At 69.0% G+C, this 56,170-nt stretch carries 59 protein-coding genes (1 of these 59 cut by a window edge); 34 read left to right on the top strand and 25 right to left on the bottom strand.

Going from position 1 to position 56,170, the window contains the following annotated elements; all coding sequences use genetic code 11:
* Positions 1–1,030 carry the 3' portion of a C2 family cysteine protease gene (locus CUR96_RS11000; RefSeq protein ID WP_146008149.1) on the top strand. It extends 290 nt beyond the left edge of the window, so 1,030 of the gene's 1,320 nt are visible here — the last part of the coding sequence; the start codon falls outside the window, past its left edge; its stop codon occupies positions 1,028–1,030.
* A complete protein-coding gene (locus CUR96_RS10995; protein ID WP_102193361.1) occupies positions 1,027–1,881 on the top strand; it encodes a hypothetical protein in 855 nt (284 codons plus the stop codon). Before CUR96_RS11000 ends, CUR96_RS10995 begins: the two co-directional genes overlap by 4 nt.
* Here CUR96_RS10995 and CUR96_RS10990 read toward each other — a convergent pair.
* The 6 genes from CUR96_RS10990 to CUR96_RS10965 all read right to left on the bottom strand — a co-directional run bounded on the left by CUR96_RS10990 (position 1,853) and on the right by CUR96_RS10965 (position 6,313).
* Entirely contained in the window at positions 1,853–2,392 is a 540-nt protein-coding gene (locus CUR96_RS10990) for a hypothetical protein (RefSeq protein ID WP_102193360.1), read from the bottom strand. The two genes, CUR96_RS10995 and CUR96_RS10990, sit on opposite strands and share 29 nt — an antisense overlap.
* Positions 2,389–2,982 (bottom strand): hypothetical protein, encoded by a 594-nt coding sequence (locus tag CUR96_RS10985; RefSeq protein WP_102193359.1) that lies wholly within the window; start codon positions 2,980–2,982, stop codon positions 2,389–2,391. Before CUR96_RS10985 ends, CUR96_RS10990 begins: the two co-directional genes overlap by 4 nt.
* A complete protein-coding gene (locus CUR96_RS10980) occupies positions 2,982–4,217 on the bottom strand; it encodes a hypothetical protein (RefSeq protein ID WP_102193358.1) in 1,236 nt (411 codons plus the stop codon). The genes CUR96_RS10985 and CUR96_RS10980 overlap by 1 nt, the downstream gene beginning before the upstream one ends.
* Positions 4,218–4,220: 3 nt before the next feature.
* Positions 4,221–4,550, bottom strand: coding sequence for a hypothetical protein (locus CUR96_RS10975; protein ID WP_102193357.1), 330 nt, complete (start codon positions 4,548–4,550; stop codon positions 4,221–4,223).
* Positions 4,551–4,647: 97 nt separating this feature from the next.
* The gene (locus CUR96_RS10970) at positions 4,648–5,457 is read right to left on the bottom strand and encodes a Cof-type HAD-IIB family hydrolase (protein WP_102193356.1); all 810 of its coding nucleotides are present in this window, start codon (positions 5,455–5,457) and stop codon (positions 4,648–4,650) included.
* Positions 5,458–5,467: 10 nt separating this feature from the next.
* The gene (locus CUR96_RS10965) at positions 5,468–6,313 is read right to left on the bottom strand and encodes an exodeoxyribonuclease III (protein ID WP_102193355.1); all 846 of its coding nucleotides are present in this window, start codon (positions 6,311–6,313) and stop codon (positions 5,468–5,470) included.
* Positions 6,314–6,365: 52 nt separating this feature from the next.
* Between CUR96_RS10965 and pyrE the strand changes: the two genes are divergently transcribed.
* Together pyrE and CUR96_RS10955 are read left to right on the top strand one after the other, a co-directional pair.
* Positions 6,366–6,926 carry an orotate phosphoribosyltransferase gene (pyrE, locus tag CUR96_RS10960; RefSeq protein WP_102193354.1) on the top strand — a complete coding sequence of 187 codons (561 nt, stop codon included), beginning with the start codon at positions 6,366–6,368 and terminating at the stop codon, positions 6,924–6,926.
* Entirely contained in the window at positions 6,923–7,852 is a 930-nt protein-coding gene (locus tag CUR96_RS10955; protein ID WP_245861207.1) for an ROK family protein, read from the top strand. The genes pyrE and CUR96_RS10955 overlap by 4 nt, the downstream gene beginning before the upstream one ends.
* Positions 7,853–7,983: 131 nt before the next feature.
* Here CUR96_RS10955 and CUR96_RS10950 read toward each other — a convergent pair whose 3' ends face one another.
* From CUR96_RS10950 to CUR96_RS10930, 5 genes are all read right to left on the bottom strand, one after another.
* A complete protein-coding gene (locus CUR96_RS10950) occupies positions 7,984–8,916 on the bottom strand; it encodes a carbohydrate kinase family protein (protein ID WP_102193352.1) in 933 nt (310 codons plus the stop codon).
* Positions 8,913–9,221, bottom strand: coding sequence for a putative quinol monooxygenase (locus CUR96_RS10945; RefSeq protein ID WP_102193351.1), 309 nt, complete (start codon positions 9,219–9,221; stop codon positions 8,913–8,915). The genes CUR96_RS10950 and CUR96_RS10945 overlap by 4 nt, the downstream gene beginning before the upstream one ends.
* Complete coding sequence (locus CUR96_RS10940) at positions 9,218–10,018, bottom strand: ATP-binding cassette domain-containing protein (RefSeq protein WP_102193350.1); 801 nt, start codon at positions 10,016–10,018, stop codon at positions 9,218–9,220. The genes CUR96_RS10945 and CUR96_RS10940 overlap by 4 nt, the downstream gene beginning before the upstream one ends.
* Positions 10,015–11,043, bottom strand: a complete 1,029-nt coding sequence (locus CUR96_RS10935; protein WP_245861205.1) for an ABC transporter permease — start codon at positions 11,041–11,043, stop codon at positions 10,015–10,017. The genes CUR96_RS10940 and CUR96_RS10935 overlap by 4 nt, the downstream gene beginning before the upstream one ends.
* A gap of 80 nt (positions 11,044–11,123) precedes the next feature.
* Positions 11,124–12,233: a substrate-binding domain-containing protein gene (locus CUR96_RS10930; RefSeq protein WP_102193348.1), complete on the bottom strand. Its 1,110-nt coding sequence runs from the start codon at positions 12,231–12,233 to the stop codon at positions 11,124–11,126.
* Positions 12,234–12,384: 151 nt separating this feature from the next.
* Between CUR96_RS10930 and CUR96_RS10925 the strand changes: the two genes are divergently transcribed.
* Positions 12,385–13,392 (top strand): LacI family DNA-binding transcriptional regulator, encoded by a 1,008-nt coding sequence (locus CUR96_RS10925; protein WP_102193347.1) that lies wholly within the window; start codon positions 12,385–12,387, stop codon positions 13,390–13,392.
* A gap of 15 nt (positions 13,393–13,407) precedes the next feature.
* On the opposite strand, the gene CUR96_RS18610 is transcribed toward CUR96_RS10925, so the two are convergent.
* The 5 genes from CUR96_RS18610 to CUR96_RS10905 are packed head-to-tail and all read right to left on the bottom strand — an operon-like array spanning position 13,408 to position 15,921.
* Positions 13,408–13,566: a hypothetical protein gene (locus tag CUR96_RS18610; RefSeq protein ID WP_180969007.1), complete on the bottom strand. Its 159-nt coding sequence runs from the start codon at positions 13,564–13,566 to the stop codon at positions 13,408–13,410.
* Positions 13,563–14,132, bottom strand: a complete 570-nt coding sequence (locus CUR96_RS10920; RefSeq protein WP_102193346.1) for a YdeI/OmpD-associated family protein — start codon at positions 14,130–14,132, stop codon at positions 13,563–13,565. The genes CUR96_RS18610 and CUR96_RS10920 overlap by 4 nt, the downstream gene beginning before the upstream one ends.
* Before the next feature lie 3 nt (positions 14,133–14,135).
* Complete coding sequence (locus CUR96_RS10915; RefSeq protein WP_102193345.1) at positions 14,136–14,948, bottom strand: HAD-IIA family hydrolase; 813 nt, start codon at positions 14,946–14,948, stop codon at positions 14,136–14,138.
* Positions 14,949–14,985: 37 nt separating this feature from the next.
* Positions 14,986–15,615: a metal-dependent transcriptional regulator gene (locus CUR96_RS10910; RefSeq protein WP_102193344.1), complete on the bottom strand. Its 630-nt coding sequence runs from the start codon at positions 15,613–15,615 to the stop codon at positions 14,986–14,988.
* Positions 15,616–15,624: 9 nt separating this feature from the next.
* Positions 15,625–15,921, bottom strand: a complete 297-nt coding sequence (locus tag CUR96_RS10905; protein ID WP_102193343.1) for a hypothetical protein — start codon at positions 15,919–15,921, stop codon at positions 15,625–15,627.
* A gap of 108 nt (positions 15,922–16,029) precedes the next feature.
* Here CUR96_RS10905 and CUR96_RS10900 point away from each other — a divergent pair, with 108 nt between their 5' ends.
* From CUR96_RS10900 to CUR96_RS10875, 6 genes are all read left to right on the top strand, one after another.
* Entirely contained in the window at positions 16,030–16,440 is a 411-nt protein-coding gene (locus CUR96_RS10900) for a hypothetical protein (protein ID WP_102193342.1), read from the top strand.
* Positions 16,441–16,475: 35 nt separating this feature from the next.
* Positions 16,476–17,105 carry a TrmH family RNA methyltransferase gene (locus CUR96_RS10895; RefSeq protein WP_102193341.1) on the top strand — a complete coding sequence of 210 codons (630 nt, stop codon included), beginning with the start codon at positions 16,476–16,478 and terminating at the stop codon, positions 17,103–17,105.
* A 52-nt stretch (positions 17,106–17,157) separates the two neighbouring features.
* The gene (locus CUR96_RS10890; protein WP_180969006.1) at positions 17,158–18,369 is read left to right on the top strand and encodes a sensor histidine kinase; all 1,212 of its coding nucleotides are present in this window, start codon (positions 17,158–17,160) and stop codon (positions 18,367–18,369) included.
* On the top strand, positions 18,366–19,022 hold the full coding sequence (locus tag CUR96_RS10885) for a response regulator transcription factor (protein WP_102193339.1): 657 nt from the start codon (positions 18,366–18,368) through the stop codon (positions 19,020–19,022). The genes CUR96_RS10890 and CUR96_RS10885 overlap by 4 nt, the downstream gene beginning before the upstream one ends.
* Positions 19,023–19,187: 165 nt before the next feature.
* Positions 19,188–20,300: a hypothetical protein gene (locus CUR96_RS10880; protein ID WP_102193338.1), complete on the top strand. Its 1,113-nt coding sequence runs from the start codon at positions 19,188–19,190 to the stop codon at positions 20,298–20,300.
* A gap of 21 nt (positions 20,301–20,321) precedes the next feature.
* Entirely contained in the window at positions 20,322–20,789 is a 468-nt protein-coding gene (locus CUR96_RS10875; RefSeq protein WP_245861204.1) for a VOC family protein, read from the top strand.
* 39 nt (positions 20,790–20,828) lie between these two features.
* Here CUR96_RS10875 and CUR96_RS10870 read toward each other — a convergent pair whose 3' ends face one another.
* Entirely contained in the window at positions 20,829–21,695 is an 867-nt protein-coding gene (locus tag CUR96_RS10870) for a hypothetical protein (protein ID WP_102193337.1), read from the bottom strand.
* A 25-nt stretch (positions 21,696–21,720) separates the two neighbouring features.
* Positions 21,721–23,043 (bottom strand): MATE family efflux transporter, encoded by a 1,323-nt coding sequence (locus CUR96_RS10865; protein ID WP_102193336.1) that lies wholly within the window; start codon positions 23,041–23,043, stop codon positions 21,721–21,723.
* A 79-nt stretch (positions 23,044–23,122) separates the two neighbouring features.
* On the opposite strand from CUR96_RS10865, the gene CUR96_RS10860 reads away from it, so the two are divergent.
* From CUR96_RS10860 to CUR96_RS10835, 6 genes are all read left to right on the top strand, one after another.
* Positions 23,123–23,719, top strand: coding sequence for a DUF1992 domain-containing protein (locus CUR96_RS10860; RefSeq protein WP_102193335.1), 597 nt, complete (start codon positions 23,123–23,125; stop codon positions 23,717–23,719).
* A 151-nt stretch (positions 23,720–23,870) separates the two neighbouring features.
* On the top strand, positions 23,871–25,835 hold the full coding sequence (locus CUR96_RS10855; RefSeq protein ID WP_102193334.1) for a M13 family metallopeptidase: 1,965 nt from the start codon (positions 23,871–23,873) through the stop codon (positions 25,833–25,835).
* Positions 25,836–25,978: 143 nt separating this feature from the next.
* A complete protein-coding gene (locus CUR96_RS10850; RefSeq protein WP_102193333.1) occupies positions 25,979–26,863 on the top strand; it encodes a serine hydrolase in 885 nt (294 codons plus the stop codon).
* 34 nt (positions 26,864–26,897) lie between these two features.
* Positions 26,898–27,299 (top strand): hypothetical protein, encoded by a 402-nt coding sequence (locus CUR96_RS10845; RefSeq protein WP_102193332.1) that lies wholly within the window; start codon positions 26,898–26,900, stop codon positions 27,297–27,299.
* A 58-nt stretch (positions 27,300–27,357) separates the two neighbouring features.
* On the top strand, positions 27,358–27,951 hold the full coding sequence (locus CUR96_RS10840) for a dihydrofolate reductase family protein (protein ID WP_102193331.1): 594 nt from the start codon (positions 27,358–27,360) through the stop codon (positions 27,949–27,951).
* A 38-nt stretch (positions 27,952–27,989) separates the two neighbouring features.
* A complete protein-coding gene (locus tag CUR96_RS10835) occupies positions 27,990–28,607 on the top strand; it encodes a hypothetical protein (RefSeq protein WP_102193330.1) in 618 nt (205 codons plus the stop codon).
* 25 nt (positions 28,608–28,632) lie between these two features.
* On the opposite strand, the gene CUR96_RS10830 is transcribed toward CUR96_RS10835, so the two are convergent.
* Positions 28,633–30,102, bottom strand: coding sequence for a peptide MFS transporter (locus CUR96_RS10830; RefSeq protein ID WP_102193329.1), 1,470 nt, complete (start codon positions 30,100–30,102; stop codon positions 28,633–28,635).
* Positions 30,103–30,138: 36 nt separating this feature from the next.
* On the opposite strand from CUR96_RS10830, the gene CUR96_RS10825 reads away from it, so the two are divergent.
* Positions 30,139–30,828: a GNAT family N-acetyltransferase gene (locus tag CUR96_RS10825; protein WP_102193965.1), complete on the top strand. Its 690-nt coding sequence runs from the start codon at positions 30,139–30,141 to the stop codon at positions 30,826–30,828.
* A 97-nt stretch (positions 30,829–30,925) separates the two neighbouring features.
* A complete protein-coding gene (locus CUR96_RS10820) occupies positions 30,926–32,311 on the top strand; it encodes a glycine--tRNA ligase (RefSeq protein WP_102193328.1) in 1,386 nt (461 codons plus the stop codon).
* Between the two features lie 4 nt (positions 32,312–32,315).
* On the opposite strand, the gene CUR96_RS10815 is transcribed toward CUR96_RS10820, so the two are convergent.
* The gene (locus tag CUR96_RS10815) at positions 32,316–33,281 is read right to left on the bottom strand and encodes a helix-turn-helix transcriptional regulator (protein WP_102193327.1); all 966 of its coding nucleotides are present in this window, start codon (positions 33,279–33,281) and stop codon (positions 32,316–32,318) included.
* A 68-nt stretch (positions 33,282–33,349) separates the two neighbouring features.
* On the opposite strand from CUR96_RS10815, the gene CUR96_RS10810 reads away from it, so the two are divergent.
* Positions 33,350–34,495: an epoxide hydrolase family protein gene (locus CUR96_RS10810; protein WP_102193326.1), complete on the top strand. Its 1,146-nt coding sequence runs from the start codon at positions 33,350–33,352 to the stop codon at positions 34,493–34,495.
* A 96-nt stretch (positions 34,496–34,591) separates the two neighbouring features.
* Here CUR96_RS10810 and CUR96_RS10805 read toward each other — a convergent pair whose 3' ends face one another.
* Genes CUR96_RS10805 through CUR96_RS10795 form a run of 3 tightly spaced genes read right to left on the bottom strand, consistent with a single transcriptional unit; the run spans position 34,592 to position 36,924 of the window.
* The gene (locus CUR96_RS10805) at positions 34,592–35,017 is read right to left on the bottom strand and encodes a DUF1801 domain-containing protein (RefSeq protein WP_102193325.1); all 426 of its coding nucleotides are present in this window, start codon (positions 35,015–35,017) and stop codon (positions 34,592–34,594) included.
* Positions 35,014–35,586 (bottom strand): HhH-GPD-type base excision DNA repair protein, encoded by a 573-nt coding sequence (locus CUR96_RS10800; protein ID WP_102193324.1) that lies wholly within the window; start codon positions 35,584–35,586, stop codon positions 35,014–35,016. Before CUR96_RS10800 ends, CUR96_RS10805 begins: the two co-directional genes overlap by 4 nt.
* A gap of 42 nt (positions 35,587–35,628) precedes the next feature.
* Positions 35,629–36,924, bottom strand: coding sequence for a glutamyl-tRNA reductase (locus CUR96_RS10795; protein ID WP_102193323.1), 1,296 nt, complete (start codon positions 36,922–36,924; stop codon positions 35,629–35,631).
* A gap of 101 nt (positions 36,925–37,025) precedes the next feature.
* Between CUR96_RS10795 and hemE the strand changes: the two genes are divergently transcribed.
* The 11 genes from hemE (at position 37,026) to CUR96_RS10740 (ending at position 46,481) form a co-directional block, all read left to right on the top strand.
* Positions 37,026–38,069: a uroporphyrinogen decarboxylase gene (gene hemE, locus CUR96_RS10790; protein WP_102193322.1), complete on the top strand. Its 1,044-nt coding sequence runs from the start codon at positions 37,026–37,028 to the stop codon at positions 38,067–38,069.
* Positions 38,066–39,583: a protoporphyrinogen/coproporphyrinogen oxidase gene (locus CUR96_RS10785; RefSeq protein WP_102193321.1), complete on the top strand. Its 1,518-nt coding sequence runs from the start codon at positions 38,066–38,068 to the stop codon at positions 39,581–39,583. Before hemE ends, CUR96_RS10785 begins: the two co-directional genes overlap by 4 nt.
* A 124-nt stretch (positions 39,584–39,707) precedes the next feature.
* Complete coding sequence (locus tag CUR96_RS10780) at positions 39,708–40,112, top strand: hypothetical protein (protein ID WP_102193320.1); 405 nt, start codon at positions 39,708–39,710, stop codon at positions 40,110–40,112.
* A complete protein-coding gene (locus CUR96_RS10775) occupies positions 40,112–40,519 on the top strand; it encodes a phage holin family protein (protein WP_102193319.1) in 408 nt (135 codons plus the stop codon). Before CUR96_RS10780 ends, CUR96_RS10775 begins: the two co-directional genes overlap by 1 nt.
* Positions 40,506–40,778: a hypothetical protein gene (locus tag CUR96_RS10770; protein WP_102193318.1), complete on the top strand. Its 273-nt coding sequence runs from the start codon at positions 40,506–40,508 to the stop codon at positions 40,776–40,778. The genes CUR96_RS10775 and CUR96_RS10770 overlap by 14 nt, the downstream gene beginning before the upstream one ends.
* Before the next feature lie 50 nt (positions 40,779–40,828).
* Positions 40,829–41,506 carry a hydrogen peroxide-dependent heme synthase gene (gene hemQ, locus CUR96_RS10765; RefSeq protein WP_102193317.1) on the top strand — a complete coding sequence of 226 codons (678 nt, stop codon included), beginning with the start codon at positions 40,829–40,831 and terminating at the stop codon, positions 41,504–41,506.
* Between the two features lie 5 nt (positions 41,507–41,511).
* Positions 41,512–42,507, top strand: coding sequence for a hydroxymethylbilane synthase (gene hemC / locus CUR96_RS10760; RefSeq protein ID WP_102193964.1), 996 nt, complete (start codon positions 41,512–41,514; stop codon positions 42,505–42,507).
* Positions 42,504–43,301, top strand: coding sequence for a uroporphyrinogen-III synthase (locus CUR96_RS10755; protein WP_102193316.1), 798 nt, complete (start codon positions 42,504–42,506; stop codon positions 43,299–43,301). Before hemC ends, CUR96_RS10755 begins: the two co-directional genes overlap by 4 nt.
* Positions 43,298–44,284 carry a porphobilinogen synthase gene (hemB, locus tag CUR96_RS10750; protein ID WP_102193315.1) on the top strand — a complete coding sequence of 329 codons (987 nt, stop codon included), beginning with the start codon at positions 43,298–43,300 and terminating at the stop codon, positions 44,282–44,284. Before CUR96_RS10755 ends, hemB begins: the two co-directional genes overlap by 4 nt.
* Positions 44,285–44,309: 25 nt before the next feature.
* Positions 44,310–45,626: a glutamate-1-semialdehyde 2,1-aminomutase gene (hemL, locus tag CUR96_RS10745; RefSeq protein WP_102193314.1), complete on the top strand. Its 1,317-nt coding sequence runs from the start codon at positions 44,310–44,312 to the stop codon at positions 45,624–45,626.
* A gap of 405 nt (positions 45,627–46,031) precedes the next feature.
* Positions 46,032–46,481: a hypothetical protein gene (locus CUR96_RS10740; protein WP_102193313.1), complete on the top strand. Its 450-nt coding sequence runs from the start codon at positions 46,032–46,034 to the stop codon at positions 46,479–46,481.
* 76 nt (positions 46,482–46,557) lie between these two features.
* Here CUR96_RS10740 and CUR96_RS18795 read toward each other — a convergent pair whose 3' ends face one another.
* Positions 46,558–48,978 carry an ATP-binding cassette domain-containing protein gene (locus tag CUR96_RS18795; RefSeq protein ID WP_245861203.1) on the bottom strand — a complete coding sequence of 807 codons (2,421 nt, stop codon included), beginning with the start codon at positions 48,976–48,978 and terminating at the stop codon, positions 46,558–46,560.
* Between the two features lie 112 nt (positions 48,979–49,090).
* Here CUR96_RS18795 and CUR96_RS10730 point away from each other — a divergent pair, with 112 nt between their 5' ends.
* The 3 genes from CUR96_RS10730 (at position 49,091) to CUR96_RS10720 (ending at position 54,333) form a co-directional block, all read left to right on the top strand.
* Positions 49,091–50,152, top strand: coding sequence for an enoyl-CoA hydratase/isomerase family protein (locus tag CUR96_RS10730; protein ID WP_102193312.1), 1,062 nt, complete (start codon positions 49,091–49,093; stop codon positions 50,150–50,152).
* Between the two features lie 207 nt (positions 50,153–50,359).
* A complete protein-coding gene (locus CUR96_RS10725; RefSeq protein ID WP_102193311.1) occupies positions 50,360–52,087 on the top strand; it encodes an ABC transporter ATP-binding protein in 1,728 nt (575 codons plus the stop codon).
* Complete coding sequence (locus CUR96_RS10720) at positions 52,084–54,333, top strand: ABC transporter ATP-binding protein (RefSeq protein ID WP_102193310.1); 2,250 nt, start codon at positions 52,084–52,086, stop codon at positions 54,331–54,333. The genes CUR96_RS10725 and CUR96_RS10720 overlap by 4 nt, the downstream gene beginning before the upstream one ends.
* 437 nt (positions 54,334–54,770) lie before the next feature.
* Here the strand turns inward: CUR96_RS10720 and CUR96_RS10715 are convergent.
* Positions 54,771–56,170: D-alanyl-D-alanine carboxypeptidase family protein (locus CUR96_RS10715; RefSeq protein ID WP_102193309.1), on the bottom strand; the 1,400-nt coding region annotated here is incomplete at its 5' end.

Here is a 56,170-nt window from a genome sequence, read left to right as displayed (position 1 = left end):
GCGTGACTACGGCTCGGATGCCTGTGGCTACCAGGACGAACTGAACTCCCTCGCGGAGCAGTGCCAGGAGCGCTGGACGACGTTGAAGGCACTTCGGGGTGAATACGCCGACGGCGAGGCGCCCGTCGTGGGCGACCCCGACTATGACGAGCAGCTGGAGAAGCGTCAGCAACTCCAGGCAGACATCTGGGAGGCGGACGGCGCGTGGAGCGAGGTCGCCGTGCAGTGGAACAACTTGTCCGTCGACTGGGGAATGGTGTACGACCAGGCGGTCTCCTGCCTGTCTGACCCCGATCTCGAAGCGATCAGGTCGGGGGAGAAGGTCCCGGGCGACGGCGCATCGACCCTGTATCCGAACGGCGACCCCATCCCCGAAGACGTCCACCAGGGTGGCGCGGGAGACTGCTACCTCCTCGCGGTGCTCGCCGGACTCGCCGACGGCGACCCGCAGAAGATTCGGGACATGATCACCGTCAACCCCGACGGCACGTACACCGTGCACTTCGCCGACGGTGACATCACGGTCAGCAGCGATCAGCTTCTGGACAACGACCAGGCCGACTGGGTGCGCGTCATCGAAGCCGCGTATGTGGAGCACGAAGGCAGCTACGACGAGTTCAACAACGGCGGCTGGCCCCACGACGTCATGGAGGACATCTTCGGCCACGGTGCCGATAAGAAGGATGACGACTCCAGCTTCTGGGACTTCGCGACCGGCGGAAACGACATCGACGACAGTTACGACGAGATGCAGGACGCGCTCGACAGCGGACGACCGGTCGCCGCGGCCGCGACGAACGGTCAACTCGGGTTCGACGGCGGCGGGCACGCGCTGACCGTGACGGACACGTACGAGGTCGACGGAACGCGTTACGTCGTGATTCGCAATCCGTGGGGTCACAACAACGGACATGGCGGCGACATCACCGATGCCGGTGGCGTGCTGAACGACCCCGACGACGGATACTTCACCATGACCATGGAAGAGTTCGCGAATTCGTTCTCCGACGTGGCGATCGCGAACCGATGAAGACGTCCAAGTGGCAGGGCCTCGCGGCGATCGTCGCCGCGCTGATGGTTCTCACCGCGTGCAGTCCAGTTCCTGAGGAGGACGCAATGCCCACCCCGCAGCCATCGACCACACAGGGCGCCTCCGATCCGAATCCTTCCGAGCCCATCAGCGAGTTGGTCACCGGAGCCGACGTGATCGCGTTCGGCACGGTCGAGTCCGTCGATCCGGTGGTGGAGGATGCTGAGGCAAAGGAGTTCCCCGCGCAGACGGCCGTCGTGCGGGTCGACGACGTCCTGAAGGGTGACGCTGCGGCGACCATCACCGTGTCGAAGCCCGCCGGCACCACGTACTACCTCACCGACCAGACGGAATTCTCCTACGACTCCCGACACGAGGGGATATTCGTCCTCACAGGTGCGGGCGAAGCCGGATACGAACTGTTCGGCAACCTCGGGGTGCACGACGACTGGGGTAACTGGCAGAAGTTCGAGCGTGTGCTCGCCGGACTCCCAGAGCACGCCCCCGCCGCGACGAAGGCAGAACTGGCGGCGTGGACGGCGCAGGCTGACATCATCGTCTTCGCCAGCGCACGCGGTGATGCTGACGACATCGTGGTGCACACTCCTCCGGCGGACTATGCGGCCTCGGCCACCCTGACTCCGATCGAGGTGCTCAAGGGAGATATGCCGGAGCCGCTCGATGTGGTGCAGGGGCCGCAGCCCGATGTGGCCGGCGGCACGTGGGCCTTCCCGGTGAAGGACGAGGGGCAGACCGGCGTCTTCTTCATCGATACGTCCAGCGGTACCCCGACGGTGATCAACACGACCAATCCGAGCGTGATCAACCGCCGAAAGGTTCCGGTGGGCTGAGCGCATCCGCTCTGGGCATGCACCACGACCCTGAGGCGATGATGCCGTCGTAGAGCGTTTCGAGCAGCTGAAGCTTCTCGTCGGGCAGCGCCGGGAACGCGACGAGGAATTCCACGCCTCGTCGGCGGCCGGTACCGGGAGTCGCCAGCAGGTAACGCACGACGTAGCCCTCGGTGTCACCGATCGCCTCGAGCGAGCGGTGACGCAGGATGGCCGGATCTCCGAGGGTCGCCCGGGCGCCGGCGGCGATTCGCTCGTCGACCAGCGCGTCGAGCGTGCCGAATTTCTCACCGCGGATGCGCCGCTCGATGATCGGGAAGACCAAGGGTGATTCGCGGTTCACCGGCATCATGATCACCACGATCGAGTCATTGCGCAGCGAGCCCACGCCCTTCGGCAATCGATCGGCCAGTCGGGGATCGTCTGCGGGCATCCGTTCCCAGCCGTCGTGAAGGGGCATCTCGTAGCTCGGCTCGACGTGGGTGAGCAGCTGGCGCAGCGAAGCGGTCACGCGCTCACCTCCGAACCTGCCAGTTGGGGCCAATTCTCCTTAGCGACGATCACACCAGAGGTGAGCGCATGGTCGGAGCGCCAGGGATCGGCATCCTCCGCGATCACCAGCGAAGGGAGCACCATGCTCTCGATGAACGCTCGCCTCATCGCCAGATCGGAGAACGACGGCGCGCTCAGGGTCAGATTGACGAAGAGATCGTCGTCGGCAAAGACCGCCGACCACCTGGACGTCGAATCCTCATCGGGCGCCAGCGAGAACCATTCGAGCCCCTCGCCGACGAGTTCCGCGTGCAGGGGGCCGATCCAGCCGTCCGCACCGCCGCGGACGAACTCGCGCGCGAGCCGGATGTTCGAGATCGGGGTGAGCTGGATCCACAGTCCGAACGGTTCGACGCCCTCTGGCCAGACGAGAACGACGGTCGCATCCGTGTCGGCAGCACGTCGAGCCATCGAGGTCAACACCCGGGTGCGCTCGGCCTCGGGCACATCCTCGGGGAGATGCTTTGCGGCATCGCCGGCAGCATCCGCTCTTGGCACGATGATGACGCCGCTGGGCGGCTCGAACAGCAAGGCGCGCATCGGCACCATCAGCTCTTGCTCTGTTCCTGGGCGATGCGCTCCGATTTGCGGCGCAAGGCCTCGGTGTCGCTGGCCGGAGGAGAGTCGACCCTGCCGCCAGATGGGTGACCCTGCTCCGGCACCTGCGCACCGGCAGCGCCCTTCGCCTGCTGCTCGAGGAACGCCGCCAGCGAGTCCTTGATCCGCTCGTCGGAGAAGCCCTCATCGAGCACCTTCTGTCCGTACTGCCGCTTCCACCCGTCCACCAGCTCCCGGAGCGCGGCATCGTCGACGTCGAGGCCCTTGCCTCCGGCCTTGACCAGTTGCTCGGCCACACCGGGAATCTTCGCGATGTCCTTCAGCAGGACGACATCGGTGATGGGAATGACATCGATGCCGTCAGTGATGACGTCGCCCCATGTCCCGGTGCCGTCGATGGCCTGATCAATCGAGATGTAGAGCGCGACTCCGCCTGCTGTCAGCGCGATGCCACCGAAGACCTCCTGCACACCGGGGATCGGAACCAGCGAAGCGAATCCTGCATACTTGGCGATCCATTTGGCCACCGAGTAGATCTTGTCGGACGTCTCGTTGATGACGTCATCCCATTTGAGGTCGTCGAGGCCCGTGCCGACGGCGTTGTTGGCCACCTGATGGAGGTCGACCCACGAGTTCCAGAGGTTGTCGATCTGCTCGCCCTCGGCGTCCCAGGCTGCCACGGCGTTGTCGAGCGCCGTCTGAGCGCCCTCGATCTCCTTGCCCTGCTCAGAGTTGGGATCGAACGGGCCGTACTCGCCGTCGTACTTCTCTTTGACCGTCTCGCGCTCGTCATTCGCGTTCCAGATCGGAGACCAGAGCTCCTTCATGCTCTCCGAGAGGTTCACGCACTTCGGGATCATCCACTCGAGGCCGTACCCGTAGATGAGAAGAGCTGAGCCGATGGAGATCAGTGCGTCGCTGAGCGGACCGAACTGCTCGGAGAACTGGCCGGCGTACTTGCGCAGGTCGTCGAGAGAATCGCCATCGCCCAGATCCGTCGCATCGCTGATCTTCTTCAGTGTGGTCACCGCCGTCTGCAGCTGCATTCCGATGACGACGATCTCGCCCGCTTTCTCCTTTATGGCGGTCGCGTCGTCGATCTGGAAAGTGCCACCGACATAGGTTTCGTTGTCGGGGATCGGCGAGCCCGCCTCGGTCTCGTCGGGCATGAAATCGGGCACGGAGACGACCCGCGTGCCGTTCTTGACGATGTCATACGAACCCACGGGTCACTCCTCGCTCTCGAGCTGGGCCAGAGCGGCATCGAGTTCGGCCCACGAGTCCCGCACGTGATCGACCTTGTTGAAGAACGCGCCCAGATCGAGCGTGATGGTCTCCGCCAGATCCTTGGTGTCGTCTGTGAGGGCTTGGAGGGTCTGATCGAGGTTGCCGCTCGGGTCGTCGGCCGGTCCGAGGTTGCTCCAGTACGGCACGTTGAATGCCATGTTCGTGAATCTCGTCTCGAAATTCGCGAACAGATCCATCGTCTGAGCCAACGTGATGAGCGTCGCTGCGAGCTCTTCCTGGCTGATCTTGACGCCGTCGTCTCCGCTGCCCATATGGTCCTCCCCAGAGTGCACAGGTGTAGTACCGCGTCGTCATTGTATTTCGCACGGAGTGCGACGAGCGATGGGGAGAACTGCCCATCGCACTCGATCAGCCCAGCATCCGCTCCACGACGCGGGCGAGCCCGTCGTCATCGTTCGATGCGGCGATCTCGTCGGCGGCATACTGCACGACCAGATCGGCACCCGCCATCGCGACACCGTGACCCGCCCAGCGCAGCATCTCGACGTCGTTGAGCGCGTCGCCGAAGGCGACGACGTCGGCGCGCGAGATCCCGAGGTGCTCACAGAGGCGCGCGAGCCCGGTGGCTTTGGTGACGCCCTCGGCCATCACCTCGACGAACGGTGCACCCGACAGAGTGGCCTCGAATCCGACCAATCCGAGGGAGCGGAGCTTGTCGAAGAGCGCCGCCGGCGCCAGCTCGGGATGCCGGATGACCAGCTTGAGACTGGGAGCGGCCAGCACCTGATCCAGCGGCACCCCACCCATCGTCCGAGGGTCGCGTTTGTGATCGGAGAGCTTCGCGACCTCGGCGTAGCCGTGCTGGGCGACGAACGTCTCGCCGCCCTCGCGCACGCTGGCGAACAGCAGACCGGGGATGCTGGCACGCAGGGCCTCGGCCAGGGTGCGGACCGTCTCGCTCGGCAGCTCCTCGGCGAACAGCATCCGTCCGTCGCCGAGGTGAGTGGCGTAGGCCCCGTTGCCGCACAGCGCCCACCCCTCGAACCCCGCGTCCGCAGCGATCGCGCGCAGGCCGATCGGCTGACGGGCCGTGACCGGGATCACATGGATGCCGCGAGCTCGCGCATCATCGAGCGCCGCCCGGGTGCGCGGCGTGACCGCGGATGCCGAGTCGAGGAGAGTCCCGTCGAGGTCGGTGGCGATCAGCCGGACGGTCACCGAGCGGCGCTCACGAGAAGATCATCGGCAGGTCGTCGTCGTCCTCGAGGGAGCCGAACGCGAGATCGACGACCACGGGCACGTGATCGCTCGGCTGCTCGCCCTTGCGCTCGTTGCGGTGGATGGATGCTCCGGTGACCGCAACCGCCAGCGTCCGCGAGCCGAGGACGAAGTCGATGCGGATGCCCTCGTTGCGCGGGAACTTCAGCCGCTGGTAGTCCCAGTAGGTGTAGCCCTCCGGCAGGAGCGGGCGCACGACGTCGGTGACGCCGGCATCCTCCAGAGCGAAGAACGCCGCGCGCTCCAGCGGCGAGACGTGGGTGGAGACGCCCTCGACGATGGCCGGATCGCCGTTGTCATGCGGGAAGGGGATGATGTTGAAGTCGCCGACCAGCGCCAGGGGCAGTTCGGGGTTCGCGGAGAGCTCGCCGGCCGTCGCCGTCTTCAGCGCCTCCAACCAGTGCAGCTTGTAGGCGTAGTGCGGGTCGTCCAGCGAACGCCCGTTCGGCACGTACAGGCTCCACACCCGCACACCGTCGACCATCACGCCGAGCGCGCGGGCCTCGAGCGGAGCATCCGGACCCTCATGCCCCTTCGCGAAACCGGGCATGCCGGCGAACGCGGTCTGCACATCGGTGATCGGCAGGCGGCTCGCGATGGCGACGCCGTTCCACTGATTCAGGCCGTGCACTTCGACGTGATACCCGGCCTCTTCGAACTGGGCGTAGGGGAACTGCTCCGGCTTGCACTTGATCTCCTGCATCGCCAGCACATCGATGTCTTCGCGCACGGCGAACTCGACGGTGCGGGTGACGCGGGTGCGGATGGAGTTGACGTTCCAGGTGGCCAAGCGCATGCGTCCAGCCTAGTTGCGGGGTCGGACGTTCCCGCCTTCTACACTGGATGCCGTGACCGCACTCGACGCAGACCGCCAGTCCCTCCTCGACCTCATCCAGGCGGAGGCGGTGTTCCACGGCGACTTCACGCTCTCCAGCGGCAAGCAGGCGACCTACTACGTCGACATGCGCAAGCTCACACTCGACCACCGCGCCGCTCCCGCGATCGGCCGCATCATGCTCGATCTCATCGGCGATCTCGACGTCGCGGCCGTCGGCGGTCTGACCCTCGGCGCCGATCCGATCGCGAACTCCGTCATGCATGCATCGGTCGCGACCGAGCGCCCGCTCGACGCCTTCGTCGTGCGCAAGGAGCCGAAGGACCACGGTCGCGGCCGCCAGATCGAGGGCGCCGACATCGCCGGCAAGCGCGTCGTCGTGCTCGAGGACACCTCCACGACGGGGCAGTCCGCGCTGAAGGCCGTCGAGGCGCTGCGCCGTGAAGGAGCCGAAGTCGTCGCCGTCGCCGTGATCGTCGACCGCAAGACCGGCGCACAGGCGGCGATCGAGGCCGAGGGCCTGGAATGGCGTGCCGCGTTCGACCTCGACGACCTCGGGCTCGACCCGCAGTGACGAGCACGGAGGTTCCGAGCGGGGGTGACCGCTACGCGCTCGCGGTCGACATCGGCGGCACCAAGATGGAGGCCGCGGTCGTCAGAGGCGACGGCGCGCTCGTCGTCGGCAGCCGCAGCCGGCAGCCGACCGGACGCGGGGCGACCGCCGAGTCGCTCGACGCCGCAGTCGCCGCGATCATCCGGCACGCGCTGGCGCAGCTCCCGGACGGCGGCGACCTCGTCGGCGCGGGTATCGGCAGCGCGGGCCCGATCGACCGGGACGGCGGCCGGATCCTCCCGGTGAACATGCCCCTGGCCGATGGATACGGCCTGGTCGATGCGGTGCGGGGGGCAGCCTCCGCTGTGCTCGGCCGTGAACTTCCCGTCGTGTTCGGACACGACGGCGGTGCGCTCGCGCTCGCCGAATCCTGGCTCGGCGCGACAGCTGACGCGCGTTCATCGCTGTCGATCGTGGTGTCCACCGGGGTCGGCGGAGGGTTCGTCGTGAACGGCGCGTACATCGCCGGAGCATCCGGCAATGCGGGGCACCTCGGGCAGGTGCGCCGCGAGGGCGGCCTGACCTTGGAGGAGATCGCTTCCGGCCCCGCGAGCGCCGCCTGGGCGCGTCAGCAGGGATGGGCGGGCGCCACGGGAGAGGATCTCGCGCGGGACGCCGCGGCGGGCGACGCCGTCGCGCGCGCCGCGATCGAACGCTCGGCGAAGGCCGTCGGCGAGGCGCTGGCCGATGCCGCAACGCTCGTCGACCTCGATGTCGTCGCGATCGGCGGAGGCTTCTCGCGGGTGTCGGATGATTACATCGACCTCGTGCAGCTGGCGCTGAGCGCGAGTGCGGCACATGACTACTCCCGGCGGACGCGCGTGGTGCGCTCCGGCCTCGGCGACGAGGGGCCGCTCATCGGCGCCGCGGCGCTGGTACTACGCTGACGGGGCCTTCCCGCCCCTCCGCATCTTCGGAGAGTTGCGCCTGTTTCGGACCTTCAGGCTGAATTCGTCCGAGATTGCCGCGAATCTCCGACGATACGCAGTCGATCCGGCGCGGTGGTGCGCGGCGCCGCTCAGTGCGAGAGCGGCGCCGCGAGCAGTTCGGCCAGTCGAGGCGGGTCCGCACCGGGGCGTGACACCGTGATCGCCGCCGCCTGAGCGCTGAGCGCGAGCAGGCTCGTCACCGCTTCCGTGCCGATGCTGCGGAGGCCATCGCGCGCGGTGGCGCCGGAGAGGCCGGTCTGGAGGAGGCCGTGGATGAGGGCGCTCATGAACGTGTCGCCCGCGCCGACCGTATCGACGACGTCGACACGATGACCGCGAACGTGCGCCACGCCCTGTCGCGAAACGGCGAACGCGCCGCCCGCGCCGGTCGTCACCACGACCACTGCGGGTCCCGTCTTCAGCCATGCCCATGCGATCTCGAGCGGATCGGAGCCGGGGTACAGCCAGGCGAGATCCTCGTCGCTGGCCTTGACGAGGTCGGCGAGGGCGACGAAGGACTCGACGTCGCGCCGGGCGCGATCCCGGTCCGGAAGCAGGGCGGGCCTCACGTTGGGATCGTAGGTGATCAGTGAAGATTCCCGAAGGGCGGTGAGGATGCTGCGCACAGCATCCGCTCCCGGAGCCAGCAGTGCGGCGATCGAACCCGTGTGCACGATCGAGACGCCGTCTGCCGGCACACCGGTGGCGCGGCTGAGGGCCCAGGTGATGTCGAACTCGTAGCGCGCAGAGCCGCTCGCATCGAGGTGGGCGGTCGCCGTGGCCGTGCGCGGAGCCGGTGCGGCGACGATCTCGACGTTCGATTCCTCCAGCCACTCCCGGACCCGCCGGCCGTGAGCGTCATCCCCGAGCTGCGTCAGCAGCCGCGGGGAATCGCCGAGCCTCCCCAGAGCCAGAGCCACGTTCGCGGGGCTCCCCCCGGGGGCCTCGTCGATCCGTCCATCGGAGCGGTGGACGATGTCGACGAGAGCCTCCCCGATGACGAGGACGTGCGTGCGGCTCACGACTCGGTGACCGGCGTCAGGAACGACAGCACGCTCTGCGGTTCGACGATTCTCGGCCTCAGTTTCGCGTTGAACGCGCTCCCCGCCTCGTCGCCCAGGTGAGCGTTGAAGGCGTCCCGATCACGGTATGCCTCGAACACGAAGAATCGCTCCGGTGTCTCCACCCGGCGGTAGACGTCGAATGCGACGTTGCCGGGATCGGCGCGGACGGCCTGCGCATATCCCCGGATCAACGCCTCGACCTCGGCCTCCGCGCCTGCAACGGCGGTGAACTCCGCGTACAGCGTCACCTGGTCGGTGCTCACGCCTGCGCCGCTCCGGTCATGATCGCCACCGCATCCGTCATGTTGTGCGACTGCGGGGTGATCGTGGCGGCGCGCTTGCCCAGACGCTGCACGTGGATGCGGTCGGCGACCTGGAACACGTGCGGCATGTTGTGCGAGATGAGGATGACGGGCACGCCGCTTCCACGCAGATTCTCGATCAGCTCGAGCACCTGGTTGGACTCTCGCACGCCGAGTGCCGCCGTGGGCTCGTCGAGCACGACCACCTTCGAGCCGAACGCCGCCGCTCGCGCAACTGCCACGGCCTGGCGCTGCCCGCCGGACAGGTTCTCGACGGAGACGGTGACGTCCTGCAGCGTGGAGATGCCGAGCTTCAGCACCTGATCGCGCGCTTCCTTGCGCATCCCCGAAGTGTCCAGGGCGCGGAACACCGAACCGAGGATGCCGGGCTTGCGACGCTCGCGTCCGAGGAACAGGTTGGATGCGACATCGAGCGCCGGCGAGACGGCGAGATTCTGGTACACCGTCTCGATGCCGGCATTGCGCGCATCCTGCGGACCCTTGAAGTGCACTTCCTGCCCGTCGAGGAGCAGCTGCCCCTCGTCGGGGATGTAGGCGCCGGTCAGGCACTTGATGAGCGTCGACTTGCCGGCGCCGTTGTCGCCGATCACGGCGAGCACCTCCCCGGCGTGCAGCTGGAGGCTGACACCGTCGAGGCCGACGACGCGGCCGAACGTCTTCACGAGGCGCTTGGCCTCGAGCACCGGCACCCGGGTGGGGGCCGGAGCCTGTACTGGTTCCTGCGCGGTCTGAGTCACTTCCGTACCTTTCTGATCCACTGGTCGATGGCGACCGCGACGATGACGAGGATGCCGATTGCGAGGGTCTGGTAGAGACCGTCGACGCCCGCGAGGAACAGGCCGTTGCGGAAGACGCCGACGATGATCGCACCGAGCAGCGTTCCCCAGATGATGCCGCGGCCGCCGAAGAGCGACGTGCCGCCGATCACGACGGCGGTGATGGAGTCGAGATTCAGATCGGCGCCCGCGTTCGGGCTGGCAGCGCCCGAGCGTCCGATCTGGATCCAGGCGGCGACCGCGAGGATCGCTCCGGCGGCGATGTAGACGCTGAGGAGCACCTTCTTGGTCGAGATGCCGGCCAGGCGTGCGGCGTCCTCGTCGTCGCCGACGGCGTAGACGTGTCGGCCCCAGGCGGTGCGTCCGAGGATGTAGGCCACGATCGCGTAGAGCACGAGCATGATGATGACGCCGACGGTCAGGCGCACGTCGCCGAGCGGCAGGGCGGTGGCCGTCCAGGTCATCAGCTCGGGCATGTCGGTCTTGCGGATCGTCTGACCGCCGCTGTACAGCAGGGTCAGAGCGATGAAGACGTTGAAGGTTCCGAGCGTCGCGATGAACGGGGGGAGCTTCACCCGGGTCACCAGCAGGCCGTTGAGCGCGCCGGCGGCGAGGGCCGCGACGAGTCCGAGGAAGAGGGCGACCGGAGCGGGCAGGCCGTTGTTGGCAGCGGTCTGCGCCATCACCATCGACGTGCCGATCATCAGTGCCCCGACCGACAGGTCGATTCCGGCCGTGAGGATGATCAGCGTCTGGGCGATCGCGACGGTGCCGACGACCGAGACCTGGTCGAGCACGAGAGACAGGTTCGCCGCTGCGAAGAAGCGCGGGTTGATCACGCCGAACACGATGACGGCGATCACGAGCACGACGGCGGGGCTGATGGCGGGGTAGCGGTGGAGCACCCCGCGAAGGCGGTCGACCGGCGTGCGCCGATCGAGGAACTCGGCAGCGAGGTCCAGGGTTGAGGTGGCTGGTTGCGTCACGGTTTCACTTCCGTCGGTAGTCCAGGGATGCTGCGGCCGGGCGAGAGCGCTCGGCCGCAGCATCCACGGGGATCAGGTGCTTACTTGCCGCCCCAGCAGATGCTGGTGGCTTCGGCGGTGTCGATCGATTCGACGCCCTCGGCGGGCTGGTCGGTGACGAGCTTGACGCCGGTGTTGAAGAAGTCGAGGCCTTCGGTGACCTCGGGCTTCTTGCCGTCCTTGACCAGCTCGACGATCGCCTTCACGCCGAGTTCGGCCATGGCGACGGGGTACTGCTGGCTGGTCGCGTCGATGATGCCTTCTTCGACCTGGCCGACGCCGGCGCAGCCGCCGTCGATCGAGACGATGATCACGTCGTCCTTGCTCTTGCCCGCGGCCTCGAGCGCCTGGTAGGCGCCGTATGCTGCCGGCTCGTTGATCGTGTAGACGACGTTGATGTCCGCGTTCTTCGCGAGCAGGTTCTCCATCGCGGTGCGTCCGCCGTCTTCGGCACCCTGAGACGCCTCGCTGCCCACGATCGTGTACTCGCCGCCCTTGCCGCCGGCGTAGGAACCGCTCGGCTCCTCGTCGCCGTTGACCTGGTCGTCACCGAGCTCGATGCCGAGGCCGTCGAGGAAACCCTGGTCGCGGTTGTAGTCCACGCTGACGGCCTTGTCGTCGAACAGGTCGATGAGTCCGATGACGGCTTCGGCGCCGTCGAGCTTCTGCGCGGTCCACTGGCCGATGTACTGGCCGGCGAGGTAGTTGTCGGTCGCGTAGGTGATGTCGACGGCGTCGGCGGGGTCCGGCACGGTGTCCAGTGCGATGACGAAGATGCCGGCGTCGCGGGCCTTCTCGATCGCGTCGAGCACCGCGGGTCCGTTCGGGGTGATCAGGATGCCCTTGTCGCCCTTGGAGATCGCGGCCTCGATGGCCTGGATCTGGGTGTCCTCGTCGCCGTCCTCCTTGCCTGCGGCAAGGGTGAGCGTGACGCCGTCCTTCTCGGCCGCGGCCTTGGCGCCGTCCTGCATGGCGATGAAGAACGGGTTGGAGTTGGTCTTCACGATCAGTGACACGCCGATGGTGTCGCCGGCCGGCTGGTCGCCTGCGCCGCCGGTGGAGCTCGCGCATCCGGTCAGCGTGAGCGCGAGCGCTGCGGATGTGGAAACGGCAGCCAGGAGAACGCGGCTGCGTCGGGTGATGTTCTTCATTGAATTCCTCTCGGCGGTCGTCGCCTGGTTGACAACGATGTCAAAAGTAGTTCTAGTCGAAGCCTGAACTAGAGTCAAGGTGACTTTCGAGGAATGAGACCGAACTGTGACATCGATGTCAATGCCGACGCCACCGCGCGGACGGGCAACCATGAAGGACGTCGCCGCGCTGGCGGGCGCGGGAGTGAAGACCGTCTCGCGCGTGATCAACAGCGAACCGAACGTCACGCCGGCGATGGCGAAGCGCGTGTGGGATGCGGTGCGCGAGCTCGACTATCAGGTCGATCTGCAGGCCGGAAGCCTGCGCCGGGCCGACGGGCGCACCCGCACCCTCGGCCTGCTCGTCGGAAGCGTGGACAACCCGTTCGCGGGAATCATCCACCGAACCGTCGAGGACGCTGCAGCCGAACGGGGCGTCGCCGTCTTCGCCGCCAGCATGGACGACGATGCGCGCCGGGAATCGGACGCCGTCCGGACGTTCCTGCAGCGACGCGTGGACGGGCTGATCCTGACGACGGCGGTGAGCCACCCCGAGTATCTGGCGCTGATCCGTGATCGTGGCGTGCCGGTCGTATACGTGGACCGCGAGCCCGAAGAGCCCGATCTCGACACGGTCGCCAGCGCCAACCGGGCCGGAGCCGAGATGGGCACGGCTCACCTCATCGCCCACGGGCATCGGCGCGTCGCGCTGCTCGCGGACCGCCTCGAGCTCGTCACCGCCAGCCAGCGGCGCGACGGGTATCTCGACGCGCTCGCCGCAGCCGGAATCCCTGCGGCGGACGAGCTCATCGTCACCGAACTGGCGGATGCCGAGGCGGCGGCGGAAGCGCTCGCGACGCTGCTTGCGGGGGATGACCCGCCCACCGCCGTCTTCAGCGCCCAGAACATCATCACGATCGGAGCGCTGCACGCCCTGCGGCAGGCCGGGCTGTCGCGTTCCGTCGCGCTGGTCGGGTTCGACGATCTCCCGCTCGCCGATCTCGTGGAACCGGGCGTGACAGTGGTCGCCCAGGATCCTCAGCGGATCGGGGTGCTGGCGGCGGAGCGGATCTTCGCCCGGCTGGAGGGGGACGAGGCCGCTCCGGTGCGGATGCAGGTGCCGACCACGCTCATCCCGCGCGGCACCGGCGAGATCACGCCAGGGGGACCACCGGCCTGAGGCCGGGCGCGCCGCTCAGCGCTTGTCCTCGTCCCAGGGGCCTTCCCACCAGTTGCCGGATCGGCCGTCGTCGTCGCGGCGTCGGCGCGAGCGCACGAACTGCACGATGAACACCGTCAGTGCCGAGGCGCTGATGGCGATCATCACGATGAAGAAGAGATCGCGTTCGGTCATGGGCGCTTCCCCTCTGCCGCATCCGCCACGATCTTCGCGATGCGGGCGCTCCGCGTCTCGGGTCGCTTCGCCGTCGCGATGAGCGTGAGGCCGAGTTTCTTCACCGACTTCGGGAACGCGTCCCACGTGGCGCGGGCGGCGGGGTCGGCATCCAGAGCGGCGGCGAACTCCGGCGGCTCGATACCCGCCTCCGGTCCGTCGAGCATCTCCCAGGAGCCGTTCGCCTTCGCGACCTCGATCGCGCGAATGCCGGCCGGCGCGAGCAGACCCGCTGCCTCCAGCTCGGCGAGTCGCGCCTTGTTCGTCGCCGCCCAGCCGCTGGAGGCGCGGCGCGGAGAGAACCACTGCCCGACCGTCGCGTCGTCGAAGGTGCGGACGGGGCCGTCGATCCACCCGAAGCACAGCGCCTGGCGCACCGCGTCTTCATAGCCGACGCCGACCGCACCGCTGCCGCGCACGCTCAGCAGCCACACGCCGGCCGCCCGCGCGTGGTTCTCGTCGAGCCAGACGCGCCAGGCGGCAGCATCCGCGGCGCTGACCCGCTCACCCTCGTCGAGAACGCCCATGCGTCACTTCTTCGTCTTGATCGTCGTGATCGACTCGGTGATGCGCGGCAGCAGATCGGCCACAGACTGCACGATCTCGTCCGGGCGGAACGGGTACTTCTCGATCTCGACCTCGTCGCTGATCCCGGTGAGGACGAGCACGGTGTGCAGGCCGGCCTCGATGCCGGCGACGACGTCGGTGTCCATGCGGTCGCCGATCATGCCGGTGCGCTTCGAGTGCGCGCCGATCTTGTTCAGTGCCGAGCGGAACATCATCGGGTTCGGCTTGCCGACGACGTAGGGCTCCTTGCCGGTCGCCTTGGTGATGAGGGCGGCGATCGCTCCGGTCGCCGGCAGCGGCCCGTCGGCGCTCGGCCCGGTGGCGTCCGGGTTCGTGACGATGAAGCGCGCGCCGCCGAGAATGAGGCGGATGGCCTTGGTGATCGCCTCGAACGAGTAGTTGCGCGTCTCACCGACCACGACGAAGTCAGGATCGGTCTCGGTCATGATGTACCCGGCGTCGTGCAGGGCCGTGAGGATGCCGGCTTCGCCGATCACGAAGGCCGAGCCGCCCGGCAGTTGCGAATGCAGGAAGTCGGCCGTGGCCAGCGCGGAGGTCCAGATGCGGTCCTCGGGCACATGCAGACCGCTCGTGCGGAGGCGGGCCGAGAGGTCGCGCGCGGTGAAGATCGAGTTGTTCGTGAGCACCAGGTAGGGGATGCCGGCGCTCTCCCATCCGGCGAGGAGCTCTGAGGCCCCGGGGATGGCGGCGTTCTCATGGACGAGCACGCCGTCCATGTCGGTGAGCCAGCATTCGATGTCGTCGCGTTGTGCCATGCGCACAGCATATGGGGCGCGGGTGACGTGTTGCGGGTCAGGCGGTGAGCCAGACCGAGCGCGCAGCGCCGTCGACATCGATCCTGGTGCCGTCGACGGCCACGCCCGCGGCGGAGACCTCGATCTCGGCGCCGACGACGACTCCCGCCGCCTCCAGCGACCTCAGCAGCGCAGGGTCGCGGTCATCGACGCGCAGCACGCGTCCGCCGTGCCCGGGCGCCGCATCGGCCAGCAGCACGAACGGCTCGCGTTCGACGTCGCCGTCAGCATCCGGGATCGCGTCGCCGTGCGGGTCGAACCGCGGTCGGCCCAGCCGAGCGTCGATGCCTTCCAGGAGCCGGTCGCTGATCGTGTGCTCGAGCACCTCGGCCTCGTCGTGGACCTCATCCCAGGCGTAGCCGAACTCGCGCACCAGCCAGGTCTCGATGAGCCGGTGTCGCCGCAGCATCGCGAGGGCGCGCCGCGTTCCGGCATCCGTCAACCGCACCGCCCCATAAGGCACGTGCGAGACGAGCCCCGCGGCCGCGAGCTTCTTCACCATCTCGGTGACACTGGACGGCGCGATGCCGAGCTTCGCCGCCAGCACCGAGGGGGTGATCGGCGCATCCTGCCATTCGGTGTGCGCGTACACCGTCTTCAGGTAGTCGTCCGCTGCGGGGGATTCCACGATTCCAGCCTAAGACGCTGCCGCGATGAGGCTGTAGGCGGCCTGACTCGCGAAGAACACCACGCCGAAGCCGAGGAGGGCCGCGAAGAGCGAGAGGCGACCGTCGAAGTCGGAGACGTCGGCGATTCCCGCCTTGCGTGCGCGGAACGCGAGGATCAGGGTCGCGATGCCGAGCGCGAGCTGCACCCAGGGGCCTCCGAAGGCGAGCGCCTTCGGGAACGCGATGAGCAGACCGCCGATCACGCCCGTCGCCAGCCCGGCCCAGGTGAGGATCCGGACGGTGCGGTGCGCGGTTTCGGCAGACATGATGTCGAGCCTAATCGCCGCTCATGGCCGGATCGGCCTCAGCCGGAGCTCCCGGATCAGCAGGTTCGCGTGCTACAAGAGACGTGACGCATCGAGGGGGAGGTCGACATGCCGGCGAAGCGAGCGAATGCGACCTGGTGGGTGCTCCTGCTGCTGGCGGTGCTGTGCGTCTTCCCGGTGGCGACGGCCGCGATCTCGCAGGCTGCGGATGCCGGTGCCCATGTCGTGGACTCGTGCCGGGCCAGCAGCGAAACGAATGACCGTGAAGTCAGCCGAGCCGAGATCACCGCGATGCCCGCCGGACGCCACTGCGAATGGAGGAGCGGGGTCGAGACGCAGACTGGCTGGCCGGTGACCGTCGCGGCGCTGATCGGATCTGCGATCTGCCTCGTCGTCACCGCGTTCGCGCTGCGTCGGGGCGGGTGGGGGAGAAGGCTCCTGACCCTCCTGCCGCTCATCGCGATCGGCGCGATCTGGTTCGTGATCTGGTCGAGCACTCTCTTCGTGATCGTCGACTGACCTGGCGTCGCGCTTGTGCCGGATAGCCTGGCGGGATGGATGAGCAGACGCCCGAGCGCACCACCCACGGCGTCGGCCCCTGGCCCGGCGGACCTTCGGAATGGCCGGACGGCGAGCAGTACGACCCGGAGATGCTCGCGGACGGCGACACCCGCAACGTCATCGACCGCTACCGCTATTGGCGGATGGAGGCGATCGTCGCCGACCTCGACACGCGGCGGCATCCGTTCCATGTCGCCATCGAGAACTGGCAGCACGACATGAACATCGGCTCGATCGTGCGCAGTGCGAACGCCTTCCTCGCCGACACCGTGCACATCATCGGGCGCCGCCGCTGGAACAAGCGGGGCGCAATGGTCACCGACCGCTACCAGCACGTCGTGCATCACGAGGACATCGCCACCTTCGCCGCCTGGGCCGCCGCCGAAGGTGTCCCGGTCATCGCGGTCGACAACGTCGACGGCGCCGTCCCGGTCGATCGCGCGGAGCTTCCGGAGCGCTGCGTGCTGCTGTTCGGGCAGGAGGGGCCTGGGCTGTCCGAAGAGGCGCTCGCCGCGGCATCCGGGCACATCGAGATCACCCAGTACGGCTCCACCCGCTCGATCAACGCGAGCGCCGCGGCGGCCGTGATCATGTACGAGTGGTGCCGCCGCTACGCCGGATGAGTCACCCGAAAGGGTGATCCGCGTCTCGGGGCTGCGTGAGAGCATGAGCAGGATGCAGACGGAATCGGATGCTGCGCCGTCGGGGCGCGGATGGCGCAGCTGGCTGCGCGTCGACGTGCTCGTGGCGATCGTCGCTCTCGTCGTGCTGCTGCCGGCGAGCATCGCCGTGCTCACGCAACCCGAGACGCGCCCAGATGCCGCGATGACGGCAGTCGCTATCGGGCTCTTCGCCGGCTTGCACCTGTTGTCGCTGCTGGCGGTGCGGAACCCGCTCGTCGCACTCGCCGGCGCGAGCGCGATCATGACCGCTCTCGCCCTGGTCCCCGGGCTGCGGGAGGTCTCGGCCGCACTGTTCCCGTCGAGTTTCGCCTACCTGCTCGTCCTGGGTCAGGTCGCGTTGCAGTGCCGCCCGCTCATCGGCGTGCTCGCGCTCGGCAGCGGCGTCTTCGGGGCGGCCTTGATCGCGTCGACGGAGCTGGAGTTCCATGACGGGCCGCGGTTCGGCGCCTTCATCGGCCTGACCGGCGCCGTCAGCGCCGCCTGGGCGGTCGGACGGCTGCTCCGGCTGCGGCGGGCGCAGGCGGAGGATCGGATGCAGGCAGGCGTCGAGCGGGCGATCGCCGAAGAGCGCATGCGGATCAACCGCGACCTGCACGACATCGTCGCCCACTCGATGACGGTGATGATCGCTCAGGCAGAAGTGGCTCGTGCCCTTCTTGATGACGATCCGGCGCGCAGTGATAGCGCGCTGGGGATCGTCGTGGACACCGGGCGGGACGCTCTGCGCGGGATGCGTTCGGTCGTCGCGGACGACGGCGATGCACCGCTCCGCCCGCTGCCGACCCTCGATTCACTCACCGAGCTGGTCGAGGCTGTGCGCCGGCCGGGCAGCGAGGTCGAATTCGTCGAAGTCGGCGACCGTGCACCTCTCAGCCCCGGGGCGGCGCTGGCGCTCCACCACGCCGTGCGTGAGGCGCTCACCAACGCGGTGCGCCACACGTCCCCTCCGGTGCGCATCGACGTGCGGCTGGTGTGGTCGCCGACCGGCCTGCTCGCCACGGTGACGGACGACGGCGGCTCGGACACGACTCACGACGGCCCCGGCGGGCTCGGCACCGGCGGGCTTGGCACCGGCACCGGCCTGATCGGCGTCGGCGAACGCGTGCGGCAGGCCGGAGGCGTGATGACGACCCGGGAACGCGCCCCGCGCGGCTGGACCGTGCGGATCGACCTCCCCGTCGCACCGGAGAAGGGCGCCTCATGAGCATCCGCGTGCTGATCGTCGACGACCAGGAGCTCTTCCGCGATGCGGTCGCGGTGATGCTCGCCCGCGATGAGCGCGTCGCCGACGTCGCGGCCGTCGCCTCCGGCGAGGAGGCGATCGAATACGTCCGGGCGCACACCGTCGATGTGGTGCTGATGGACATCCGCATGCCTGGGATCGACGGCATCGCCGCAACCCGTGAGGTTCTGCGCATCCGCCCGAGCCTCCGTGTGCTCGTGCTGACGACCTTCGACCTGGACGAGTACGTGTACGCCGCGATCCGCGAGGGGGCGAGCGGCTTCCTCACGAAGGACGCGAGCGTCGCGGAGCTCGCGGATGCCGCGGTCGCGGTCGCCGCGGGCGATCAGGTGCTGTCCGCGCGTGCGACGGCGGCGGTGATCGGCTTCGTCCGCAGCGGTCGCCCCGCCGTCGACGCAGACGCCGCGCTCGCCCGGCTCAGCCCGCGCGAGCAGGACGTCGCGCGGGCGCTCGCCACCGGCGCGTCGAACGAGGAGATCGCGCGGCGTCTCTTCCTCTCGGTGAACACCGTGAAGACCCACGTGAAGGCGGTGCTCGCCGGGCTCGGGGTGCCCGACCGCGTGCACGTGGTGATCTGGGCGTATGAGAACGGCGTGCTGCGGCCGGGCGCCTGACCGCGTTTCGATCGCCCGAACCCCGTTTCAGAGAGCGCAAACGGCTCGATCCGGGGCTCAAATGCAGCCCTTTGCGCTCTTTGAAGGGTCGGGTCGCTCGCGCGGGTGACCGGGTCGACCCGTACGGGCGATGTCTCCGCGCGAGAGCGTTTCTAGCGTGGAGGCATGTCAGATCGCTCTCGAGTTCTCGTCCTTCTCTTCGCCGCCGTCGCCGCATCCGCCGCCGCCGTCGTCTCTCTGCTGCGGATGCTCATCCCGGGGTTCTTCGGCACTCTGCCGACAAGCCTTCTCGGCCGCCTCGGCACCGGCGTCGAGCTCGCCGTCGCCCTGAGTGGGGCGCTCGGCGTCATCGTCGTGGCCGTCACCGCGCTGGCGACCCGGCGTTCTGTGCGCGCGGGAGCACCGGTTCGCGGCGTGCGCGCCGCCGCCCTCCTGGCCGCGGCGCTGCTGGCCGCGACCACACCGGGTGGGGTGATCGCGGCCGCCGGGTACTCCTTCATGCTGACGGTGCTGGTCGGGATCGCCGCGTTCGTCACCCTGACCGTGCTGCGCAGGCCCTGGCTCGGGATCGTACTGGCGACAGTGGTCGTCGCTCTGGCGACGTACGCGGTTCTCGATCTGGAGGCTGCGGTGCTGCTGCCCAGGATCGTCGGGTCCTTCGGATCGGTGCTGCCGCACGCCTGTCTCGCTCTCGCTCACGTCATCGCGGCGGCGGGACTCGTCGTCTGGACCATCACCACGGCCGGCGCGCACGGTGCATTCGCGCGTGCCGTGCTGCGACACCGGGTCGCGATCACCGTCGTGGCCGCCGCCTGCGCACTGCCGTACGTGGTGGCCCGGGCATCGTGGCTGACGCCGTGGCCGCTGCTCGGCGGGGATGCCGAGATGTTCACGCTCGAGCCGGCGATGCGGCTCACCGGGCTGCTGCTCGGCCTGGCGATGCTCACCGGCGGCGTGCTCACACTCGGCCTGATCAGGCCGTGGGGGGAGCGGTTCCCGCGGTTCCTCGCCGGCGTCGGGGGCCGTGCCGTGCCGGTCGCGTTCGCGGTGATCCCGGCGACCGTCGTGAGCGTGCTGTTCACGGCGGCGGGGATCGAGTTCGCCCTCGAGGGCGTGGGGCCGGCCAAGGACAGCTTTCTGCTTCTGCTGACGTTCCCGTTCTGGTTGTGGGGACCGCTGCTCGGCCTCGCCACCTGGGGCTACGTCATGCACCGCCGGACGCAGGCCGGCGAGGTGTCCGGCACCCCTCGACAGACCGAGGCGGCGGGCGTAGCGTGAGTGCCGATCAAGGAGGCCACTGTGGCAGCTCTCACCACCATCCGTCCCTATCTCTGGTTCGAGGACAACGCGCAGGAGGCGATGGAGTACTACGTCTCCGTGTTCCCGAACTCGTCGATCGATCAGGTGACCACCTACCCGGACGAATCGCTCAGCGAGCATTTCGAGGGGATGAGCGGCAAGGTCATCAACGGCGAGTTCACTCTCAACGGGATGCCGTTCGGATGCATCGACGGGGGGCCTGCGTTCACCTTCAACGAGGCGATCTCGTTCGTGATCAACTGTGCCGACCAGGCCGAGATCGATTACTACTGGGACGCGCTCTCGGCCGCTCCGGGAGCGGAGGCGTGCGGCTGGTGCAAGGACCGGTTCGGCGTGAGCTGGCAGGTGGTGCCCGCCGATCTCGGCAGGCTGATGGAGCGCCCTGAGCAGACGCAGGCGCTGATGCAGATGAAGAAGATCGTGATCGCAGAGCTCGAGAACGCCTGACGCTGACGGCTGACGGAGTCCGCCAGTCTCGCGAAGAGCTCAGGCCAGCCGTGCCGAGACGGTGAGGTCGTCGCCGGCGACGACGCGCACGTCGGTCAGCCGAGGGCCACCGGCCACGCTGAGGTCGTCATTCAGGTCGAAGCTCTTGCCGATCTGCTCCTGCACCGAGCGGCGGACCGCTCGAAGCGCGAGCGAAACGAAGGGATTGCGGCTGCCGATCGTGAGGTCGCGGAGCGTGACGATCCCGTCCGGGGACACATGGACCCGTGCGCTGCCGCGGGCCGACGCGGCCAGCAGACGCCAGCGGATGCCGGCACCGGCCTCGATGCGGACGCCGTCGGCACCGTCCTGGGTGACCGTCGCCTTCAGCCGGCTCAGGCGGATGCCGTAGCCGTGAAGCACCGGACGGACGAGGGATGAGAGCAGGGGAGTGAGGTCCTGGGCGCGGAGCGAGGCGGTGAGGGAGCCGCGGATCCCCGCACCGCCGTCGGCGAGGTCGATCCCGTGGATCGTCTCCGGCTGGCCGGGGGCCGTGGGTTCCGCATAGACGAGCCACTCCACGGGGACGTCGCTGATCTGGACGTCGATCGACACCGCGATGCCCTCGACCCGCACGGGATCGGCGGTAAGCCGCAGATTCCGCAGCACCCCGGGGCGCCGCTGCACGACCTCGGGTTCGGGAGGTGCCGCCGTCTCCGCCGTCAGCGGATCCGGTGCGGGAAGGAGAGTCAGTTCGACTCCGCTCGCGTCGACGGAGAGCGACTCGAGGGTCGATCCGGACACGTCGGCGGAGATGCGCACGTTCTCGAGGCCGCGGACCAGCTCGGCGTCGGTCGGCTGCAGCGCGGCCCGCACCCATCGGATGACGGTCTCGGCGTCGCCCGGCCAGGGAAGGTCAGGGGTCATGCCACCATCCTCGCGCACGGCAGGATCAGCCCCCTGCCGCCACCCAGCGTCCGGATCGCACCCGCCACCCGAGGGTCGCCAGACGCGCGAGCAGGTATACACCGAAGAACGCGAGCGACAGCCACACGAGACCGGCGCCTCCGTCGACTCCGGTCGCGGCGATGATCCACAGCGCCGGCAGGAACGGCACGAGGTTCAGCGCGCCGGCGATCGCCAGGTAGCGCGCGTCGTTCGCGCCCATCAGCACGCCGTCGAGCACGAAGACCACCCCGGCCACCGGCTGTGCGACGGCGAGTACGAGCAGCGCCGGCTGGATGAGGGCTGCGATCTCGGCATCCCCCGTGAAGACGATGCCGAGCACTCCGGACAGCGCCGCGATCAGCGCGCCGACGATCACGCCGAACCATGCGCCCCACGCGACCGTGCGCCGGAGCACGCGATGCACCTGCTGTTCGTCGCCCGCGCCGAGCTCCTTGCCGATCAGCGCCTGTGCGGCGATCGCGAGGGCGTCGAGCGCGAACGCCGCCGCCGAGAAGATCGTGAACACGATCTGCCACCCGGCGAGTTCCGTCGTGCCGATCCCGGTGGCGATACCCACGGTGACGAGGAGCGCGACGCGCAGGCTGACGGTGCGCAGGAAGAGCCAGCCGCCCGAGCGCGCCGAGTTGCGGATGCCGCCGCCGCTGGCGCGCAGCGATGCGCTGTGCTTGGTGGCGAGGCGACGGATCACCATCGCGTAGGCGGCCACCATCCCCCACTGCGCGGTCACGGTGCCGACGGCCGATCCGGCGATGCCCCAGCCGAAGCCGTAGATGAACAGCACGTTGAGCAGGGCGTTCGCGCCGAAGCCGAGCCCGGCGATCCAGAGCGGCGTGACGGTGTCCTGCATGCCACGCAGCAGTCCCGTGGCGGCGAACACGATGAGCATCGCGGGCAGACCCCACATCGACACCACCAGATACGCGTTCGCCTCGGCGGCGACCGCGTCGCTCGCCCCGAAGAGGGAGACCAGCCATGGCGACGACACAGCGCCGACGATCGCGAGCACGGCGCCGAGCCCGAGCGCGAGCCACATCCCGTCGATTCCTGCCGAGACCGCATCTCCCGGCTTGCCGGCGCCGAACCGCCGCGCGACGGCCGGCGTGGTCGAGTAGGCGAGGAACACCATGAGTCCGACGATCGTCTGCAGCACGGCGCCGGCGATGCCGAGGCCGGCGAGCGGCGTGGTGCCGAGGTGGCCGACCAGGGCCGCGTCGACGATGAGGAAGGCCGGCTCGGCGACCAGGGCGCCGAGGGCGGGGACGGCGAGGCGCAGGATCTCTCGGTTGAGGGAGGCGCGCGTGGTCACCCGATGAGCCTATGGGCTGGCGCGGACACGACGGTCGCGCAGGGACCGGGCGGATGCCGCGTCCGTCGACGTATCCTGGATGGACCGGACGCAGCCGGAGGTGCCCGTGTCAGATGCCATGAACAACGCCGCCCGTTACCGTGCGCAGCGACAGGCCGGCGAGGATCCTGCTCAGGATGCCGCTGAAGAGGCGTCCATGACGCTGAACGCCGAGAACAAGGCAGCCTTCATCGAGACCTCGATCCAGCTCGCCATCCGCCGAGGCGAGTTCGATGATCTCCCCGGCGCCGGCAAGCCGCTCGAGGGGCTCGGCACGCACCACGACCCGGACTGGTGGATCCGCCGCAAGATCGAGCGGGAGAACCTCACCGGTCTCGGCCCGCCGGCGCTGCTGCTGCGCACGGAGGATCGCGAGCTCGACGATCAGCTCGACCTTCTCGGTCGCGAGGAGGATGTGCGCACGGTTCTGGAGGACTTCAACCGCCGGGTGGTCGAGGCGCGCCGGCAGTTGCAGGGCGGACCACCGGTCGTCACATCGACGCGCGATGTGGATGCTGAGATCTCCGCCTGGGCCGAGCGTCGCGCGGCCCGACTCAGGGCGCCCGCACCGGCACCCGCCTCGGAACCCGATCCGCCCGCGCGCCGGCGCCGTCTCGGCATCCGTCGTCGTCGCTGACCGCACCGAGCGACAGCACCTGGCTCGGTGAAACGCGCTTCCCTCGGCCGGATTCTCGGAATTCGTCCGCGCGAAGCGCACATCTCCGAGCCAGACGCTCGCCCTGCATCCGCCCGACCCGGTGTCCGCCTCGGGCCATAGGCTGGGGCGCATGACAGATTTGCTCCCTTCCGGCCTCGCCACAGAAGAGTTCAGTTCCGACATCCGCCCGCAGGATGATCTGTACCGCCACGTCAACGGTGCGTGGCTCGACCGCACCGAGATCCCCGGCGACAAGGCGCGCTGGGGCTCCTTCCACCTTCTGGCGGAACAGGCCGAAGCCGACGTTCGCGCGATCATCGAGGAGTCCCAGGAGGCCGAGCCCGGCACCCTCGCCCGCAAGATCGGCGACCTGTTCGCCAGCTTCATGGACACGGACCGCATCGACGCCGCCGGCACGACTCCGCTCGCCGAGACGTTCGCCGAGATCGACGCGATCGACAGCATCCCCTCCTTCCTGCGCACCGTCGGCGCCTACGACCGTGACGGCCGCGCGCACCTGATCGGCCTCTACGTCGACGGCGACCCGGGTGACCCCGAGCGCTACGTGCCGATCCTCGTGCAGGCCGGTCTCTCACTGCCCGACGAGAGCTACTACCGCCTCGACACGTTCGAGGAGACCCGCGCCGCGTACCGTGCGCACCTGGAGCGCCTGCTCGCGCTCGCGGGGATCGCGGATCCGGCGGCTGAGGCCGAGCGCGCCACAGCGCTCGAAGCCGACCTCGCCACCCACCACTGGGACAACGTGCGCAGCCGCGACGCCGTCGAGACGTACAACCTGAAGACCTGGTCCGAGATCCTCGAGCTCGCCGGCGTCGACCTCGCTCCGTGGCGCGAGGCCGTCGCACCATCGAACCCGGCGGCCTTCGACGAGGTCGTCATCTCCCAGCCGAGCTTCCTCGAAGGCCTGGGCGCGCTGCTGACCCCGGAGCGTCTCGACGAGTGGAAGTCGTGGCTGCGCGCGCAGGTCGTGCACGCCGCCGCCCCCTACCTCACCGACGACATCGTGCAGGAGAACTTCTCCTTCTACGGCACCGAGCTCTCCGGAGTGCCCTCGATCCGCGAGCGCTGGAAGCGCGGCGTCTCGGTCACCGAGGGGGCGCTGGGCGAGGCCATCGGCAAGGTCTACGTCGAGCGGCACTACCCCCCGACGGCGAAGGCCGCGATGGACGAGCTCGTCGCCAATCTCATCGAGGCGTACCGGCAGAGCATCACCGACCTCGAGTGGATGAGCCCGGAGACCCGCGAGCGCGCGCTCGCCAAGCTCGACGCCTTCACCCCGAAGATCGGCCACCCCGAGGTGTGGCGCGACTACTCCACTCTCGAGATCGATCGAGGCGACCTGTTCGGCAACGTGCGTCGCGCCGCGATCTTCGAGCACGACCGCCACATCGACAAGGTGGGCAAGCCCATCGACCGCTCCGAGTGGCACATGCCGCCGCAGATGGTCAACGCGTACTACAACCCGTCGATGAACGAGATCGTCTTCCCCGCGGCAATCCTGCAGTACCCGTTCTTCGACGCCACACGTGATGCGGCCGCGAACTACGGCGGCATCGGCGCCGTGATCGGGCACGAGATCGGCCACGGTTTCGACGATCAGGGCAGCCGCTACGACGGCTCGGGCAAGCTCGAGGACTGGTGGACGGATGCCGATCGCTCGGCGTTCGAGGAGCGCACGAAGGCGCTCATCGCCCAGTACGAGGCGCTCGTGCCGGTGGGGCTGGATGCCGAGCACCACGTGAACGGGGCGCTGACGATCGGCGAGAACATCGGCGACCTCGGCGGGCTCGGCATCGCGCTGAAGGCGTACGAGCTGTCCCTCGCGGGTTCCGACGCGCCGGTGATCGACGGGCTGACCGGGGTTCAGCGCCTGCTTCTGTCATGGGCGCAGGTATGGCAGCAGAAGAGCAGGGACGCCGAGACGCTGCGTCTGCTGACCATCGACCCGCACTCGCCGAACGAGTTCCGCTGCAACCAGATCGTGCGCAACATCGACGCCTTCTACGAGGCGTTCGAGGTGAACGAATCCGATGCTCTGTGGCTCCCGGCAGGCTCGCGTGTGACGATCTGGTGACCATCTCCTGAGTTCGCTGAGGTTCCTCACCCGGCGGGGGTTACGATAGGCCTGCCGCCGGGGGATGAGCCCCGCGGTATCCCGCCATCCACCCCCCTCGGTAAGGATCACGCGTGGGCACTCCCCCCGAGCCTTCGCACGCCATGCTGCGCCGTTCCCAGCGGACCAGCAGGCGTCTGCCGCGTCGCGCCGCCATCGGCCGCCGGTCGTTCACATCGACGTTGCGCGCGCTGGAGATGCTGGCGGAGGCCGGTGCTCAGGTGTCCGTCCACGTCGTCGATCTCGACAGCGGTGACCCCGTGCTCTCCGGCGACGACCACGTCACGATGCCCGTTGCGGGCCTCGGCGTGGTGCCGTTGCTGATCGAGGTCGCCGCCGGTTTCGAGAGCGGCTCGCTGGATCCGCTCGAGATCATCGAACGCGCATCAGTCGATCCGGTGTCGTCGTCCGGGTTGTGGCGTCACCTGCGAGCACCGGCGCTGCCGTTGTCGGATCTCGCCGTGCTGGCCGCGACCGCCGGTGACCCGATCGCCGTGAACGCGCTCCTGCAGAGGGTCGGTCACGACCGTGTGCGCGAGCGCATCGACGCACTCGGGCTGGTCAGTACAGCGCTGCTCGACCGCTTCCGTGACACGCGCGGTCCGGATGACGCTCCGCAGGTGGCGGTCGGCTCCGCCCGTGAACTCTCCGGTCTCTTCTCGGCTCTCGTCAACTCGGCGGTCGTCGACGCCGCCGTCAGCGCACAGGTGTCCGAGTGGCTGAGCCTGAACCAGGACCTCAGCCTCGTCGCCGCATCCACGGGCCTCGACCCCTTCGCGCACGATCACGACGCGCACGGCCTGCTCTTCATCAACAAGACCGGACGCGACCGCGGCGTGAGGGCGGAATCCGGTGTGCTGGCCGGCCCCCGCTCCGGCGTCGCGTACACGCTCATCGTCTGCTTCGACGATCTCTCGATCACGCATCGGTTGCGGGCCCACGACGCCTTCCGCGTGCTCGGCGTCGAACTCATGGAGTACACGCACTGAGGTCGGCGCGGACGCCTCGGAATAGCATCGAGGGATGACTCGCACAGACTGGATCCCCCATCGTCGCGACGACGGTGAACTGCTCGGCTGGATACTCCAATCCGGCGAGGACTGGGCGGCGATCGACGTGCTCGGTCGGCCCGCGTCGGAGGCCACCGAGTGGCTGGATGCCGAGATCGCACTCGAGGAGCACGGCATCGCGTGGCTCGCAGACGCCTGGATGCTGGAGGGCGAGGGCGACCGTCCGCTGCGCGTGCGCATCGTCGAGGTGACACCAGACGACGAGAGCACGCCGGGGCGCATCGTGGTGAAGGTCGACGACTTCGGCGACGTCACCCGTCCGCCCACGCAGCAGTTCGTCCTGCCATGGCCCGTCCCGGATCGACTGCGGCCGCCGCGCGACGGCGATCCGGACGCGTACACGATCTCGCGTTGACGGGGGCCGATCGGAGCGCGTAGACCAGAGGGGTCCGCATTCAGCGAGGAGTCACAGCATGGGCATCGTCTTCAGCGACCTGGCCGTCTCGGCCGATGGATTCGCCACCGGGCTGGATCAACGCGAGGAGGCTCCGTTCGGCGACATCGACGAAACATGGCTGCACGGCTGGATGTTCGACGCCTACGAGGAGAACCGCGCCGAAGTCGACGCGATCGTGGAGTCCGGCGCGACCATCATGGGGCGCAACATGTTCGGTCCGGTGCGGGGCGAGTGGGACCGCGACTGGCGCGGATGGTGGGGACCGAACCCGCCGTATCACAACCCCGTCTTCGTGCTCACGCACTTCCCGCACGATCCCATCGAGATGGAGGGCGGCACCACCTTCCACTTCGTCACCGACGGCATCCACTCCGCCATGGACCGGGCCCGTGACGCCGCGGGCGGGCAGGACATCTCGATCGCCGGTGGCGCGAGAACGGTGAACCAGTTCCTCGCCGCCGGCCTGCTCGACGAGCTCCGCCTGCACATCACGCCGTGCATCCTCGGAGCCGGCGAGCGGGTCTTCGACGGCGTTCCGCCGCAGCAGCTCGAGCGCGTATCCGTGCGCGCCACCTCGCTCGTCACGCACGTCACCTATCGGCGGCGCTGAAGCGCGCTGCACGCCCGACCATCTGCTTTCATGAGTGGATGAGCGACGCACCCTTCGAGCAGCATCCGGCCGACACCGCCTTCCACGCCCGTCTTCCGTTCGGTGAGCGATTGGATGCCTCGGCGCTGACCGAGGGCCTGCCGTGGGCGTTCGAGGAGATCACGATGCGGCCGCTGGAGCCGATGCTCGTGCCGGAGAAGCCACGCAACGGCGAGCTCGACCCGGAGAACTGCTCGTCGTGCGCGCCGAGCGAGTTCACCATCTGGCAGGACGATCTCTGGCAGGTCCGGGCTGGATGGGACATCGGCGGGCTTCCCTTCGTGGGGGCCATCTCCCCGCGTGAGCACTGGCTGCTCGAAGATGCTCCGCACGAGGTGCTCGCCGCCTACGGTCCGCTCATGCAGCGCATCTCGAAGGCTGTCAAGAGCATCCCGGGCGTCGCCCGCTGCCACTTCGCACGCTGGAACGACGGTTCGGCGCATCTGCACCTCTGGGCGCTGGCGCGACCGGCGGGCATGATGCAGGCGCGGGGCGCCGTGCTCGCGTTCTGGGACGGGATGCTCCCGGTGATGACGAAGGACATGGGCGGCGATCACATCAGCATCGTCGCGGAGGCCCTCGCAGCCGGCGGGGGAGAGGCGTTCCCGAACCGGTGAGACGGTCGCCGACGTCGGCGTGCGCTCAGCTGACGCCCTTCATGAGAGCGAGCACGGGCTTGACCGACACCAGCAGGCCCGCGCCCACGAGGATCGCGATGCCGCCGAGGATCGAGAAGTACGGCACCTCGTTCTTCGGGTCGTAGAACTGCACGAGCCATCCCGAGATCGCCGTGCCCAGCGCGATCGACAGGAAGAACAGCGCGACCATCTGGGTGTGGAACGCGGCGGGGGCGAGCTTCGTCGTCACCGACAGGCCGACCGGTGAGATCAGCAGCTCGGCGATCGTGAAGACCAGCAGGATTCCGACGATGGCGAGCAGCGGCGTGGAGTTCGGCCCACCACCGGCGAACGGCAGGAACAGCAGGAACGCCGCTCCCATGATGATCGCGCCGAGGGCGAACTTCACCGGCGTCGAGGGCTGGCGCGTGCCGAGGCGCGTCCAGATCGCGGCGAAGATGCCGGAGAGGATGATGATGAACACCGGGTTGATCGACTGCACCCAGGAGACCGGCATCTCCCACCCGAACAGGTTCCGGTCCAGCTGCTCGTCCGAGTAGACCGTGAGCACGGTGAACTGCTGCTGGTACAGCGACCAGAACGCCACGCTCGTCACGAACAGCGGCAGGAAGCCCCACACTCGCGAGCGCTCCGTCGCATCGATCCGGCGGCTGCTCAGGATCACGGCGAAGTAGGCGATCGTCGCCACCAGAGTGCCGAGGATCACGATGCTCGCGAGATTGTCGGCGCGGATCACGCCCAGCAGCACGAGCACGACGACGAGGGCGATCCCGGCCGCAGCGATGATCCCGATGAGGGGGTAGCGCGCCGCGGGAAGCGGGTTCGGCACCTCCCTGGCTTCGGCGGGCAGCGCCTTGCGGCCGAAGGAGTACTGGATGAGCCCCAGGGTCATCCCGATCGCGGCGAGGCCGAAGCCGAAATGGAAGCCGAGTGAGGACTGAAGAAGTCCGGTGAGGATCGGTCCCATGAACGCGCCGAGATTGATGCCGAGGTAGAACAGCGAGAAGCCCGCGTCGCGACGGGGGTCGTCCGCGCTGTAGAGGCTTCCGACGACGGAGGTCGCGTTCGCCTTGAGTCCACCGGACCCGAGGGCGACGAGGACCAGGCCGACCCCGACCCCGAGGAAGCCAGGGAGGACGGCGAGGGCGATGTGTCCGGCGACGATGACGATCGCGCTGAGGAACAGAACGCGCTCCGACCCGAGAAGGCGGTCGGCGAGCCAGGCGCCGAGGATCGTCGACAGGTACACCGAGCCGCCGTAGGCGCCCACGATGCCGCCGGCGACCGCCTGCGGCAGGCCGAGCCCGCCCTCCGCGATCGAGAAGTACAGGTAGATGAGCAGGATCCCCTGCATGCCGTAGAAGCTGAACCGCTCCCACATCTCGACACCGAACACATGCACCAGCGCCCACGGCTGGCCGAAGAAGCGGGTGTCTCGCGAGCTCTGCGGGAGTGCGACGTCCGATGCTGGCATTCCTCCACCGTACGCCCGCTCGGATAACCTGTGTGGGTGCGAACCATCCGCGATCTCGACACCGTAGAACTCATCATCGACGCCCAGGGGCTGCTCGACTCCATCCGGGGCCGAGAGCGCGTCATCGACGCCGGCACGCTGCGGGCGCTGCAGCAGTCGGGGAACTACGTGGTCGGATTGTTCGACGGCGAGGGCGACGATGCGCGCATGGTCGGCGCATCGATCGCGTTCTTCGGCGAGCCGGGCAACCGCGCGATGCACTCGCACATCACCGCCCTGCTGCCGGAGTACCGCGGCCGCGGCTGGGGGCGCGAGCTCAAGGAGCACCAGCGCCAGTGGGCCTTCTCGCGCGACGTCGGCCGCATCACGTGGACGTTCGATCCGCTGGTCGCCCGTAACGCGCACTTCTTCCTCACTGTGCTCGGCGCCAGGGTGACCGGCTACGCCGTGAACCGATACGGCATCTTCGGGGGCGGCGACGCCGGAGACGAGAGCGACCGGCTCGACGTCGCGTGGGGGCTGGCCGACATCGCCAAGCCGCCGGCAGCCGACAGCGTCGTCGCCACACTCGAGATCCCTGCAGACGTCGAGTCCATGCGCGCCACCGACCCGGACGCCGCTCACGAGTGGCGCCTGCGTCTGCGCTCCGAGATGGAGGAACTGCTCGGCCGCGGCCTGCGCATCGCCGGCTTCGACGTCGAGCGGGGCTACCTCTTCACCGAGTGAGAGCTGCTCGCCGCTGACGCGCTGCGCCACCGCGGATAGGATTGAGGGTGCCCGTGATCACGGGTTCATCCCGCAGCATCCGACCATTGGAGCCACCATGGCCGAACAGTCCCGCCTCGACAAGGTCATCGCCCTCGCCCGCCACCGCGGGTTCGTTTTCCAAGCGGGTGAGATCTACGGCGGCTCGCGTTCCGCCTGGGACTACGGGCCCCTCGGCACCGAGCTGAAGGAGAACATCCGCCGGCAATGGTGGCAGTCCTTCGTCCGCGGCCGCGGCGACATGGTCGGCCTCGACTCCTCGATCATCCTTCCCAAGCGCGTCTGGGAGGCATCCGGCCACGTCGCCACCTTCACCGACCCGCTCGTGGAGTGCCTCAGCTGCCACAAGCGCTTCCGTGCCGACAACCTCATCGAGGACTTCGAAGCCCGCAAGGGACGCAAGGCCGAGAACGGCCTCGCCGACATCCCGTGCCCCAATTGCGGCAACAAGGGTCAGTACACCGAGCCGAAGGCGTTCTCCGGCCTCGTCAAGACCTACCTCGGCGTCGTCGACGACGAGTCAGGTCTGTACTTCCTGCGCCCGGAGACAGCGCAGGGCATCTTCGTGAACTTCGCCAACGTGCTCACCGCGAGCCGCAAGAAGCCGCCGTTCGGCATCGGCCAGGTCGGCAAGGCCTTCCGCAACGAGATCACACCCGGCAACTTCATCTTCCGCACGCGCGAGTTCGAGCAGATGGAGATCGAGTACTTCACCCCGCCCGCCGAGGCGCAGGAGTGGTTCGAGCACTGGGTCGAGGTCTGCTGGGCGTGGTTCATCGACCTCGGCATCGACCCCGAGAACATGCGCCAGTTCGACGTCCCCGAAGACGAGCGGGCGCATTACTCCGCCGGCACGATCGACTTCGAGTACCGCTTCGGCTTCCCCGGCAAGGAGTGGGGCGAGCTCATGGGTGTCGCCAACCGCACGGACTACGACCTCTCCAGCCACGCCGAGGCGTCCGGCCAGAGCCTGTCGTACTTCGATCAGGCGTCCGGTGAGCGGTACACGCCGTACGTGATCGAGCCGTCCTTCGGTCTCACTCGCTCGATGATGGCATTCCTCGTCGACGCGTACCGCGAGGAGGAGGTGCCCAACGCCAAGGGCGGCACCGACATCCGCACCGTGCTCAAGCTCGACCCGCGGATCGCCCCCGTGAAGGTCGCCGTGCTGCCGCTGTCGCGCAACGAGAAGCTGTCCCCGCTGGCCCGCGAGGTCGCGGACGGACTCCGCGGACGCTGGGCCATCGACTTCGACGATGCCGGCGCCATCGGCCGCCGGTACCGTCGTCAGGACGAGATCGGCACGCCGTTCTGCGTCACCGTCGACTTCGACTCGCTCGATGACCACGCCGTCACCGTGCGCGACCGCGACACGATGGCGCAGGAGCGCATCTCGATCGACGGCCTGCACGAGTACCTCGCGGAGCGACTCAAGGGCGCTTAGCGCGTCAGTCGACCGCGGAGCCGGCCACCGCGCGGCTGTATCTCTCGGAGAGCACCTGCAGGCGAGGGATCAGCTCGGGCGGGCTCTCCACGGTGAAGTCCATCATCAGCATCCCGATGTAGGCGGCCACCGTATCGAGGCTGTCGGCGCCGGTGACCAGGATGCAGTGATCGTCGTCGACCGGCTCCACGACGCCGACCGCGGCGTGGATCCGGTCGAGGACGGCCTCGGCCGGAGCATCGATGCGCAGGCGGGCGTGCACCGCCCAGCCGCTCACGGCGATGGTCCGCATGGCGAACGCGGTGTAATCGCCTCCGGGAAGAGGCTGCGGTTCGAAGCGGCGGCGCGTCGGCATCCGCAGCTCCATCCAGTCCACGCGATGCGTGCCCCATTCGCCGGTCTGCGGGTCGCGGGAGACGAGGTACCAGCGGCGGTGCCAGGTGAGCAGCCGGTACGGCTCGACCAGCACGGGCCGTCCTTCGTAGTCGAAGCGCAGCCATTCCGTGTTCCGGATGGCGTTCGCGATGGCCTGGAGCGCCGAGGCGTCGACCTCCGGGTCGGGGGCGTCGGTGTCGTTGTTCTCCGGAGCGCGATCGACACTCGACCGGAGGGCGTCGACCGTAGGGCGAAGGTGCGACGGCAGCACCTGCTCGAGCTTCGCGAGCGCCCTTGTCCCGGACTCGGCGACTCCGGCGATCCCGGCCGCGGCACGAAGGCCCACCGTCACGGCCACGGCCTCCTCGTCGTCGAGCAGCAGCGGGGGCAGCTTTCCGCCGGCGCCGAGGCGGTACCCGCCGACCGCGCCGCGAGTCGCGTCGACGGGGTAGCCCAGTTCGCGGAGTCGCTCGATGTCATGGCGTACGGTACGGGTCGCGACGCCGAGACGTTCGGACAGCTCGCGCCCCGAGCGCTCCGGGCTCGCCTGAAGCAGGGAGAGCAGTGCCAGCAAACGCGCCGTCGGATCAGCCATGAAAGTTCTCCAGAATCGTCGGTCTATTAGGAGCATATCCGACCTAATAGGCTCGTATCGTCGAAGACATGAACAACACACACCTCACCTTCCGCCCGTTCACCGTCTCCGTCTCGGCCGCAGAAGTCGCCGACCTCCAGGACCGCCTCGCCCGCACCCGCCTGCCGCAGCCGTCTCCCGTGGACGACTGGGACGCCGGCACGCCGAACTCCTACCTGCGCGAAGCCGTGGACGCCTGGCGCGCTTTCGACTGGGCCGCTGCCGAGTCGAAGATCAACGCGGTGCCGCACTTCACGACCGAGATCGACGGACAGAGCATCCACTTCATCCACGTGCGCTCGACGCACGAGGGTGCGACTCCGCTGCTGCTCGCGCACACCTACCCCGGATCGTCGATCGACTACCTCGAGATGATCGACCAGCTCGTCGACCCGGTGGCGCACGGCGGTCGGGCCGAGGATGCCTTCGACGTCGTGATCCCGGATGCTCCGGGCTACGGCTACTCGCAGCCCCTCGCCTCCGCCGGCTGGACCACGGCCCGGGTCGCCGCAGCCTACGACCAGCTGATGCGCGGACTCGGCTACGACAGTTACGGCATCCACGGCTCCGACAACGGCGCGATGGTCGCCCGCGAACTCGGCCTGCTGAACCCCGAGGGCTTCCTCGGCCTGCACGTCCTCCAGCTGTTCTCCTTCCCCTCGGGCGACCCGTCCGAGTTCGAGCGCCTGGAGCCGGCCGACTACGCGGGCCTCGAGCACATGCAGTGGTTCCAGTCGGTCGGCGGCTACAACGCGATGAACTCCTCACGGCCGCAGACGATCGCCGCGGGACTCAGCGACTCGCCGCTCGGGCTCCTGGCATACAGCGAGCTGTTCAACAACTTCGGCAACGGCACCTCGCTCGTGCCGCTGGAGAAGATCCTGCTCGAGGTCAGCGTGAACTGGTTCGCCAACGCCGCCTCCGGGATGAGCCGCAGTTACCTGGAGAACGCCCGCGCCGATGCCGGTGAAGAGGCGGAGCCTCAGATCAACGCGGCGCCGACCGGCGTCGCCGTGTTCAAGGACGACTTCCAGACGATCCGGGTGTTCGCCGAGCGCGACAACTCGAACATCGTGCACTGGAGCCGCTTCGACGAGGGCGGGCACTTCGCGTCGCTGGAGCGTCCCGATGTTCTCGCCGGCGACATCCGGGCGTTCTTCGCCGGGCTGCGCTGATCGCTCGAACCGAGACCGAAACCCCCGCTTGACACCGAGACCCCCTCCTGCCGACGTCGGCAGGAGGGGGTCTCGGCGACAGCAGGGGGTCTCGGGTCAGCCGGTGACCGTGAGCTGCACCTGATCGGTTCCGCCCGCCTCGACCCAGGCCAGGGAGCGTTCGAGGATGCCGCGGAGCACGTCGAGGTCGACCTGCTCGAGGTCCTTGATGTAGAGGCATCCTGCGCCCGTGGTGTGCGGACCCAGGTCTGCCAGTGCCTCTGCGTGAGCAGCGACGCCGTCGAAGAGATAGATCGTGGTCGCGGCCTTCCGCGGGGCGAAGCCGATCAGCCCGGAATCGCCCTCGGTTCCGGTGGGGTATCGGTAGTGACAGGATCCGAAGCCGATGATCGTGCCCCACGTCATCGGATCGCGCCCGGAGATCTCCTGCATCAGCGCCGTCAGCGTCTCGGCATCCCGCCGTCGCTTCTCCGGCGTCGCCCGAGCGATCAGGCCTGCGACGTCGTCGCCGGTGGGCTTCATGAGCCGGCCTTCGCCGCGGCCTTCATCGCCTTCTTGTGCTCGCGGACCTTCGTCAGCGATTCGGGCGAGACGATGTCGGCCACGCTGCGGAACGCGCCCTCCTCGCCATAGGGCCCGGCGGCCTCCCGCCACCCCTCGCCGGTGAAGCCGTACTGCTTGCCGAGGAGTGCGAGGAAGATCTTCGCCTTCTGCTCGCCGAAGCCGGGAAGGGACTTCAGCCGCTTCAGCACCTCGGCACCGCTCGGGTCGCCCTCGGTCCACAGTGCGGCGGCATCACCGCCCCACTGATCGACGAGCTCCTGGCAGAGCGTCTGCACCCGGGCGGCCATGGAACCGGGGAAACGGTGCACGGCCGGGGTCTGTCTGAACGCCTCGAGGAACTCGTCGGGGTCCATCCGGGCGATCGCGGCGGCGTCCGCGGCCCCGGTGCGCTGCTCGATCTTGAGCGGTCCGGCGAAGGCGGTCTCCATCGGGACCTGCTGGTCGAGGAGCATCCCGACCAGGAGCGCGAGCGGGTTGTCGGTGAGGAGTGCGTCGGCGGCGGTGTCTCCGGTGATGTGAAGGGCCATGCGACCAGTCTCGCACCGGGAGCCCCGCCGCGGGATGCCGTGTCAGGCGGTGGCGGCGCTCTCCGCGTCGTCCGCTGCGGGAGCGACACCGTACAGCGTCTCGAGGGCGGCTGCGAAGTCGTCGGCGCGGCCGGTGGCGGCGAGTTCATGCGCACGCGTCGTCGGCGTGTGCAGGAGGACGCCGGCCAGGTGACGCAGGGCCTGCTCGATACGGCCGTCCTCGTCGCCCCGCGCACGGGCGCGACCGACCTCGGACTCGAGCAGATCGAAGATGTGCGTGCGCAGCGCGACGATCGACGGGGTCACGCTCTGACGCGCGCCCACGACATGGAAGGTGTCGGCGGCGTCGCGGACGACGCTGCGCGCGGCATCCGTCGCCTGCAGTTCTTCCAGCGGGGCATGCCGCCGGATCGTCTCGAGGTCGAGCAGCGCGGTTCCCTCGACCTGAGCGACGGCGGGGTCGACGTTGCGCGGCATGCCGAGGTCGACGACGAGCCGGTTGCGGGTGCCGACCGGGCACCCGGCGGGGGCGATTCCGGTGGGGGCGCTCAGGTGCTCGGGTCCGAGGACGGGCTCGGTCGCGGTGGTGCACGTGATCAGCAGGCTCGAGCGCGACGCGGTGTACGCGTACTCGTCGGCGGCGACAGGACGGATGCCGTGCTTCGCGGCGAACGCCTCGGCCCTGCCGGACGGCGAGAACACCGAGATGTTCACGGCGCCGCGCTCGCGGAGTGTGGCAAGCGTGACGGCCGCGTAGGCGCCGGTGCCGACGAGCAGCACGCGCTCGGCGGACCAGTCCGCGATGCGGCTGTCGGCGAGCTCCAGCGCGAGGCGCACGAGCGATCGGCCGGCGCGGCCGAGGGCGGTGACGTTCTTGACCTTGCGCTGTGCCTGGCTCGCGCGCTGGAAGAGACGTTCGAGCTCGGGGGAGGTGGTGCCGTCCGTGCGGGCGGTCTTCAGGGCGCGCCGCACCTGACCGGCGATCTCGCCCTCGCCGGAGACCACGGATTCGAGGCCGGCCGCGACGGAGAAGAGGTGCTCCGCGACGTGCCGGCCGGAATGGACGGAGTAGGCGCCGTCGAGATCTGCGGCCGGAACTCCGGTGGCCGTCTCGACCGCCTCGAGCACGGCCTCGACGCCGATGGCGCCGGCCGCGGTGACCGGCTCGTCGATCTCGATGTACGCCTCGAAGCGATTGCAGGTCGCCAGGACGACCGCACCCTGCACGACCGGCGCCATGCTCACCAGGGTCGGAGCGACGTCATCGGGGGTGCGGCTCAGACGTTCGAGCAGATCGAAGGAGGCGGTCTTGTGACTCGCCGAGACGCAGAGCAGCACACATCGATTGTACCGGAGCTTGATTACCAAGAGGTTTCGCGGGGCTTGGCGACGGCCGGGCTCCACAGCGACTCATAGGGAGTCGATGGAAGGATGGTGCCATGCCCCTCTCCGATGCCCCGCTGCTGCGCGCACTCGCCGGTGACCGCCCCGATCAGACTCCGGTCTGGTTCATGCGTCAGGCCGGTCGTTCGCTGCCCGAGTACCGGGAGCTGCGAGTCGGAACACGGATGCTGGACGCCTGCCTCACACCGGATCTCGCGGCCGAGATCACGCTGCAGCCGGTGCGCCGGCACGGTGTGGATGCGGCCGTGTTCTTCAGCGACATCGTCATCCCCCTGCGTCTCGCCGGTGTCGACGTCATCATCGAACCGGGCCGCGGGCCCGTATTCGCGAATCCCGTGCGCACCGCGGCCGACGTCGACCGGATCACCGCGATCGACCCGGCGTCGCTGGACGCCACCGCGATCGCCGAGGCCGTCCGCCTGGTGGTGGCCGAGCTCGGCGACACCCCGCTGATCGGTTTCGCCGGCGCCCCGTTCACCCTCGCGGCGTACCTCGTGGAGGGCGGGCCGTCGAAGGAGCACCTCCGCGCGCGGGCGATGATGCATGCGGATCCGGCCTCCTGGAACAAGCTGGCCGGTTGGTTGGCGCAGATCTCGCGCACGTTCCTCGAGGCGCAGCGCGACGCCGGAGCATCCGTCGTGCAGCTCTTCGACTCATGGGCGGGCTCCCTCAGCCCGGCCGACTACCGTGCCTTCGTCGCGCCGCACTCCCGCGCCGCACTCGACGGAATCGGCATCCCAACGATCCACTTCGGCGTCGGCACCGGGCCGTTCCTCGCCGACATGCGCCTCGGGGGCATCGCCGACGGCGTCGGAGTCGACTGGCGTCAGCCGCTCGACGAGGCGGCCGCCATCCTCGGACCTGACGTCACCGTGCAGGGCAACATCGACCCGGCTCTCCTCTCCGCACCGTGGCCGGTGCTGGAGGCGCACGTGCTCGACGTCCTCGAACGAGGCCGCGCCGCGCGCGGGCACATCCTCAACCTCGGTCACGGCGTGCCGCCGGAGACCGACCCCGACCAGCTCACGCGCATCGTGGAGCTGGTGCACGCGCAGGCTGAACGCGGAGCAGCGGTGTGAAGGAGCCGGCCGGTCCCGAGGCGCTCGCCGCCCGCGCAGCCGCGACCCACGTCGTCGTCATCGGCGGGGGGATCGGCGGGCTGATCGCAGCGCGCGAGTGCGTGAAGGTCGGCATGCGTGTCACCGTGCTCGAGGCCTCGGATGCTCTGGGCGGAGCAATCCGCCGGGCGGACCTCGACGGCGTGCGCGTCGACTCCGGAGCCGAGAGCTTCGCCACCCGCGGGGGCCATGTCCGCGCCCTGCTGGAAGAACTCGGCCTCGCGGATCGGATCGTGACCCCTGCCGCCGGAGGCGCCTGGCTGGCCGGCATCCCGGGAACCGGGGCGGCGCCCCTGCCCGTCGGCGGCATCCTCGGCATCCCGGCGAATCCGTTCCAGGACGACGTGCGCCGCATCATCGGCTGGTCGGGCGCCTGGCGCGCCTACCTCGACCGCGTCCGCCCGCCGCTCACGATCGGCCATCAGCACAGCCTCGGCAGGCTCGTCTCCTCGCGGATGGGCTCCAAGGTGCGCGATCGCCTGGTCGCGCCGGTGACGACCGGGGTGTACTCCGCGTCGCCGGAGGACGTGGATGTCGATGTCGCGGCGCCCGGCCTCAACGCCGCGCTCACCCGCACCGGCTCGCTCTCGGGCGCCGTGCAGGCGGTGCGCGATGAGGGCGCGGCTCGCGCCGCGAAGGCTCCGGGCTCGGCGGTGGAGGGCCTCGACGGCGGGATGCACGTGCTCGTGGATGCACTCGAAGCCGAGCTCACACGCCTCGGTGCGACCGTGCGCACGCAGGCGCAGGTGCGGTCGCTCTCCCGGACGGGGGAGTCGTGGCTGGTCACGGCGGAGGTCGAACCGGATGCTCAGGCGGACGCCGACCTCGAGGTCGATGCCCTCGAAGACGTCGATCCCGTCGAGGAGTTCGAAGCCGACGCGGTCATCGTCGCCACCGACGAGAACGCCGCCCGCATGCTGCTCGACCCGCTCGTGCCAGGACTCTCCGCCTCGGCATCCGGATCGGCGGCCCCGGAGATCGAGATCGTCTCCCTGCTGCTCGAAGCGTCCGCGCTCGACGCCGCACCGCGCGGCACCGGCGTGCTCACCGTGCCCGGCAGTCACACCGCGAAGGCGCTGACCCACTCCACGGCGAAGTGGGGCTGGCTGCGCGAGGCCGCCGGCACGCGCCACCTCGTGCGGGTGTCTTTCGGCGCCCAGGGCGAGCCGCCGGCGACCGCGGACCTGGACGACGACGCTGCCGCGGCGCTCGCGCTGAGCGAAGCATCCGCGCTGCTGGGCGTGCCCCTTCCGCGGACCGCGCTCGTCGCGGCGCACCGTTCCCGCTTCGTGCAGTCGCAGCCCGCATCGATCATCGGGGCCGGCGAGCGACGTGCCGCCGCGCGTGATGCCGTGCGTGCCGTCCCCGGTCTCGCCGTCGTCGGGGCCTGGCTCGCCGGGACCGGACTCGCCCAGGTCGTCCCGGATGCGAAGGACGAGGCCGACCGCCTCCGTCGCGCCCTGATCTGGGACTGAACGGCGGCGTGTGTCAACCCCTTTCACGAATTGATGCCGAAATCGGCATACAGCGTTACGCTGGGTACCTGGCCGACGGGGATCGAAGCCTGCGGCTCGACCGGAACAACGTGAGGAGCACCCTATGAAGGGGAAGATCGGACTCGTCGTCGGGCTCGGCGCCGGATACGTCCTCGGGACGCGCGCCGGACGCGAGCGCTATGAACAGATCAAGAAGCAGTGGCTGAAGGTGTGGAACCTCGACCCTGTGCAGGACCAGGTCGACAAGGTCAAGACCTTCGCGAGGTCGCAGGCCGCCGCCGTTCCCGGCGCGGTCTGGAACGGCGCCGTGAAGGTCGTCCAGTCGGTGAGCGGGTCCGGCACGCCCGGTCATAAGCTCGACTCCGTCATCGCGACGGGCAAGGATGCCGTCGAAGACGTCGCTCGGGCTGCGGACGACACTGCGACCGAAGCGAAGAAGCCGTCGGCGGGCAAGCCGGCTGCGAAGAACTCGACGACAGGTTCAGGATCCGCGAAGAGCGGCAGCTGATGCTCCGCGGGAAACGCGACCGCGCCGACGACAGCCTGCTGACCCTGCTCGGCGACCTGCCCGAGCTCGTCACCAACCTGATCAAGGCCGAGGTCGACGCGGCGAAGAGCTGGATCTCGCGCACCGCGAAGGATGCCGGGATCGGGTCGGTCTGGTTCCTCGTCGCGCTCTTCTTCCTGTTCTGGGCTGTGCCGGTGATCCTCGTCTTCGCGATCGCCGGGCTGTCGTCATGGTGGCCGGTGTGGCTCTCGGCGCTGGCGGTGTTCGGCATCCTCCTGCTCGCCGTGCTGTTCTTCGCGCTGCTGGGCATCCTGAAGTTCCGCAAGGTCCTCGCGCGGCAGAATCCCGCGCAGGCCGTGGCTGAAGACATCCGACTCGTGAAGGACGCCGGCGATGACCGTATCTGAGAACACGCCCCGCACCGTCGTGCCCGCCGGAATCATCGATCCTGTCGCCTCGGCTCGTGCCGAGTTGAAGGCCGCCCTCGCGGCGATCGAGGTGAAGGGCAACTTCCCGCGCCGGATCGAGAAGGCTTCGCAGCGCGCTGCGGCGAAGGCACGCACGTTCGCCGATCGCAACCCGATCGGCGCCGTCGCCGCGGCGGTCGGAGTCGCGGCGATCGTCGGCGGTGCGGTCTGGGTGATCGCCAGGGCGCTCTCGCGCTGACGGAGGGTCATCCGGTCGCCGCCCTCTCGTAAAGAAGGCAGACTGGAAGCATGTCCGAAGAGCTCGAAGAGAACCCGTCCGGCTTCACACTCTGGGCCGTGTGGCGACGCCACCCCGAGATGCCGGTCACCGAGACCGATGCGACCGAACTCGAGACGATCGTCGGGTACATCGAGGACTCCGGGGTCAGGGTTCGCGGTTTCTATGACGTCTCCGGCCTCAAGGCCGATGCCGACCTGATGGTCTGGCTGCACGGTGAAACGGCCGAAGAACTGCAGCGGGCGCTGCGCCGCCTGCGTCGCACCGAGCTGCTGCGCACGCTGCTGCCGGTGTGGAACGTCATGGGCGTGCACCGCGACGCGGAGTTCAACCGTCAGCACGTGCCCGGCTTCCTGCGCGGCGTCGAACCGAAGCAGTGGCTGTGCCTGTACCCGTTCGTGCGCACGCCCGAGTGGTACCTCGCGCCCGAAGAGGACCGCCGCAAGATGCTCGCCGATCACGGACGCAAGGGCGCCGCGTTCACGGGCGTCATCGCGAACACGGTCGCGGCTTTCGCGCTCGGCGACTACGAGTGGCTGCTTCCCCTCGAGGCCGACGACGTGACCGAGCTCGTCGACCTGATGCGCGACCTCCGCTACACCGATGCGCGCCGCTACGTGAAGGAGGAGGTGCCTTTCTACACGGGGCGCCGACTCCGGTTCGACGAGATCGCCGACGTGCTCCAGTAGTGGCGATGAACACCCCGATCCGCCTGGGCACCCGCCGCAGCGCACTGGCGCTGGCGCAGTCCGGCCATGTCGCCACCGCCATCGAGAAGCTCTCCGGCCGCGCGGTCGAGCTCGTTCCCATCGTCTCCGAAGGCGACACAAACCGCGCCTCGCTGTCGGAGATCGGCGGCCAGGGCATCTTCGCGACGCGGTTGCGCGAGGCGTTGCTCGCCGGTGAGTGCGACATCCTCGTGCACTCGCTGAAGGACCTGCCGACCGCGATCCCGGACGGCCTGGTGATCGCGGCGACGCCGAGCCGTGAAGACGCCCGTGATGTCGTTCTCACCCGCGACGGCTCTCCGCTGCACGAGCTGCGCGCAGGCAGCACCATCGGCACCGGTTCTCCGCGGCGCATCGCGCAGGTGCACCGCAGGGCTCCGCACGCCGCCGTCGTCGACATCCGCGGCAACGTCGATTCGCGCCTGGCCCGCGTGCTCTCGGGCGAACTGGATGCCGTGATCCTCGCGGCCGCCGGCCTGTCGCGCCTGAATTCCGACACCGAACTGAAGCGCGAGGAGCTCGGGCTGGCCGAATGGCCGACGGCTCCGGGGCAGGGGTCGCTGGCCGTCGAGACGACGACCGGTGCTCCGGCCGAACTGCTCGCCGCGCTCGCCGCGCTGGATGACGAGCCGACCCGCCTTGCCGTCACCGTGGAACGCGCGATCCTCGAGGGTCTCGACGCCGGGTGCCAGGCGCCGATGGCCGCTCACGCCGTCGTCACCGGGGCGTCCGTGCGTGTCCGGACGGTCGTCTACTCGCCGGATGACGGCCGCCGGATCGGACTCGACGTCACGGAGACCCTGAACGGGGAGTATATTCGTCGGAACGGCAGTGGCAATGGAGCGGATGCTGCCGATGGTGCAGACCCGATGCACGCGGCACGCCTGCTCGGGTTGACTGTTGCCCGTCGGCTGCTCGAACAAGGGGCGGCTGAACTCGTCTCCCGAGAGCTTTCCTCATGACATCATCCGATTCCAAGCAAGACCGACCGCTCGACGGCTGGCGCGTACTCGTGCCCCGTGGCGGGCCGTGGGGCGACGGCGTCGCCGCCAGCCTGCGCACCCAGGGCGCCGTCCCCGTCGTCGCGCCGCTCATCAACTTCGCACCGACCACAGACCAGGCGGCTCTCGACCGCGCTCTGGAGCAATTGGCGGCCGGCGAGTTCGACTGGCTCACGATCACGAGTGCGACGACGGTCGATGTGCTCTTCGCCCATCGGGCCGTGGTTCCCCGCTCGACACGCATCGCCGCAGTCGGCGAGACCACGGCGGCAGCCCTCCAGGCGGTCGGCTATGAGGTCGACCTGGTGCCGGAGGACGACAACTCCGCCGAGGGTATGGCCGCGCAGCTCATCGCACTCGAGTCCGAGCCGCGCCGCATCCTGACACTGCGCAGCGAGATCGCGAAGCCGGTGCTCACCCGGTCGCTCATCGAGGCCGGTCACGACGTGCAGAGCGTCGTCGCCTATCGGACGGTGGGCGTTCCGGTCACGGAGCGCATCAAGCGCGACGTCGAGAACGGGCGCATCAACGCCATCCTCATCACCAGCGGCTCCGTCGCGGAGCAGGTGCGCGAGCAGTTCCCCGACATCCCGGACAACACGCTGCTCGCGGCCATCGGACCCCGCACCGCGAGCGACGCCCGCAAGGCCGGACTGCCGATCTCGGTCGTGGCGGATCGACAGACCGTCGATGCCCTCATCGACGCCGTCTCGCATTTCACACTTCCGCACGCGGCGGACGAGTTCGCGCCGTGAGCTTCCCCGATGTCCGCCTGAGGCGGCTGCGCCAGTCGCCGGCGGTTCGAGCGCTCGTGCGCGAGACATCGCTGGCTCCGGGAGATCTCGTGCTTCCGATGTTCGTGCGCGAGGGTCTCAGCGAGTCGTCGCCGATCGGCTCGATGCCCGGTGTCCTGCAGCACTCCCTCGACTCGTTGCGTGCCGCCGCGGTCGAGGCGGCCGAAGCCGGCGTCGGCGGGGTGATGCTCTTCGGCGTGCCGGCCGTGCGCGACGCGATCGGCTCGGGGGCGGACGACCCCGACGGCATCCTGAACGTCGCCACCGCAGCCCTCGTCGCCGAGGTCGGCGATGCGCTCGTCGTGCAGACCGACCTGTGCCTCGACGAGTTCACCGATCACGGGCACTGCGGCGTGCTCGCCGCCGACGGTTCGGTCGACAACGACGCGACGCTGGAGCGTTACGTCGCGATGGCGATCGCCCAGGCCCGGGCGGGGTCGCACCTGCTGGGCCTGTCCGGGATGATGGACGGCCAGGTCGCCGTCGTGCGCGCCGCATTGGATGCCGAGGGTTTCACCCAGACGCTGCTCCTGGCTTACGCCGCGAAGTATGCCAGCGCCTTCTACGGGCCGTTCCGGGAGGCCGTGGACTCTCAGCTGAAGGGTGATCGCCGCACGTACCAGCTCGATCCGGGCAACCGCAGAGAGGGCGTGCACGAGGCCGTCGTCGATGAGGCGGAGGGTGCGGACATCGTCATGGTCAAGCCGGCGATGGCGTTCCTCGACGTGCTGCGCGAGGTGCGCGACACCGTGAGCATCCCCGTCTGGGCGTATCAGGTCTCCGGCGAGTACGCGATGATCGAGGCCGCCGCCGCCAACGGCTGGATCGATCGCCGCGCGTCCGTGCTCGAATCACTGCTGTCGATCCGTCGCGCCGGAGCCGACACCGTCCTGACCTACTGGGCGACCGAAGCGGCGCGCTGGCTGCGCGAAGACGGTCGCTGAGCACTGCTTTTTCGAGGAGTCATCCATGACCGACCGCAATGACGACCTGTTCTCCGCTGCCAGGGCGGTGATCCCCGGCGGCGTCAATTCGCCGGTTCGTGCCTACGGCTCGGTCGGCGGCACGCCGCGGTTCCTCGCCTCGGCGCGTGGGGCGACGGTGACGGACGCCGCCGGCAAAGAGTACGTCGATCTCGTCGCGTCCTGGGGCCCGGCGCTCCTCGGTCATGCGCACCCCGAGGTCGTCGCCGCGGTGCAGGATGCCGCGACCCGAGGTCTCTCCTTCGGCGCGCCGACCGAGGGCGAGGTCGAGCTGGCGGAGCTCATCGCCGACCGTGTCCGGGTCGGTTCGGTCCGACCCGTCGAGCGCGTGCGCCTGGTGTCGACGGGCACCGAGGCGACGATGACCGCGATCCGTCTGGCGCGCGGCGCCACCGGTCGCGACCTGCTGGTGAAGTTCGCCGGTCACTATCACGGACACTCCGACGGGCTGCTCGCCCAGGCGGGTTCCGGCGTCGCGACGCTCGCGCTGCCCGGATCGGCGGGGGTTCCCGCGGCGATCGCCGCACAGACGCTCGTCATCGGGTACAACGATCCGGCGGCCTTGGAGGCCGTCTTCGTCGAGCACGGTCCGCGTATCGCGGCGGTCATCGTCGAGGCGTCGGCGGCGAACATGGGCGTCGTCGCCCCGCTCCCGGGGTTCAACCAGCTCATCGCCGACACCGCGCATGCGTACGGCGCGCTGATGATCTTCGACGAAGTGCTCACCGGGTTCCGGGTGCACCCGGCAGGGTTCTGGGGCCTGCAGGTCGAGGGCGGCGAGGAGTTCGTCCCCGACATCTTCACCTTCGGCAAGGTCGTGGGCGGAGGGATGCCGCTGGCTGCTCTCGGCGGCCGGGCGGAGATCATGGACCTGCTCGCGCCCGTCGGGCCGGTCTACCAGGCGGGCACGCTGTCGGGCAACCCGCTGTCGGTCGCCGCAGGGCTGGCCACGCTGCGGCTCGCGACGCCGGAGGTCTACGCCACGGTCGACGCCGCCGCGAATCGGGTGGCCACGGCGCTGGACGCGGCGCTGGCCGACGCCGGCGTGACCCACTCGGTCGCGAAGGCGGGGAGCCTGTTCAACGCCTCGTTCCGCGCATCCGCCCCGCGCGACTACGCCGAGGCGCAGGCGCAGGAGTCCTTCCGCTACGCGCCCTTCTTCCACGCGATGCGCGAGCAGGGGATCGCCCTGCCGCCGAGCGTTTTCGAGGCCTGGTTCCTCACCGCTGCGCACGGCGAGCAGGAGCTTCAGCGGATCGAGGCTGCGCTTCCGATCGCGGCCACCGCGGCAGCATCCGCCTGAGCACTGCCGGCTGAGACGACGACACCCCTGCGGCGATGCCGCAGGGGTGCGATGTGCAGCGGCGGGTCAGCCGCCGAGGCCCAGAAGGGCGAGGAGAGTGTTGAGGAGAGAGGTGATGAGGCCGAGTACAGCGTCCATTTTTCATTCCTTCTTCTGGTGGGCCGAAGCCCGTTTGGGGATAGCGCCCGGGGGGACGCGACTCCACTTTGACGCACTGGTATACCAAGCTGCAAGAGCGATGTTCGGCCAATGATGAGGGTGACTTTCGTCTAGGGCGATCCCGCTCATCCGTCCCGCTGAACGGGCATGCCGGCGCGGCGCTCGGACGGATCCGACAACCGGATCGTTGCCTTCCTGTGAACAAGTTGCAGCCAACTCGCGGGAAGGCGCTGGCAGACTGGACCCATGGTGACGTTGCTGCTGGATTCGACGCAACTGGAAGTTGTGCTCTCCCCGATCGAGCGCGCCGCGACCTTCCACAAGAAGAGTCTCCTCATCGCCCGAGACACCATCACCAAGGTGCAGCTCACCGATGACGCCTGGACGTGGTTGCGCGGCGTGCCCAACCCGGGGACTCACATCCCCGGCATCCTCGCGGCCGGAAGCTGGAAGTCCGCGGGCACGGTCGAATTCGTGCTCATCCGCCGTCGGCGCCCGAGCGTCGTGATCGATCTCGAGGGTGATGAGCAGTACGGCCGGCTCATCCTCACGACGAGCCACGGACTCGCCCTGACGCAGGCGCTGCGCCTGGACGTCTCGTCGGAGCCCGCCGACGTCGAGGAGATCGTGCTGACATCGCCCACGCCGGTCAACGCCGGTCGTCGCCGCCCGGTCATCCGGCCGCGCCCCGCCTGAGCGCGGCCGCCGGCACACGAGAAGGCCCTCCGGCACCCGGGGTGCGGAGGGCCTTCGTCACGCGAGAGGGCGGCGCTCAGTCGTGGTGACGGTGCTCGTCGCCGTGGTGGTCGTGACCCTGCTCATCGTGGTGCTCGTGACCGTGATTCTCGTGACCGTAGTTCTCGTCGCCGTGGTCTTCGTGACCGTGGTCGTCCTGATTCTGGTCGTCGTGCTCCTGCTCGCCAGGGCGCTCGTCACCCTGCGGCTCGGCGCTGTCGTCGCCTGACGCCTCGGGCTCAGCGGCCGGTGACTCGACGACGGCGCCGGCGAGCGGAACCGTGTCGATCACGCCGGTGGTCGCGACCGACCAGTGCGCGCGGTCGTCAGTGGATGACTCGCCCTCGGCGCCCGCCGGCGCCGGGCTCAGCGGGTAATCCTTGGGCTCATCCTCGAAGTACGCGCGTGCGGCTGCGGCGAGCATCGAGGACACCGCGGCGGAGCGCGGGTCGGCATCGTCGGATGCTCCGCCCTCGTCGTGCTCGTCGGAGTCGCGGTGCGAGTCGTCGTCGCCGTGGTCGTCGGAGTCGCCCTGCGAGTCATCGCCGCCGAGAGCGGCGAAGATCTCGATGCCCTCGTGCTCCTCGTCGCCGTCGACATCGTCGGCGTCGGTCAGGCTCTCGTCGTTCGCCTCGACAGGTGCGTCTTCGCCCGTCGAGGGCGCCTGCTCGATGCCTTCGCTCTCGCGTCCGGCATCGCCCTGGGCGGGCTCGGCGTCCCCGGGCTCGGCGTCTCCCGTCGCGTCAGCATCCACCGGTTCGTGAGCGGACTCATCAGGCTCGAAGACCGGGGAGAAGGCGGCCGTCGCGGCCGTCGCGGACACCGGGGCGGCCGTGCCGAACAGGATGTCGTCGAAAGAGGGCTTCGGAGCGTCGGATGCCTCGTCGGCGGACGCACCGTCGTCGGTCGCTTCCGGCTCAGACGTGGCGTCGTAGTCCCCGTCGGCGGATGCGACCGTCTCGTCCGTCGATTCCGCGTGCCATTCGATGCCAGTCGCGGCGGGAGCTTCGGCGTCGGCGTCGGCGTCTCCGGCGACCTCGGCTTCCGATGCCGGTTCGGCGTCGGCTGCATCGACATCGACGGACTCGGCCTCCGTCGGCGCGAGGCCCTCTGTCGCACCCTCGTCCACAACGACGTCGTCCTCAGTGACGTCGTCCGTACTGACCTCGTCAGAGACGGCTTCGTCCGAAACGGCTCCTGCACCCGCATCCGCGGGGGCGGCGTCGTCAACGGCGTCGCCGAACAACCCTGCGACGCCGTTCGAAGCCTCGGCGTCCGCTTCATCCTCGTCCGAGGATGCGCTCTCGTCATCCGCCCGATCCGCGACGACCGCTCCGAACAGCCCGGCCGCGCCCGCGGTGGCCACTCCGGCCGCAACCGGTGCCGCCATGGATGCGGCATTCAGGGAGGACCCGGCTTCGGGCTCTTCGGCAACCGCCCCCCGGTCATCCGCGTCCAGCTCGTCAGGCAGATCCGCGACCTCGCCGACCGGCGGCGACGCGAGCATGCCGTTGCGCTCGTGATCGACCAGCTGCGAGGCCACGGCCTCGGCGCGGGGCTCGAGCGTACCGCCGCGGACGAGATCGATGAAGACGTCCTCCAGGGTCGGCCCGCGCTGCACGAGAGCGCTCAGGGCGATGCCCGCCGCCGCCGCGACCGCGCCGACCGTCGCGGAGTCGCCACCGCGCACGGTCAGGCCGGAACGGAGCACCTCGACATCGAATCCTGCAGCCGAGAGGGCTGCGGTCAGGGCCGCCCGGTCATCGGCATCCACGACGACAGAGCCGGCGGCCGGATCGGCGAGCTTCTCGATGCCGCTCGCCAGCACGAGCTGGCCCTTCGAGAGCACGAGCACGTTGTCGGCGACCTGCTCGACCTCGCTGAGCACATGCGAGGAGACCAGGACGGTGCGGCCCTCGTCCGCGAGGCGGCGCATCAGCAGGCGCATCCAGCGGATGCCCTCCGGGTCGAGTCCGTTCGCCGGCTCGTCGAAGACGAGCGCGCCCGGATCGCCGAGAAGGGCGGTCGCGACGTTGAGGCGCTGACGCATGCCGAGCGAGTAGCCGCCGAGACGGGTCTCGCCCTCGCCGGCCAGGCCGACCATGGTGAGCACCTCGTCGATCCGCGACAGCGGGATGCCGTTCGCCTTCGCGGCGATCGTGAGCTGACGGTTCGCGGTGCGACGCGGCCGGTACGGAGTCTCCTCCAGAACCGCGCCGATCGTGCGCAGCGGTTGCCGGAGGTCAGCGTAGGGAACCCCGCCGATCGTCGCCGTTCCCGACGTCGCGCGCACCTGACCGAGCAGGATCCGCAGCGTGGTCGTCTTGCCGGCCCCGTTCGGGCCGAGGAAGGCGGTGACGACACCGGGCTCGACACGGGCGGAGAAGTCGGAGACCGCCGTCACATCATTGAAGCGCTTCGTCACGCGCGTGAACTCGAGCACCTGTCCTTCGGGCATCCGCGACCTCTCCTTGCGTGGCAGTTCCTCCCTATCCTGCCGGAGAATGCCGCCATATCCTGCATTTTGCGCGCGAACCGGCGGGTGCTGCGATCGGAGTAGCCTGGCACGCGTGACCGATCCCGCAGCCGTTCCCCGTGTCCTCGCTCGCACGGAAGGAGCGCTCGGACACCTCACGCTGAACCGTCCGGAGGCGATCAACGCCCTCGACCTCGGCATGATCGACCTGCTCACCGACGCCCTGAGCGCCTGGTGCGACGACACCGACGTGCAGATCGTCCTCATCGACGGCGCCGGCGAGCGCGGCATGTGCGCCGGCGGCGACGTGCGAACCCTGCACGCGCAGATCGTCGCGGGGCACCCCGAACGCACCGCGGAGTTCTTCCGCTCCGAGTACGCCCTCAATGCGATGATCGCGGAGTACCCGAAGCCCGTGGTCGCGCTCGCCGACGGCATCACGATGGGCGGAGGGATCGGCCTCGCCGGTCACGCCGCCATCCGCATCGTCACCGAGCGGTCGAAGCTGGCGATGCCGGAGACGCGAATCGGCTTCACGCCGGACGTCGGCGGCACCTGGCTGCTCGGCCGGGCACCGGGGCGGTTCGGCGAGTACTTCGGCCTCACGGGCAGCGCCATGAACGGAGCGGATGCCGTGTACCTCGGCTTCGCCGACCACTTCGTGCCGTCGGCGAACCTCGAGGCGCTCCGTGAAGCGCTGGCGTACCGCGCGGATCCGAGCAGCCCGAGCGAGATCGTGCTGCTCTTCGACGAGACGCCGGAACCCTCGGCGCTCCCCGCCGACCGGGAGTGGATCGACGAGGCGTTCTCGGCACCCACGGTGGCCGGCATCATCGAGCGGCTGCGCGCGCCGGGCACACCGGATGCCGCGGCCATCGCCGATCTTCTCGAGGATCTCTCGCCGACCGCGCTCACGGTGACGCTCGAGGCCGTCCGGGAGGCGCGCGAGCTGCTGGGCCTCCGCGCGGCCTTGGAAGGCGAGTACCGTCGTGTGCTCTGGTTCGCCGAGCACCACCCCGACCTCGTCGAGGGCATCCGCGCACAGCTGATCGACAAGGACCGCACCCCGCACTGGAAGCCCGCGTCGATCGCGGAGCTCGAAACCGACGCCGGAGCCGGCGCCCGCGAGCACGTTCCGGCCCAGCCGCTGTTCTGAAACAGTCGCGGATGCTGGGGCATCCGCTTCTTCGCCCGGATCCAGAAAACCGGCACGGGCCAGGGATTCGTTCGCTGTCAGCGAAGGTCCCCCTTAAGGGGGATACGAATGTCGGGCCTTCGTGGCACTCTTTGTTGTGGCCGATTGTCGGCCGGCATCCGCCTGCCGAGAAATCCGCCGTTCTCAACCCCTCAAGGAAGTCCGCCTGTGCTGGGAAAACTCCTCGTCCGCTATCTCTCTCGATATCGATGGCTGCTGCTCGGCGTGCTGGTGTTCCAGTTCGCCAGCGCCCTGGCAGCCCTGTACCTCCCGCGCCTGAATGCCGACATCATCGACAAGGGCGTGGCGCAGGCCGACACCGGGTACATCTGGCGCACCGGCCTGTTCATGCTGGCCGTGTCGTTCGGCCAGATCGTCGCCTCGGTCATCGCGACCTACTTCGCGGCACGCGCGGCGATGGGCGCCGGCCGTGACATCCGCGCCGATGTCTTCTCCCGCGTCAGCGGCTTCTCCGAGCGCGAGGTCTCGGTGTTCGGCGCCGGCTCCCTGATCACCCGCAACACGAACGACGTGCAGCAGGTGCAGATGCTGGCGATGATGGGCGCGACGATGTTCGTCACCGCGCCGCTGCTCGCCATCGGCGGCATCATCATGGCCGTCCAGCAGGACGTCGGACTGAGCTGGCTGATCGCCGTCTCGGTTCCGGTGCTGCTCATCGTCGCCGTGGTCATCATCAGCCGGATGGTGCCGCTGTTCCGCAGCATGCAGAAGAAGATCGACACCGTGAACCGCATCATGCGCGAGCAGCTGACCGGCGTTCGCGTGGTCCGCGCCTTCGTGCGCGAGGGCATCGAGGAAGAGCGCTTCCGCGGGGCGAACACCGACATCATGGTGGTCGGTCGCAAGATCGGCTCGCTCTTCGTGCTGCTCTTCCCGCTGTTCATGCTGATCCTCAACGTCACCGTCGTCGCCGTGATCTGGTTCGGCGGCATCGAGGTCAACGCCGGCAACGTCGAGGTCGGCACCCTGTTCGCCTTCATGCAGTACATCGGCCAGATCATGATGGGCGTCATCATGTCGAGCTTCATGGCGATGATGATCCCGCGCGCGGCTGTGTCCGCCGAGCGCGTCGGAGAGGTCCTCGATGCCGAGGCCGGCATGAGCCGTCCCGAGAATGGCGTCGTCGACTTCGCGACCCCGGGTTCGGTCGCCTTCGACGACGTCGAGTTCACCTACCCCGGTGCGGAGTCGCCGGTGCTCAAGGGCATCAGCTTCGCCGCCGAACCGGGCGAGACCGTCGCCATCGTAGGGTCCACCGGAGCGGGCAAGACGACGCTCATCTCGCTCATCCCGCGCCTGTTCGATGTGACCGGCGGAGCCGCGTTCGTCGGCGGCACCGACGTGCGCGAGGCCGACGTCGAGGCGCTCTGGAAGAGCATCGGCCTGGTGCCGCAGCGTCCCTTCCTGTTCACCGGCACCGTGGCGTCCAACCTCCGTTACGGACGTGAGGAGGCCACCGACGAAGATCTGTGGCACGCGCTCGAGATCGCGCAGGGTCGCGACTTCGTCGAGGAGATGCCCGATGGCCTGGAGTCGCGCATCGCCCAGGGCGGTACGAACGTCTCCGGAGGGCAGCGCCAGCGTCTGGCCATCGCCCGGGCCATCGTGCACCAGCCGCAGATCCTCGTCTTCGACGACTCCTTCTCGGCGCTCGACCTCACCACGGATGCACGTCTGAGGCAGGCGCTCTGGCGAGAACTGCCGCATGTCACGAAGATCGTCGTCGCGCAGCGCGTGTCGACGATCACGGATGCTGATCGCATCGTCGTCCTTGAAGGAGGAACCATGGTCGGTGTCGGCACCCACGAGGAGCTGCTCGAGACCAGCAAGACCTACCGGGAGATCGTCGAATCGCAGCTGGGGGTGGACGCATGAGCGAGCAGAATCCTTCGACCGGCTCAGGGCCCCAGAAGCCGAAGAGCCGCCGCGAGCGCTCGGCGACCGCCGGGGCCGTCACGACCGTCGAACCGGAACTCACCGACGAAGAGAAGTATGAGGCCGAGCTCGCCGAGCAGGCGCGCCAGAACTCGGGCGACTGGGACAGCGTCGCGCCGGGAAAGGCCGACAACTTCGGCAAGAGCTTCGGCCGGATGGTCGGGCTGCTGAAGCCGTCCGCCGTCTGGTTCGTGTTCGTGTCGATCCTCGGAGCCATCGGCGTCGTGCTCACCGTGGCCGCGCCGAAGGTGCTGGGCGAGGCCACCAACATCGTCTACGAGGGGTTCATCTCGAACATCCTCGCCGACAACGGCGTGCCGAAGGAGCTCAGCCAGGACCAGGTCGTCGAGATGCTGCGTTCGCAGGATCAGAACGACTTCGCGAACATGGTCGCGGCGATGAAGAACTTCGAGGTCGGCGCCGGCATCGACTTCGAGCGCCTGCGCTGGATCATCGCGGCCGTGCTGGCGATCTACGTCGTCGCCGCGCTGCTGACCTGGATCCAGGGCTACGTGATCAACGTCATCATGGTGCGCACCATGTGGCGCCTGCGTGAGTCGGTCGAGGCGAAGATCAACCGCCTGCCGCTGTCGTACTTCGACAAGGTGCAGCGCGGCGAGCTGATCTCCCGCGTCACGAACGACATCGACAACATCACGCAGACGATGCAGCAGTCGCTGTCCGGCGCGCTCACGTCGGTGCTCACCGTCATCGGCGTGCTGGTGATGATGTTCTCCATCTCGTGGCAGCTCGCGCTGGTCGCGCTGGTGTCGCTCCCGTTGATGGGCGTGATCTTCGGCGTGATCGGGCCGCGTTCGCAGAAGGCATTCGGGACCCAGTGGCGCAAGGTCGGCCGCCTGAACGCACGCGTCGAGGAGGCCTTCTCGGGTCACGCGCTGGTCAAGGTGTACGGCCGCGAGAAGGATGCTCTGGAGAAGTTCCAGGTCGAGAACGAAGAGCTGTACCAGGCCGCGTTCAAGGCGCAGTTCCTCTCCGGCATCATCATGCCGGCGATGACCTTCGTCGGCAGCCTCAGCTACGTCGGCATCGCCGTGCTCGGCGGTCTGATGGTCGCCAGCGGCCAGCTCCGCCTGGGCGACGTGCAGGCGTTCATCCAGTATTCGCAGCAGTTCTCGCAGCCGCTGGCCGAGCTGGGCGGCATGGCCGCGGTCGTGCAGTCCGGCACGGCGTCGGCCGAGCGCGTGTTCGACCTGCTCGATGCGGACGAGCAGGAGCCGGATGCCGCTGACGCACCCGAGCTCGTCGAGGGCAAGGGCGTCATCGAGTTCGAGAACGTCCAGTTCTCGTACACGCCGGAGCGTCCGCTGATCAAGGACCTCTCGTTCCGGGTGAAGCCGGGCCAGACGGTCGCGATCGTCGGCCCGACCGGTGCCGGAAAGACGACGCTGGTCAACCTGATCATGCGCTTCTACGAGCTCAGTGGCGGCCGGATCACGCTGGACGGGCAGGATATCGCGGAGATCACGCGCGACGATCTGCGCTCGCGCACCGGCATGGTCCTGCAGGACCCGTGGCTGTTCGCGGGGAGCATCCGCGAGAACATCCGCTACGGACGTTCCACCGCCACTGACGAAGAAGTGCTCGCAGCCGCGAAGGCGACGTACGTCGACCGCTTCGTGCACGCGCTTCCGGAGGGCTACGACACGGTTCTCGACGAGGACGCGTCGAACGTCTCGGCGGGTGAGCGTCAGCTCATCACCATCGCCCGCGCGTTCGTCGCCCAGCCGTCGATCCTCATCCTCGATGAGGCCACGTCGGCCGTCGACACCCGCACCGAGCTGCTCCTGCAGCACGCGATGGCGGCGCTTCGTCAGGGACGCACGTCGTTCGTGATCGCGCACCGTCTGTCGACCATCCGCGACGCCGACCTCATCCTGGTGATGGAGCACGGCGACATCGTGGAGAAGGGCACGCACGACGAGCTCATCGCAGCGCAGGGCGCCTACTGGCGCCTGTACCAGTCGCAGTTCGAGCAGGCCGCGACCGATGTCGACGCCGAGCAGGCCCTCACCGGGTCGACTCCGGTCGTCGTCACCGGCGAAGCCGAGGAAGCGGCGGAAGCAGCGCGGGTCGGCGCCTCCGTCGGTGCCGGGCTGCCGGCGGCCGAGATCGCTGCCGCAGAGGCGATTCTGGAAAGCCCCGAGTCTCCGGACCGCAAGGCCTGACCACCATCACGCAGACGCCCCATTTCGCTTCGCGGAATGGGGCGTCTGCGTTGCACCTGGTTGGGGCGCCGGGGGTGTGTGCCCAATGGGGGTTGCTTGGGGTGGCACCTGCTGTCGGTATCACAGCGGGATAGCGACCACAGGTGCCACGTGAGGATGCTGGCGCGATGGCGGTGGCGGCGGTGGGTCCCGGTGGCACCTGCTGTCGGTATAGGGGTGAGTTAGCGACCATAGGTGTCACCTGGACGTGCTCAGCGCGGTGGCGGTTGGTTTGGGGTGGCACCTGCTGTCGGTATCAGAGTGGGATAGCGACCACAGGTGCCACTTGAGGATGCTCATGGTGGCGGCGGGGCTGGTTGGGGTGGCACCCGTCGTCGCTGTGCGGACGAGATGGCGACCAGAGGCGCCACCTCATGCCGGGCGGATGCGCGGGCGGATCAGCGCTGGGTGGACTCGGCGATCCCGAACAGCTCGAGCGGGTGCGTCAGACGCCACCACGGGCTCGGTCCGGCCACATCGTCGGAGAGGGTGAGCTTCGTCTCCACCGTGTTCAAGGGGCCCACCGTCGTGAGGGTGCCGACCGTTTCTCCGGCCACCTGCGTATCGCGAAGGTCGAACTCGGGCGTCGCCGTTGCGGCGGCGGCGTTCCAGAGCACGACCTGGGCATCGGCGTCCGTCACGATCTCGGCAGTCTCGCCCCACACCGTCTGCACCTCGCCGACGACCGTGCCGGCGGGCACGGTCGGGCCCTGCGCCACCAGCGCGGCCTCAGCTTCTGCGAAGAGCGTGCGGGTGACCGCCAGACGCTCGTCGTTGCCGTTCTGACCGAGGACAGCGGCGTAGAGACGCACGGTGACGTCGCCGACCGGCACGTCCTTCGCGGTGAGGAGGTTGTAATACTCGAGTGTTCCCGTCTTGATGCCGACGACACCCGCATCGGCGAGCATCCCGTTGCCGTTGGTCACCACGCCCACGCCGGGGATGTCCGCCGATTGGGTTCCGACGATGCTCGCGAACACCGGGTTCTGCATGGCTCGCTGGGCGAGTTCGATCAGCGCCTCCGGCGTCGCGGTGTTCCCCTCATCGAAGCCCGAGGGGGTGACCACGGTGATGCCGTCGAGTCCGCGGTCGCGCAACCACACTGCGGCGGCATCGGCGAAGGCGCGCTCCGAGCCCCAGATCTCGTCGGCCAGCCGGTCGATGTAGTTGTTGGCGGAACCCAGCAGGATGCCCTGCAGCATCTGGAACTCGGTCAGGCTGCCGTCGACGGGAACGTCCAGGGCGGACTGATCCCCGATCCGGTACTCCCAGTAGTCCTCGCTGTCCTGGAGGGTGAAATCGAAAGACGGGCCCTGCTCGCCGACGGCGAGGGGAAGCTCGTCGAGCACCATCAGCGTGCTGACGACCTTCGTGATACTGGCGATACCGGCCTCGTCGAGGCTGGACGAGACCGCACCGACGCCTTCGACGCCGACTCCGGCGCTGCCCTGAACGGGCCAGGTGAAAGTCGCGGCCGGCACTGACGTCACCTCGAACTCGACCGCCTGTACGGTCGGCGCGATCGCGTGCAGCGGCCAGAACAGCGTCGTTCCCGCGTACGCACCGACGAGCCCCGCGAGGATGCCGAGCGGCACCAGAGTCTGCGGCCGGGCGAACCCGCTGCGCAGCCGGGCACCCGTGAAGAGGCCGGCGCCGTCCGTCGAGGTGACCGGGTCATCGAGCGTCGCGGAGCGGGAGTCGTCGGCGACCGCCGCGACATCGACCCAGGTCAGTGCCGTCGCCCCGCGCCCGGCCTCGGCCCAGCGCGCGCCCGACGCGGATTCCTCCGCGTCGGGCG

It is taken from the genome of Microbacterium aurantiacum, assembly GCF_002872075.1.
GTDB lineage: Bacteria > Actinomycetota > Actinomycetes > Actinomycetales > Microbacteriaceae > Microbacterium > Microbacterium aurantiacum_A.
This window is presented reverse-complemented; position numbering and strand designations above follow the sequence as displayed.

Coding starts and splice junctions, on each gene's coding strand:
- CUR96_RS10995 (WP_102193361.1), top strand. CDS start 1,027: ATGAAGACGTCCAAGTGGCAGGGCCTCGCGGCGATCGTCGCCGCGCTG.
- CUR96_RS10985 (WP_102193359.1), bottom strand. CDS start 2,982: ATGGTGCCGATGCGCGCCTTGCTGTTCGAGCCGCCCAGCGGCGTCATC.
- CUR96_RS10975 (WP_102193357.1), bottom strand. CDS start 4,550: ATGGGCAGCGGAGACGACGGCGTCAAGATCAGCCAGGAAGAGCTCGCA.
- CUR96_RS10965 (WP_102193355.1), bottom strand. CDS start 6,313: ATGCGCTTGGCCACCTGGAACGTCAACTCCATCCGCACCCGCGTCACC.
- CUR96_RS10930 (WP_102193348.1), bottom strand. CDS start 12,233: ATGAAGAACATCACCCGACGCAGCCGCGTTCTCCTGGCTGCCGTTTCC.
- CUR96_RS10925 (WP_102193347.1), top strand. CDS start 12,385: ATGAAGGACGTCGCCGCGCTGGCGGGCGCGGGAGTGAAGACCGTCTCG.
- CUR96_RS18610 (WP_180969007.1), bottom strand. CDS start 13,566: ATGACCGAACGCGATCTCTTCTTCATCGTGATGATCGCCATCAGCGCC.
- CUR96_RS10920 (WP_102193346.1), bottom strand. CDS start 14,132: ATGGGCGTTCTCGACGAGGGTGAGCGGGTCAGCGCCGCGGATGCTGCC.
- CUR96_RS10915 (WP_102193345.1), bottom strand. CDS start 14,948: ATGGCACAACGCGACGACATCGAATGCTGGCTCACCGACATGGACGGC.
- CUR96_RS10905 (WP_102193343.1), bottom strand. CDS start 15,921: ATGTCTGCCGAAACCGCGCACCGCACCGTCCGGATCCTCACCTGGGCC.
- CUR96_RS10900 (WP_102193342.1), top strand. CDS start 16,030: ATGCCGGCGAAGCGAGCGAATGCGACCTGGTGGGTGCTCCTGCTGCTG.
- CUR96_RS10895 (WP_102193341.1), top strand. CDS start 16,476: ATGGATGAGCAGACGCCCGAGCGCACCACCCACGGCGTCGGCCCCTGG.
- CUR96_RS10890 (WP_180969006.1), top strand. CDS start 17,158: ATGCAGACGGAATCGGATGCTGCGCCGTCGGGGCGCGGATGGCGCAGC.
- CUR96_RS10885 (WP_102193339.1), top strand. CDS start 18,366: ATGAGCATCCGCGTGCTGATCGTCGACGACCAGGAGCTCTTCCGCGAT.
- CUR96_RS10880 (WP_102193338.1), top strand. CDS start 19,188: ATGTCAGATCGCTCTCGAGTTCTCGTCCTTCTCTTCGCCGCCGTCGCC.
- CUR96_RS10870 (WP_102193337.1), bottom strand. CDS start 21,695: ATGACCCCTGACCTTCCCTGGCCGGGCGACGCCGAGACCGTCATCCGA.
- CUR96_RS10860 (WP_102193335.1), top strand. CDS start 23,123: ATGGACCGGACGCAGCCGGAGGTGCCCGTGTCAGATGCCATGAACAAC.
- CUR96_RS10855 (WP_102193334.1), top strand. CDS start 23,871: ATGACAGATTTGCTCCCTTCCGGCCTCGCCACAGAAGAGTTCAGTTCC.
- CUR96_RS10850 (WP_102193333.1), top strand. CDS start 25,979: ATGCTGCGCCGTTCCCAGCGGACCAGCAGGCGTCTGCCGCGTCGCGCC.
- CUR96_RS10845 (WP_102193332.1), top strand. CDS start 26,898: ATGACTCGCACAGACTGGATCCCCCATCGTCGCGACGACGGTGAACTG.
- CUR96_RS10840 (WP_102193331.1), top strand. CDS start 27,358: ATGGGCATCGTCTTCAGCGACCTGGCCGTCTCGGCCGATGGATTCGCC.
- CUR96_RS10835 (WP_102193330.1), top strand. CDS start 27,990: ATGAGCGACGCACCCTTCGAGCAGCATCCGGCCGACACCGCCTTCCAC.
- CUR96_RS10830 (WP_102193329.1), bottom strand. CDS start 30,102: ATGCCAGCATCGGACGTCGCACTCCCGCAGAGCTCGCGAGACACCCGC.
- CUR96_RS10820 (WP_102193328.1), top strand. CDS start 30,926: ATGGCCGAACAGTCCCGCCTCGACAAGGTCATCGCCCTCGCCCGCCAC.
- CUR96_RS10815 (WP_102193327.1), bottom strand. CDS start 33,281: ATGGCTGATCCGACGGCGCGTTTGCTGGCACTGCTCTCCCTGCTTCAG.
- CUR96_RS10810 (WP_102193326.1), top strand. CDS start 33,350: ATGAACAACACACACCTCACCTTCCGCCCGTTCACCGTCTCCGTCTCG.
- CUR96_RS10805 (WP_102193325.1), bottom strand. CDS start 35,017: ATGAAGCCCACCGGCGACGACGTCGCAGGCCTGATCGCTCGGGCGACG.
- CUR96_RS10800 (WP_102193324.1), bottom strand. CDS start 35,586: ATGGCCCTTCACATCACCGGAGACACCGCCGCCGACGCACTCCTCACC.
- hemE (WP_102193322.1), top strand. CDS start 37,026: ATGCCCCTCTCCGATGCCCCGCTGCTGCGCGCACTCGCCGGTGACCGC.
- CUR96_RS10780 (WP_102193320.1), top strand. CDS start 39,708: ATGAAGGGGAAGATCGGACTCGTCGTCGGGCTCGGCGCCGGATACGTC.
- CUR96_RS10775 (WP_102193319.1), top strand. CDS start 40,112: ATGCTCCGCGGGAAACGCGACCGCGCCGACGACAGCCTGCTGACCCTG.
- CUR96_RS10770 (WP_102193318.1), top strand. CDS start 40,506: ATGACCGTATCTGAGAACACGCCCCGCACCGTCGTGCCCGCCGGAATC.
- hemQ (WP_102193317.1), top strand. CDS start 40,829: ATGTCCGAAGAGCTCGAAGAGAACCCGTCCGGCTTCACACTCTGGGCC.
- hemC (WP_102193964.1), top strand. CDS start 41,512: ATGAACACCCCGATCCGCCTGGGCACCCGCCGCAGCGCACTGGCGCTG.
- CUR96_RS10755 (WP_102193316.1), top strand. CDS start 42,504: ATGACATCATCCGATTCCAAGCAAGACCGACCGCTCGACGGCTGGCGC.
- hemL (WP_102193314.1), top strand. CDS start 44,310: ATGACCGACCGCAATGACGACCTGTTCTCCGCTGCCAGGGCGGTGATC.
- CUR96_RS10740 (WP_102193313.1), top strand. CDS start 46,032: ATGGTGACGTTGCTGCTGGATTCGACGCAACTGGAAGTTGTGCTCTCC.
- CUR96_RS18795 (WP_245861203.1), bottom strand. CDS start 48,978: ATGCCCGAAGGACAGGTGCTCGAGTTCACGCGCGTGACGAAGCGCTTC.
- CUR96_RS10720 (WP_102193310.1), top strand. CDS start 52,084: ATGAGCGAGCAGAATCCTTCGACCGGCTCAGGGCCCCAGAAGCCGAAG.